At 73.5% G+C, this 41,807-nt stretch carries 40 protein-coding genes; 6 read left to right on the top strand and 34 right to left on the bottom strand.

What is annotated here, in order from left to right; all coding sequences use genetic code 11:
• Positions 1–108: 108 nt before the first annotated feature.
• Both AC0I8G_RS24165 and dxr read right to left on the bottom strand, forming a co-directional pair.
• Entirely contained in the window at positions 109–1,431 is a 1,323-nt protein-coding gene (locus AC0I8G_RS24165; protein ID WP_471732225.1) for a M50 family metallopeptidase, read from the bottom strand.
• Positions 1,428–2,621, bottom strand: a complete 1,194-nt coding sequence (gene dxr, locus AC0I8G_RS24170; protein WP_471732226.1) for a 1-deoxy-D-xylulose-5-phosphate reductoisomerase — start codon at positions 2,619–2,621, stop codon at positions 1,428–1,430. Before dxr ends, AC0I8G_RS24165 begins: the two co-directional genes overlap by 4 nt.
• 119 nt (positions 2,622–2,740) lie before the next feature.
• Between dxr and AC0I8G_RS24175 the strand changes: the two genes are divergently transcribed.
• Positions 2,741–3,820, top strand: coding sequence for a trypsin-like serine peptidase (locus tag AC0I8G_RS24175; protein WP_471732227.1), 1,080 nt, complete (start codon positions 2,741–2,743; stop codon positions 3,818–3,820).
• A gap of 73 nt (positions 3,821–3,893) precedes the next feature.
• On the opposite strand, the gene AC0I8G_RS24180 is transcribed toward AC0I8G_RS24175, so the two are convergent.
• Complete coding sequence (locus AC0I8G_RS24180) at positions 3,894–5,360, bottom strand: NAD-dependent succinate-semialdehyde dehydrogenase (RefSeq protein ID WP_471732228.1); 1,467 nt, start codon at positions 5,358–5,360, stop codon at positions 3,894–3,896.
• A 26-nt stretch (positions 5,361–5,386) separates the two neighbouring features.
• Entirely contained in the window at positions 5,387–6,742 is a 1,356-nt protein-coding gene (gene gabT, locus AC0I8G_RS24185; RefSeq protein WP_471732229.1) for a 4-aminobutyrate--2-oxoglutarate transaminase, read from the bottom strand.
• A gap of 85 nt (positions 6,743–6,827) precedes the next feature.
• Between gabT and AC0I8G_RS24190 the strand changes: the two genes are divergently transcribed.
• Both AC0I8G_RS24190 and AC0I8G_RS24195 read left to right on the top strand, forming a co-directional pair.
• Complete coding sequence (locus tag AC0I8G_RS24190; RefSeq protein ID WP_471732230.1) at positions 6,828–8,237, top strand: PucR family transcriptional regulator; 1,410 nt, start codon at positions 6,828–6,830, stop codon at positions 8,235–8,237.
• Positions 8,228–8,623 (top strand): PPOX class F420-dependent oxidoreductase, encoded by a 396-nt coding sequence (locus AC0I8G_RS24195; RefSeq protein ID WP_471732231.1) that lies wholly within the window; start codon positions 8,228–8,230, stop codon positions 8,621–8,623. The genes AC0I8G_RS24190 and AC0I8G_RS24195 overlap by 10 nt, the downstream gene beginning before the upstream one ends.
• A gap of 3 nt (positions 8,624–8,626) precedes the next feature.
• Here AC0I8G_RS24195 and AC0I8G_RS24200 read toward each other — a convergent pair whose 3' ends face one another.
• From AC0I8G_RS24200 to rpsB, 7 genes are all read right to left on the bottom strand, one after another.
• Entirely contained in the window at positions 8,627–9,211 is a 585-nt protein-coding gene (locus AC0I8G_RS24200) for a DivIVA domain-containing protein (RefSeq protein ID WP_328292050.1), read from the bottom strand.
• The gene (gene rlmN / locus AC0I8G_RS24205) at positions 9,208–10,383 is read right to left on the bottom strand and encodes a dual-specificity RNA methyltransferase RlmN (RefSeq protein ID WP_471732232.1); all 1,176 of its coding nucleotides are present in this window, start codon (positions 10,381–10,383) and stop codon (positions 9,208–9,210) included. The genes AC0I8G_RS24200 and rlmN overlap by 4 nt, the downstream gene beginning before the upstream one ends.
• A gap of 76 nt (positions 10,384–10,459) precedes the next feature.
• Entirely contained in the window at positions 10,460–11,350 is an 891-nt protein-coding gene (locus tag AC0I8G_RS24210; RefSeq protein WP_471732233.1) for a phosphatidate cytidylyltransferase, read from the bottom strand.
• Positions 11,351–11,373: 23 nt separating this feature from the next.
• Complete coding sequence (gene frr, locus AC0I8G_RS24215; protein WP_328292053.1) at positions 11,374–11,931, bottom strand: ribosome recycling factor; 558 nt, start codon at positions 11,929–11,931, stop codon at positions 11,374–11,376.
• Between the two features lie 70 nt (positions 11,932–12,001).
• Positions 12,002–12,763, bottom strand: coding sequence for a UMP kinase (gene pyrH, locus AC0I8G_RS24220; RefSeq protein ID WP_380161583.1), 762 nt, complete (start codon positions 12,761–12,763; stop codon positions 12,002–12,004).
• Positions 12,764–12,949: 186 nt separating this feature from the next.
• Positions 12,950–13,777, bottom strand: a complete 828-nt coding sequence (gene tsf / locus AC0I8G_RS24225) for a translation elongation factor Ts (protein ID WP_471732234.1) — start codon at positions 13,775–13,777, stop codon at positions 12,950–12,952.
• A gap of 113 nt (positions 13,778–13,890) precedes the next feature.
• Positions 13,891–14,832 carry a 30S ribosomal protein S2 gene (gene rpsB, locus AC0I8G_RS24230; RefSeq protein WP_471732235.1) on the bottom strand — a complete coding sequence of 314 codons (942 nt, stop codon included), beginning with the start codon at positions 14,830–14,832 and terminating at the stop codon, positions 13,891–13,893.
• 349 nt (positions 14,833–15,181) lie between these two features.
• On the opposite strand from rpsB, the gene AC0I8G_RS24235 reads away from it, so the two are divergent.
• From AC0I8G_RS24235 to AC0I8G_RS24245, 3 genes are all read left to right on the top strand, one after another.
• Positions 15,182–16,339 (top strand): pyridoxal phosphate-dependent aminotransferase, encoded by a 1,158-nt coding sequence (locus AC0I8G_RS24235; protein ID WP_471732253.1) that lies wholly within the window; start codon positions 15,182–15,184, stop codon positions 16,337–16,339.
• On the top strand, positions 16,336–16,674 hold the full coding sequence (locus tag AC0I8G_RS24240; protein WP_380259703.1) for a TraR/DksA family transcriptional regulator: 339 nt from the start codon (positions 16,336–16,338) through the stop codon (positions 16,672–16,674). The genes AC0I8G_RS24235 and AC0I8G_RS24240 overlap by 4 nt, the downstream gene beginning before the upstream one ends.
• A gap of 95 nt (positions 16,675–16,769) precedes the next feature.
• A complete protein-coding gene (locus AC0I8G_RS24245; protein WP_471732236.1) occupies positions 16,770–17,306 on the top strand; it encodes a murein hydrolase activator EnvC family protein in 537 nt (178 codons plus the stop codon).
• Between the two features lie 14 nt (positions 17,307–17,320).
• Here the strand turns inward: AC0I8G_RS24245 and whiG are convergent, their stop codons facing one another.
• The 23 genes from whiG to smc form a co-directional block, all read right to left on the bottom strand.
• Positions 17,321–18,358, bottom strand: coding sequence for an RNA polymerase sigma factor WhiG (gene whiG / locus AC0I8G_RS24250; RefSeq protein WP_380259705.1), 1,038 nt, complete (start codon positions 18,356–18,358; stop codon positions 17,321–17,323).
• Positions 18,359–18,378: 20 nt separating this feature from the next.
• Positions 18,379–19,320: a tyrosine recombinase XerC gene (locus tag AC0I8G_RS24255; RefSeq protein WP_471732237.1), complete on the bottom strand. Its 942-nt coding sequence runs from the start codon at positions 19,318–19,320 to the stop codon at positions 18,379–18,381.
• A gap of 67 nt (positions 19,321–19,387) precedes the next feature.
• Entirely contained in the window at positions 19,388–20,557 is a 1,170-nt protein-coding gene (locus AC0I8G_RS24260) for an RtcB family protein (RefSeq protein ID WP_471732238.1), read from the bottom strand.
• Between the two features lie 109 nt (positions 20,558–20,666).
• Positions 20,667–21,854 carry a DNA-processing protein DprA gene (dprA, locus tag AC0I8G_RS24265; protein WP_471732239.1) on the bottom strand — a complete coding sequence of 396 codons (1,188 nt, stop codon included), beginning with the start codon at positions 21,852–21,854 and terminating at the stop codon, positions 20,667–20,669.
• Positions 21,851–23,404 (bottom strand): YifB family Mg chelatase-like AAA ATPase, encoded by a 1,554-nt coding sequence (locus AC0I8G_RS24270; protein WP_471732240.1) that lies wholly within the window; start codon positions 23,402–23,404, stop codon positions 21,851–21,853. Before AC0I8G_RS24270 ends, dprA begins: the two co-directional genes overlap by 4 nt.
• Complete coding sequence (locus AC0I8G_RS24275; RefSeq protein ID WP_471732241.1) at positions 23,404–23,763, bottom strand: YraN family protein; 360 nt, start codon at positions 23,761–23,763, stop codon at positions 23,404–23,406. The genes AC0I8G_RS24270 and AC0I8G_RS24275 overlap by 1 nt, the downstream gene beginning before the upstream one ends.
• Before the next feature lie 248 nt (positions 23,764–24,011).
• Positions 24,012–24,338 carry a DUF2469 domain-containing protein gene (locus AC0I8G_RS24280; RefSeq protein WP_011981967.1) on the bottom strand — a complete coding sequence of 109 codons (327 nt, stop codon included), beginning with the start codon at positions 24,336–24,338 and terminating at the stop codon, positions 24,012–24,014.
• Positions 24,339–24,345: 7 nt separating this feature from the next.
• On the bottom strand, positions 24,346–25,137 hold the full coding sequence (locus AC0I8G_RS24285; protein WP_471732242.1) for a ribonuclease HII: 792 nt from the start codon (positions 25,135–25,137) through the stop codon (positions 24,346–24,348).
• Complete coding sequence (gene lepB, locus AC0I8G_RS24290) at positions 25,134–25,877, bottom strand: signal peptidase I (RefSeq protein ID WP_471732243.1); 744 nt, start codon at positions 25,875–25,877, stop codon at positions 25,134–25,136. The genes AC0I8G_RS24285 and lepB (AC0I8G_RS24290) overlap by 4 nt, the downstream gene beginning before the upstream one ends.
• Positions 25,874–26,533, bottom strand: a complete 660-nt coding sequence (gene lepB, locus AC0I8G_RS24295; protein ID WP_471732244.1) for a signal peptidase I — start codon at positions 26,531–26,533, stop codon at positions 25,874–25,876. The genes lepB (AC0I8G_RS24290) and lepB (AC0I8G_RS24295) overlap by 4 nt, the downstream gene beginning before the upstream one ends.
• Before the next feature lie 151 nt (positions 26,534–26,684).
• A complete protein-coding gene (rplS, locus tag AC0I8G_RS24300) occupies positions 26,685–27,038 on the bottom strand; it encodes a 50S ribosomal protein L19 (RefSeq protein WP_011981971.1) in 354 nt (117 codons plus the stop codon).
• Positions 27,039–27,172: 134 nt separating this feature from the next.
• The gene (gene trmD / locus AC0I8G_RS24305; RefSeq protein WP_471732245.1) at positions 27,173–28,012 is read right to left on the bottom strand and encodes a tRNA (guanosine(37)-N1)-methyltransferase TrmD; all 840 of its coding nucleotides are present in this window, start codon (positions 28,010–28,012) and stop codon (positions 27,173–27,175) included.
• Positions 28,009–28,533, bottom strand: a complete 525-nt coding sequence (gene rimM / locus AC0I8G_RS24310) for a ribosome maturation factor RimM (RefSeq protein ID WP_471732246.1) — start codon at positions 28,531–28,533, stop codon at positions 28,009–28,011. Before rimM ends, trmD begins: the two co-directional genes overlap by 4 nt.
• A gap of 99 nt (positions 28,534–28,632) precedes the next feature.
• Positions 28,633–28,872, bottom strand: a complete 240-nt coding sequence (locus tag AC0I8G_RS24315) for an RNA-binding protein (RefSeq protein WP_328292070.1) — start codon at positions 28,870–28,872, stop codon at positions 28,633–28,635.
• A gap of 4 nt (positions 28,873–28,876) precedes the next feature.
• Positions 28,877–29,275, bottom strand: coding sequence for a 30S ribosomal protein S16 (gene rpsP, locus AC0I8G_RS24320; RefSeq protein WP_328292071.1), 399 nt, complete (start codon positions 29,273–29,275; stop codon positions 28,877–28,879).
• Positions 29,276–29,414: 139 nt separating this feature from the next.
• Positions 29,415–30,485 (bottom strand): amidohydrolase family protein, encoded by a 1,071-nt coding sequence (locus tag AC0I8G_RS24325; RefSeq protein WP_471732247.1) that lies wholly within the window; start codon positions 30,483–30,485, stop codon positions 29,415–29,417.
• Positions 30,482–32,047, bottom strand: a complete 1,566-nt coding sequence (ffh, locus tag AC0I8G_RS24330) for a signal recognition particle protein (RefSeq protein ID WP_471732248.1) — start codon at positions 32,045–32,047, stop codon at positions 30,482–30,484. The genes AC0I8G_RS24325 and ffh overlap by 4 nt, the downstream gene beginning before the upstream one ends.
• Positions 32,048–32,069: 22 nt before the next feature.
• Positions 32,070–34,433 (bottom strand): [protein-PII] uridylyltransferase, encoded by a 2,364-nt coding sequence (locus AC0I8G_RS24335; RefSeq protein WP_471732254.1) that lies wholly within the window; start codon positions 34,431–34,433, stop codon positions 32,070–32,072.
• A gap of 69 nt (positions 34,434–34,502) precedes the next feature.
• Complete coding sequence (locus AC0I8G_RS24340) at positions 34,503–34,841, bottom strand: P-II family nitrogen regulator (RefSeq protein ID WP_328292074.1); 339 nt, start codon at positions 34,839–34,841, stop codon at positions 34,503–34,505.
• Positions 34,838–36,175: an ammonium transporter gene (locus AC0I8G_RS24345; RefSeq protein WP_471732249.1), complete on the bottom strand. Its 1,338-nt coding sequence runs from the start codon at positions 36,173–36,175 to the stop codon at positions 34,838–34,840. The genes AC0I8G_RS24340 and AC0I8G_RS24345 overlap by 4 nt, the downstream gene beginning before the upstream one ends.
• 225 nt (positions 36,176–36,400) lie before the next feature.
• The gene (ftsY, locus tag AC0I8G_RS24350; RefSeq protein WP_471732250.1) at positions 36,401–37,573 is read right to left on the bottom strand and encodes a signal recognition particle-docking protein FtsY; all 1,173 of its coding nucleotides are present in this window, start codon (positions 37,571–37,573) and stop codon (positions 36,401–36,403) included.
• A 37-nt stretch (positions 37,574–37,610) separates the two neighbouring features.
• Positions 37,611–37,856 (bottom strand): hypothetical protein, encoded by a 246-nt coding sequence (locus AC0I8G_RS24355; protein ID WP_471732251.1) that lies wholly within the window; start codon positions 37,854–37,856, stop codon positions 37,611–37,613.
• Between the two features lie 113 nt (positions 37,857–37,969).
• Positions 37,970–41,554 carry a chromosome segregation protein SMC gene (gene smc / locus AC0I8G_RS24360; RefSeq protein WP_471732252.1) on the bottom strand — a complete coding sequence of 1,195 codons (3,585 nt, stop codon included), beginning with the start codon at positions 41,552–41,554 and terminating at the stop codon, positions 37,970–37,972.
• Between the last annotated feature and the right edge of the window lie 253 nt (positions 41,555–41,807).

A 41,807-nucleotide genomic window follows, 5' to 3' on the forward strand; every position in this document is an offset into this window, starting at 1 on the left:
GCGGGAGGGCGGGGAGACCGAGGCTGACGCTCACCCCGCCAGTATCAACCCGCACCGACGCGACCACGACCAGGGGGCGCGGTCTTCACCCGGGGTTCACCGGTCCCGTCACTGGTTGAGGGTGACCGGGCGGACGATGTCGGCGTAGAGCAACAGGACGCTCATCCCCACCAGGACGATCGACACCCCGTAGGCCAGCGGCATCGCCTTGGCGACGTCGACGGGGCCCGGGTCGGGGCGACGGCGCAGCCGGAAGATCGCCTTCTTCACGACCTCCCACAGCGCCCCCGCGATGTGCCCGCCGTCGAAGGGCAGCAGCGGGATCATGTTGAAGACGAAGAGCGCGACGTTCAGGCCCGCCAGCAGCGACACGATGCGCGAGGTCCGCTCGGCGAGCTCGTCCCCGGGGATGATCGCGGGCTGGGCGTTGAGCTCCCCCGCGAGGCGGCCGATGCCGACGACGCCGATGGGGCCGTTCGGGTCGCGCGGGGCGGAACCGAACGCGGCCTGGGCGACGTCGTAGAGCCGCTGCGGCAGGCGGACGACGATGTTGGCGACGCCCTCGATCTGGGTGCCGACGACGCCGGGGACCTCGCCGAGCGGCGTCCTCACGACGGCGATGCTGGGTGAGACCCCAAGGAAGCCGACCCGCTCGGTCTCCCCCGTGGCCTTCCCGGTGGCGTCCGTCACGGCGCGTTCGGTGAGGACGGGCGTCGCCGTGATCGGGACCCGCTGCCCGTCGCGCAGCACGACGAGGTCCACGGCCCGGCCGCCGTCGGCGCGGATCTGCGCCGACAGCGCGTTCCAGTCCTGCACGGGCTTCCCGCCGAACTCGACGATCTCGTCCCCGGGCCGCAGACCAGCCGCCGCACCGGGGGCGGCGGGGTCGGAGGCGCCGCACGTGGTCGCGGTGCTGCCCGCTGGCAGGACGCACTCGGAGACGGCGGACAGCGTCGGGACGTAGCCGGGCTGGCCGATGGCGCTGGCGGCGACGGCGGTGAGGACCAGCGCCAGGACGAGGTTGACGAAGGGTCCCCCGAACATGATGACGATCCGCTGCCACACGGGACGGCGGTAGAACGTCCGGTGCTCCTCGCCGGGTTCGATCTCGACGAAGCTCGCCTGCCGGGCCTCCTCGGCCATCAGCGCCCAGCGGCCCGTGGTCGAGGCGCGGACGCGACCGTCCTCGCCGGGCGGGAACATCCCGATCATCCGGATGTAGCCCCCGAGCGGGATGGCCTTGACGCCGTACTCGGTCTCCCCGCGCCGGCGGGAGAACAGGGTCGGGCCGAAACCCACCATGTACTGGACGACCTTGACCCCGAACTTCTTGGCGGGCAGCAGGTGCCCCACCTCGTGCAGGGCGATCGAGAGGGCGACGCCGATCGCGGCGGCCAGGATCCCCACGACCCACAGCAGCACCGTGGTCATGCGACGAGCTCGTTGGCGCGGGCCCGGGCCCAGTCCTCGGCGGCCAGCACGTCCTCGACGTCGCGGGGGTCACCGCCCGGGTGGTGCTCGCCGACGACGCGGGCGAGGGTGTCGACGATCCCCAGGAACGGCAGCCGGCCGGCGTGGAAGGCGGCGACGCACTCCTCGTTGGCGGCGTTGAACACCGCGGGGACGGTGGAGCCCCGCCGGCCCGCCTCGCGGGCCAGGTCGACGGCGGGGAACGCCTCCGCGTCGAGGGGTTCGAAGGTCCAGGACGCGGCCCGCGTCCAGTCGATGCCGGCGGTCGCACCGGGGACGCGGTCGGGCCAGGCGATCCCCAGCGCGATGGGCAGGCGCATGTCCGGCGGGGAGCACTGCGCCAGCGTGGAGCCGTCGGTGAACTCGACCATGGAGTGCACGACGGACTGCGGGTGCACGACGACGTCGATCCGGTCGTAGCCGATCCCGAACAGCAGCGAGGCCTCGATGACCTCGAGCCCCTTGTTGACCAGGGTCGCGGAGTTCGTGGTGACGACCGGTCCCATCGTCCACGTCGGGTGGGCCAGCGCCTGCTGCGGGGTGACCTCGGTGAGCTCCTCGCGCCGGCGGCCCCGGAAGGGGCCGCCGCTGGCCGTCACGACCAGTCGGGCGACCTCGTCGGCGCTCCCGCCGCGCAGGGCCTGCGCCAGGGCGGAGTGCTCGGAGTCGACGGGGACGATCTGGCCGGGCTTCGCCGCGGCGGTGACCAGCGGCCCCCCGGCGACGAGCGACTCCTTGTTGGCGAGCGCCAGCGTGCGCCCGGTCGCCAGCGCGGCCAGCGTCGGGCGCAGGCCCACCGAGCCCGTCATGCCGTTGAGGACGACGTCGCAGGGGTGGGTCGCGACCTCGCTCGCGGCCTCCGGGCCGGCGACGACGCGGGGCAGCGGCCGCCCGGCCGCCTGCGCGCGCAACGCCTCCTGCAGGGCCGGCAGCGCCTCGCTGCGAGCCACCCCGACGAGGGCGACGCCGTGGTCGAGGGCCTGGCGGGCCAGCAGTTGCACGTCGGCACCGCCGGCGGCCAGCGCGACGACGCGGAAGGCTCCCGGGGCGGCCGCGACGACGTCGAGGGCCTGGGTGCCGATGGAGCCGGTGCTGCCGAGGAGCACCACCTCGCGGGGGGTTCCGCCGGGCGTCTCAGGGGTCGGGCTCACCCACCCATCATGACCGGTCGGGAGCCTCCGCCACGCCCCGTGACCGGCGCACTGGGGCGAATCCTCACCGGATCCGCAAGGATGACCCCAGCACCACCGGCACCGGAAGGACACCCGTCATGCGAAGACTCGTCCGAGCGAGCTCCGCCGGCGCACTCGCGCTGGCCTCCTCCCTCGTCCTCAGCCTCAGCGGGGGCAGCGCCCAGGCGGTCGAGGTGACCGGGACCGGGAGCACCTCGGTGTCGCTGCTCTCCACCACCGACGCGACCGTGCAGCAGGTGGCCACGGAGTACTGGACCCCCGAGCGCATGGCCTCCGCCCAGCCCGCGGACCGGGTCGTCGCCCCGGGGGGTCCGGCCGCCCGCCCGACCACCCCCGAGGCCGCCCCCGAGGCCGCGCCGTCGCCGTCGACGCGTTCGACCCTCGCCGTGGGCGACGCGGGCGTGGTGGGGCGCAGCACCCGCCGCGCCTCCGGGACGGCTCCCGCCTCCACCGTCGCCACGAGCACTCCGTGGGCGGGCCCGGCCGCGGTGGCGCGCAAGGTCGGCCGGCTGTTCTTCACCCAGGGGCGCGGCAACTACGAGTGCAGCGCCAGCAGCGTCGCCTCGGTCGCGGGCGACGTCATCGTCACCGCCGGGCACTGCCTGACCGAGAACGGCGTGGTCTCGACCAACGTCGTCTTCGTGCCGGGCCTGCACGGGACGAGCGCCCCCTACGGGACCTTCCCCGCGACGAAGCTGTTCACCACCACCCAGTGGCGCCAGGGCGACCAGTCGAAGGCCGAGGCCCTGAACTTCGACGTCGGGTTCGCCGTCGTGCAGTCGGTCGGTGGCCGCTCCTTGGCCGACACCGTCGGCTCCTTCGCCATCGACTTCACCCCCGCCCTGGACCCGGTGACCGTCTTCGGCTACCCCGGACGCGGCGCCGCGGCCGACGGGACCACCCTGCAGTTCTGCACCGGCACCCGGTTCACCGACGTCACCTCCACCAACGACCCCACGACCGACCGGGCCACCCTGTGCACCATGGCCGGTGGTTCCAGCGGCGGACCGTGGCTGAGCGGTTTCGACCCCGCCAAGGGCACCGGCACGGTCACCTCGGTCGTGAGCTTCAGCTACAACGACGCCACCGAGGTCCTCTACGGACCGCTGTTCGGTGACGTCGTGGCGGCCGTCTACCACGAGGCCGCGGGGAACTGACCCGCGTCACCCGCAGGAGCACGAACGGCCGGTGACCCCGCGGAGTCACCGGCCGTTCGTCGTCGCCCCGTCCTCAGAGGGGGAAGTTCACGTACTTGGTCTCGAGGTACTCCTCGATCCCCTCGGCCCCGCCCTCGCGGCCGAACCCGCTGGCCTTGACCCCGCCGAACGGCGCGGCGGCGTTGGAGATGACCCCGGCGTTGAGGCCGACCATGCCGGTCTGCAGCGCCTCGGCGACGCGCATCCCCCGGTCGAGCCCCTGGGTGTAGGCGTAACCGATGAGGCCGTACTCGGTGTCGTTGGCCAACGCGACGCCCTCGGACTCCTCGTCGAAGACGACGATCGGGGCGACCGGCCCGAACGTCTCCTCGGTGAGCAGACGGGAACCGAGCGGCACGTCGGTGAGGACGGTCGGGGCGTAGAAGTACCCGCTCTCCCCCACCGTCGACCCACCGACGACGACCTTCGCTCCCGCGTCGACGGCCTCGGAGACCCGCTGCGCCACACCGTCACGGGCGCGGGCGTCGATGAGCGGTCCGACCTGGACGCCGTCCTGCGTCCCCCGGCCGACGGTCAGCGAACCCATGCGTTCGGCGAGGCGGCGGGAGAACTCCTCCGCGACACCGCGCTGGACGTAGAACCGGTTGGCCGCGGTGCAGGCCTCCCCGGTGTTGCGCATCTTCGCGAGCATCGCCCCGTCGACCGCCTCGTCCAGGTCGGCGTCGTCGAACACCAGGAACGGGGCGTTGCCCCCGAGTTCCATCGACACCCGCAGCAGCTGCTGCGCGGACTGCTCGACGAGCTTGCGGCCGACCGCGGTGGAACCGGTGAACGTCAGCTTCCGCAGCCGGGGGTCCCGCACGAGGGGTTCGACGACCTCCGCCGTCGACGTCGTCGTGACGACGTTGACGACCCCGTCGGGGACGCCGGCCTCGGCCAGCACCTGGGCCAGCAGCAGCGTCGTGAGCGGGGTCTGCGTCGCGGGCTTCACGACGATGGTGCACCCGGCGGCGAGCGCCGGGGCGATCTTGCGGGTCCCCATGGCGAGCGGGAAGTTCCACGGCAGGATCGCGAGGACCGGCCCGACGGGTTGCTTGAGGGTGAGCAGCCGGGAACCTCCGACGGGGTTCTGGGCGTAACGGCCGGAGATCCTCGGCGCCTCCTCGGAGAACCAGCGGAAGAACTCCGCGCCGTAGGTCACCTCACCGCGGGCCTCGGCCAGGGGTTTGCCCATCTCGAGGGTCATGAGCAGGGCGAAGTCGTCGGCGCGGGCGGTGATGAGGTCGAAGGCGCGGCGCAGGACCTCGGCCCGTTCGCGGGTCGGGGTGGCGGCCCAGCCGGGGAAGGCCGCGACGGCGGCGTCGAGGGCCGCGGTGCCGTCGGCCACGCTCGCGTCGGAGACCGCGAGCAGGACCTGCCCGGTCGAGGGGTCCTCGACGTCGACGGTGCGCCCACCCTCGGCGGCGCGCCAGGCGCCGCCGACGAAGAGTCCGGTGGGGACCTCGCTCAGGAGTTCCTTCTCGCGCTGTTCGGTGCTCATGGCTCGATCCTGCCTGTCGGAGGGGTTCAGTGCGCGTTCTCGAAGACGGTCCCGAGCACGTCCAGGGCCTGTTCCAGCAGGGCGTCGGGGATGCTCAGCGGCGGCAGGAAGCGCAGGACGTTGCCGTCGGTGCCGCAGGTCAGGACGATGACGCCGTGCTGGGCGGCGTCGGTGGCGACCCGCTTGGCCAGCGCCGCGTCCGGGGTGGTGGTCCCGGGTTCGACGAGCTCGACGGCGACCATCGCACCGCGGCCGCGGACGTCGCCGATGCGCGGGTCCCGGGCGGCCAGGGCGCGCAGCCGGGTGAAGAGGATGCCCTCGACCCGGCGGGCACGGGCCGGCAGGTCCTCCCGCTCCAGGGTGTCCAGGGTGGCGATCGCGGCGGCGCAGGCGGCGGGGTTCCCGCCGTAGGTGCCGCCGAGGCCACCGAGGACCGGCGCGTCCATGATCTCGGCGCGGCCGGTGACGGCCGCGAGCGGCAGACCGCCGGCGACGCCCTTGGCGATGGTGACGAGGTCGGGTTCGATCCCCTCGAGGTGGCTGGCGAAGGCCGCGCCGGTGCGGGCGATCCCGGTCTGGACCTCGTCGGCGACGAAGACGACGCCGTTCTCCTTCGCCCAGGTGGCGATGGCGGGCAGGAAGCCGGGGGCCGGGACGATGAAGCCCCCCTCACCCTGGATCGGCTCGAGCACGACGGCGGCGAGGTTCGCGGCGCCGACCTGCTTCTCGATGGTGTGGATGGCGCGGGCGGCGGCGGTCGGGCCGTCGAGGCCGTCGCGGAAGGGGTAGCTCAGCGGGGCCCGGTAGACCTCGGGGGCGAAGGGGCCGAAGCCGTTCTTGTAGGGCATGTTCTTGGCGGTCATCGCCATCGTGAGGTTGGTGCGGCCGTGGTAGGCGTGGTCGAAGACGACCACGGCCTGGCGGCCGGTGTGGGCCCGGGCCACCTTCACGGCGTTCTCGACGGCCTCGGCCCCGGTGGAGAACAGGGCGGTCTTCTTCGCGAAGTCACCGGGGGTCAGGGCGTTGAGCCGCTCCGCGACCTCGACGTAGGAGTCGTAGGGCGTGATCATGAAGCAGGTGTGGGTGAACCGGGCCACCTGCTCGGCCACCGCCGCGGCGACGGCGGGGTCGGCGTTGCCGACGGTGGTGACGGCGATGCCGGAGCCGAGGTCGGCGTAGGAGTTCCCGTCGACGTCGACGACGACCCCGCCGCCGGCGGTGGCGGCGTAGAACGGCATCGACGACCCGACGGCGGCGCTCACGGCGGCGCTGCGGCGGGCGGCGAGCTCGCGCGAGAGGGGGCCCGGCACCTCGGTCCGCAACCGGATCTCCTGCGGGAGGGTGGGGCCGCCGGTGCTCACGTCCTGGCTGAGGGTCGTCATGGCCCGAACCTAGGCGTGTCGCCCCCTCGACGTCAGTGTCAGGAGTGCACTGTCGGCACCGGTCGCGCAGTGCGAGACTGCCACCGTGGTGACCCTGGCCGACCTGGTGGCGACCCCCTCGCTGGCCCTGCGCCTGGTCGGCGGCGACCCCGGCTCCCCCGTGCGCTGGGTGGCCACCAGCGAGCTGGACGACCCCACGGCGTTCCTGGAGGGCGGGGAGCTGCTGCTCACCACGGGGTTGCGGACCCCGCGCGCCGGCTGGGCGGGCTGGGTGGACCGCCTCGTCGACGCCGGGGTCGCGGGGACCGGTTTCGGGGTGGGCCTGAGCCACCGCTCGGTGCCGCGCGCCCTCGCCGCCGCCACCGCCGCCCGCGGTCTGCCGCTCCTCGAGGTCCCGCAACCGACCCCGTTCATCGCGATCTCCCGTCGTCTGGCGGACCTGTTGCGGCGCAGCGAGAACGACGCCGAGGCCGCCGCCGCCCGCACCCAGCGCGAGCTGGCCGTCGACGCCGCCGGGCCGGAGGGCGTCGACGCCGTGCTCCGACGGGTGGCCCGCAGCGTGCGCGGGCAGGCCTGGTCGCTGGCCCCCGGCGGCGGGGTCCGCGCCGCCACGACGAGGACCCCACCCCCCGCCGAGGCCGTCGCCGGACTGCACCGGATCCAGGGTCAGGGGGCGCGGGCGAGCTGGACCGACGTGTCCCCGACCCGGTCGCTGCTGCTGCGGGCCACGGGGTCCGACGGGACGGGCTGGCTGCTCGTCTCCCTCGCCCCCGACACCCCACGGGCCGCGCACGCGACGATCGGCACGGCGGCGGCCCTGCTGGGGTTGCTCACGGCCCGCTCGTTCGTCCCCCCGGGGATGGCGGCCGCCGTCGTCGACCTGGTGCTGAGCGACCGGCCCGCGATCGCCGCCCGGCTGGCGGAGGGGGTCGGCCACCCGCTGCCCGACCCGCTCGTCGTGCTCCGCTGGAGCGGGACGCCGCCGCCGGTGGTCTGGCGGGGCGAGGACCACGCCGTCCTGCCCCCGGACGCCGTCGGGACCCCGCCGCCCGGGGCGCGCTGGGGCGTGGGTCGCCCCGTGCCCCTCGACCGGGCCGCGGAGGGGGTCCGCTCGGCCGACGCCGCCCACGCGCGCACCGGAGCGCACCGGCCCCTGGCCGCGGCGGGGTCGCTGGACGACGTCCTCGACGCCGACGTGGTCGGGCCCTGGGCCCGGCAGCGGCTGGCGCCCGTGCTGGACAGCGCCGACGCGGACGTCCTCCTCGCGAGCGCCCGCGCGTTCCTGGAGCACCACGGGGCGCGCCAGCCCACGGCCGACGCCCTCGGGGTGCACCGCAACACCGTCCGGCAGCGCATCGCGCGCCTCGAAGGGCTGCTGGGCTCCTCGATGGACTCCGCGGCGGACCGGGCCGAGCTGTGGCTCGCGCTGGGTGCCCTCGGTGCCTCCCCGGGGAGGGCCGGGCCCCCGGCTGCGAAACTCGGGGCATGGCCCTGAACCCTGACGACCTGCCCGCGAGCGCGCTGGAGTTCCTGACGGAGCGCCACCTGGCGACGGTGACCACGTTGCGCGCCGACGGGTCCCCGCACGTCGTCCCCGTCGGGTTCACCTTCGACGCCGGCACGGTGCGGATCATCACGTCGGGGACGTCGCGCAAGGCCGTGCACGCGCGGCGGGGTTCCCGGGTCGTCGTCGCGCAGGTCGACGGGCGGCGCTGGCTGGCGCTGGAGGGTGTCGGGTACGTGCTGGACGACGCGGAGTCGGTCGCCGACGCCGAGGGGCGCTACGCCGCCCGCTACCGCACGCCGCGCCCCAACCCGGCGCGGGTCGTCGTCGCGTTCACGGTGGACCGGGTGCTGGGGTCCGTCCCGCCCTGGGAGTGACCCTCAGCGTTCGAAGGTCACCATGAGCTCGACGACGCGGTCGAGGAACGCGTCGACGGGGGCCTCGCGGTAGCCGCGTCGGCCCCGGCGGGGACGGAACAGCGCCGTGCGGACGTCGTCGGCGCTGAGCTTCGTCGTGCCCCGGAAGTGGTCGGCGAGCAGTTCGCACAGCGCGTCGACGTCGCCCGGCCGGTAGCCGCGGCGCAGGCCGCGGGCGCGGGGGAAGCGCTCCCCGCGCGGTTCCTTCAGACGTCCCGAGACCGCCGCGCCGAGCGCGGCCTGCCGCTCGGTGAAGGGTCGCTGGTCGCTCTGGGCCAGCGAGCGCTGACGCTCGCGACGGGCCAGACCGTCCTCGATCTCGGCGAGCAGGGCGTCGGTGTCGGCGACGTCGTAGCCGCCGAACTGCGAGCCGAAGCCGACGGCCCGGACCTGCCCCGAGGCGACGCGCCCGGCCGGGACGGCCTGGGCGATGTGGTCGAAGAACACGTCGACGTCCTCGACGCGGTAGCCGCGTCGCAGACCCTTGAGGCGCGAGGGCCGCTCCTGCAGCAGCTGCGACAGGGGCAGGCCCTCGACGCTCTGGGTCATGCCTTCGGCTGTTCCGGGCCGATCGCGGCGAGCTGCCCGCAGGCCCCGTCGATCTCGCTGCCGCGGGTGTCGCGCACGGTCGTCGGGATGCCGCGGTTCTCCAGGGCGGCGACGAACGCCTTCTCCACGGCCGGGTCGCTGGCGGTCCACTTCGATCCCGGGGTCGGGTTCAGCGGGATCGGGTTGACGTGCACCCAGCCGCGGCCCCGGGCGTTGAGCAGCTTGCCGAGGCGGTCCGCACGCCACGCCTGGTCGTTGATGTCGCGGATCAGCGCGTACTCGATGCTGACCCGGCGGCCCGTCGCCTCGAAGTAGCGGCGCGCGGCGTCGAGGGCCTCCGCGACGTTCCAGCGCTGGTTGATCGGGACGAGGTCGTTGCGCAGTTCGTCGTCGGGGGCGTGCAGGCTCAGCGCCAGCGTCGCCGCGATCCCCTCCTGGGCGAACTTGTCGATCGCCGGGACGAGGCCGACCGTCGACATCGTGATGCCGCGGGCGGAGATGCCGAGGCCGTCCGGGGCGGGCTGGACCAGGCGGCGCACGGCGGCGACGGCCGACCTGTAGTTGGCCAGCGCCTCGCCCATGCCCATGAAGACGACGTTGTTGACGCGGCCGGGACCGCCGGGGACCTCGTCGCGGGCCAGGGCACGGGAGGCTGCAGTGACCTGCTCCACGATCTCGGCCGTCGAGAGGTTGCGGGTCAGACCCGCCTGACCGGTGGCGCAGAACGGGCAGTTCATCCCGCAGCCGGCCTGGCTGGAGATGCAGATGGTGTCGCGGTTCTTGTAGCGCATGAGGACGGACTCGACGAGCGCCCCGTCGTGCATCCGGTAGAGCGACTTGATCGTCTTGCCGGCGTCGGCGGTGAGCGTGCGGATCGGCGTCAGCACCGTCGGCAGCAGCGCCGCCGCGATCCGGTCGCGGCTCGCGGCCGGGAGGTCCGTCATCTTCGCCGGGTCGTCCTCGAGGCGCTCGAACCACTGCGTGGCGAGCTGCTTGCCGCGGAACGCCTTCTCCCCCAGCTCCACCATCGCCGGGCCGCGTTCCTCGGGTTCGAGGTCGACGAAGTGGCGCGGCGGCTTGCCGCGGCGGGGGGCGGCCATCACCAGCTTGCCGGGGCCGGCAGGCGCCAGGGGCAGCGGTTCGCGGGTGGGGGCATCCGGAGGAGTCGTCATCGTGACTCCATGGTAAGGGCCCGCGGACGCGGCCGACGCGCGGCCGACGCGCGGCCGACGCGCGACCGACGCGCGGTCAGGAGGGGACGAGCCAGAGCAGCAGCAGGTAGACCACCGGCGCCGCGGGCAGCAGCGAGTCGAGGCGGTCCATGACCCCGCCGTGACCGGGCAGCAGCGTGCCCATGTCCTTGATGCCGAGGTCGCGCTTGAGCATCGACTCGGACAGGTCGCCGAGGATCGCGACGGCGACGGTGACGACCCCGAGCAGGACCCCGCCCCACCACGGTCCTTCCAGCGCCAACGGCAGGGCGATCGCCCCGGCGAGGGCACCGACGACGACGGAGCCGGCCGTCCCCTCCCACGACTTCTTCGGGCTCACCGACGGCGCCATGGGGTGCTTGCCCCACAGGACCCCCGCCGCGTAGCCACCCACGTCGCTGGCCACCACGAGGATGACGAAGACGAGGACCCGCCAGGGTCCCTGGTCGGCGGCCAGCATGAGCATCGCGAAACCGGCCAGCAGCGGGCCGTAGCTGACGATGAAGATGCCGCCGGCGACGTCGCGCACGGCGGGGACGGTGGTCTCCGCCCCGTGGTCGCCGCCGTCACCGAGGAGGCGGTAGACGATGACGGCGAAGACCGTGAGCGCGTAGGCCACGAACAACGTCTCGCCACCGCCGAGGTAGGCCCCCGGCACCATGGCCAGGGTGCCCGCCACGGGAGGCAGGACCGGGACCCGCAGGTGGCGCGCGCGGAACGCCCGCACCACCTCGACGCAGCCGTAGAGCACCGCGACGCTGGTGAAGACGACGAACGCCTCACGCCGGATGAACAGGCTGGCCACGACGACGGCACCGAGGCCGACGCCGATGCCGATGGCGGCGGGCAGGTTGCGGCCCGCCCGCCGGGGAGCCCTGGGAGGGTTGGGAGTCCCCGTCGTCGGGGTCCCCGTCGTCTCGCCCGTCACGTCGCGCCTCGCGTCCCCGTCGCTCAGACGGCGAGCAGTTCGGCTTCCTTGTTCTTCAGCAGGTCGTCGACGGCGTCGACGTGGCGCTTGGTGACCGACTCGAGTTCCTTCTCCGCCCGCGCGACCTCGTCCTCACCGGCCTCACCGTCCTTGACGATGCGGTCCAGCTCCTCCTTGGCGCGACGGCGCACGTTGCGCAGCGAGACGCGGGCGTCCTCGGCCTTGGTGCGCGCGATCTTGATGTAGTCCTTGCGGCGTTCCTCGGTCAGCTGCGGCAGCACGATCCGGATGACGTTGCCGTCGTTGCCCGGGTTCACCCCGAGGTCGGAGTTGCGCAGCGCCTTCTCGATCTCCGTCATCGCCGCCCGGTCGAAGGGGGTGATGAGCACCGAGCGCGCCTCGGGGATCTGGAAGCTGGCCAGCTGCTGCAGCGGGGTCGGCGCACCGTAGTAGTCGACCATGATCTTGTGGAACATCGCCGCGTTGGCCCGGCCCGTCCGGATGGCACCGAAGTCGCCCTTGGCGACCTCGATCGCCTTTTCCATCTTCTCCTCGGCCTCGAGGAGCGTGTCGTCGATCACGGGTGGTCCCTTTCGTCCTGCGTCCGGCGCGTGCTGTCCGCCTGTGGTGCCGTCGATCCGCCCGGTGGGCTCAGTCGGCGATCACCTGCGTGCCGATCCTCTCACCCCGGAGTGCCCGAGCCACGCCCTGGCCCTCCATCCCGAAGACCATCATCGGGAGGCGGTTGTCCATGCAGAGGCTGAAGGCCGTCTGGTCGATGACGCGCAGGTTCTTCCGCATCGCCTCGGCGTAGCTGATCGTGTCGATCTTGGTGGCGTTCGGGTCGGTGCGCGGGTCGCCCGTGTAGACGCCGTCGACACCGTTCTTCGCCATCAGGACCACGTCGGCGCGGACCTCGAGGGCGCGCTGGGCGGCGACGGTGTCGGTGGAGAAGTACGGCATGCCGGCGCCGGCGCCGAAGATCACGACGCGGCCCTTCTCCATGTGCCGGATCGCGCGGCGCGGGATGTACGGCTCGGCGACCTGACCCATCGTGATGGCCGTCTGGACGCGCGTGGAGACGTCCTGCTGCTCGAGGAAGTCCTGCAGGGCCAGGGCGTTCATCACGGTGCCGAGCATGCCCATGTAGTCGGCGCGGCTGCGTTCCATCCCGCGCTGGGACAGCTCCGCACCGCGGAAGAAGTTGCCGCCGCCGACGACGATGGCGACCTGCACCCCCTGCTTGACGGGCCCGGCGATCTCGCGGGCCACCTCGGAGATGACGTCGGGGTCGACACCGACCTGGCCGTTGCCGAAGAACTCCCCCGAGAGCTTGAGGAGCACCCGTCGGTAGGCCGGGCGCGGTTGCACGGTGCCGGCTTCGAGGTCGACGGTCAGGCTCGGCTCGCTCACGCGGTGGCTCCTCGGGGGGTGCAGGGGTCGGTCGGCGGTGTCGGGGCAGTCTGCCCCAGACGAGGTGCGCGGGTCACGCTCAGTGACCCGCCACTGGTCCGGACGGGACGCCCGGACGCGCGAACGGGGCGGGGAGACCCGACTCTCGTCGGGCTCCCCGCCCCGTCCACGTCACTGCGGTGGTGCTCAGGCGCCGGCGCGGAAGCGCGCGAACGACGTGACGTTCACGCCCGCCGCGGCCAGCAGCTTGGTGATCGTCGTCTTCGGGTCCTTCGCGAACGGCTGCTCCAGCAGGACGTTGTCCTTGAAGAAGCTGTTCACGCGACCCTCGACGATCTTCGGCAGGGCGGCCTCGGGCTTGTTCTCCGCCCGCGAGGTCTCCTCGGCGATGCGGCGCTCGCTCTCGACCTTCTCGGCCGGGACCTCGTCGCGGGTGAGGTAGACCGGGCTCATGGCCGCGGCGTGCATGGCCACGTCCTTGCCGACCTCCTCGTTGGCCCCGTCGAGGGCCACGAGCACACCGATCGTCGGCGGCAGGTCGCTCGCCGTGCGGTGCAGGTAGGCGGAGACGTGGGTGCCCTCCACGCGGGCCACGCGGGCCAGGACGATCTTCTCGCCCATCGTCGCGTTGGCCTCGTCGAGGACCACCTGCACGGTCTTGCCGTCCAGCTCCGAGGCCAGCAGCGACTCGGCGTCGGTGGCCTTGACGGCCACGGCCTGGTCGAGCACCTGCTGGGCGAGGGCGACGAAACCGGCGCTCTTGGCGACGAAGTCCGTCTCGCAGTTGAGCTGGACCATGACGCCGAGACCGGTCTCGGTGTGCACGACGACCAGACCGTTGGAGGCGTCGCGGTCCTCGCGCTTGGCGACGCCCTTCTGGCCCTTGATGCGGAGCAGCTCGATGGCCTTCTCGACGTCGCCCTCGGACTCCACGAGCGCGTTCTTGCAGTCGAGCATGCCCGCGCCGGTCTTCTCGCGCAGCGCCTTGACGTCAGCGGCGGTGTACGCAGCCACGGTCGTTCCTCTCGTCGTCCATCGGGGTTCTCGGGTGGAGCGGACGCGCGGACGCCCCGGGCCTCACGGCCCGGGGCGTCACCACAGGCGTCCTGTGTCAGGTGCTGCGGGCCTCAGGCCTGGGCAGCGGCTTCGGCGGGCTCGGCCGCAGCGTCGGCCTCGGGGGCAGCGTCGGTCCCGGGCGCTTCGGCAGCGACCTCGGCCGGCTGGCCCTCGGCGGCTTCGGCCTCGGCGGCCTCCGGAGCGGTGGAGGCCTCGGCGGTGGCCGTGGACTCGGAGCCACTGGACTGCTCACCCTCGCTGCCGGCGAGCAGGTCCTGCTCCCAGGCCGCGAGCGGCTCGGTGTCGGACTCCGACTTGCCACCGTGGCGGACCTGCAGGCCCGCGGCGACGGCGTCGGCGATGACGCGGGTCAGCAGCGTGACGGAGCGGATCGCGTCGTCGTTGCCGGGGATGCGGTAGTCGACGTCGTCGGGGTCGCAGTTGGAGTCGAGGATCGCGACGACGGGGATGTTCAGCTTCTTCGCCTCGTCGACGGCGAGGTGCTCCTTGTTGGTGTCGACGATCCACACCGCGGAGGGGACCTTGGTCATGTCGCGGATGCCGCCGAGGGTCTTGGTCAGCTTGGCGTACTCGCGGCTCAGGACCAGCAGTTCCTTCTTCGTGAGGCCGGAGGCGGCCACGTCGTCGAAGTCGACCTCTTCGAGCTCACGCATGCGCGCGATCCGCTTGGAGACGGTCTGGAAGTTGGTCAGCATCCCGCCGAGCCAACGCTGGTTCACGAAGGGCATGCCCACGCGGGCGGCCTGCTCCGCGATGGACTCCTGAGCCTGCTTCTTGGTGCCGATGAAGAGGATGGAACCGCCGTGGGCGACGGTCTCCTTCACGAAGTCGTAGGCGCGGTCGATGAACGACAGCGACTGCTGCAGGTCGATGATGTAGATGCCGTTGCGCTCCGTGAAGAGGAAGCGCTTCATCTTGGGGTTCCAGCGGCGGGTCTGGTGTCCGAAGTGCACACCGGACTCGAGCAGCTGGCGCATCGTCACGACGGCCATGGGTGGTCCTCCTCGTGTCGGCCCCGCTCGGGGCCGATCGGTTCTTCCGCAGCGTGCCGGTCGGCTCGCCGCGCCTGGTCCTCGTGGCGCACCCCACCACCCGGTGGACCGGGTGGACCGAAAGGGTGCTTCCCCCCTGCGTCGGAGCAGGGAGCGGGGACGCGATGTCACCCTGGACGCAGCACCGAGGTCGGGAGTCCGAGGACTCCGCTGCCACGGAGCGCGTACCGGGTGCCCCCGTAGTCTACGACGCGTGAGCACTGGTCTCGACCGCGGCGCGTCGGCGCCCTCCCCGGCCCCCGCGACGACTCCCGCGACGACTCTGGCGGGGAGTCCCGTGGTCTCCCGCATGCGACGTTTCGGGCCGACGATCTTCGCCGAGATGTCCGCGCTCGCGGTGCGCACCGGGGCGGTCAACCTGGGACAGGGCTTCCCCGACTCCGACGGCCCCGCCTCGATCCTCGACGACGCCGTCACCGCGATCCGCTCGGGCCACAACCAGTACCCGCCGGGCATCGGCGTCCCCGCGCTGCTCGATGCGGTCGCCGAGCACCAGCACCGCTTCTACGGGCTCGCCCTCGACCCCACGACGGAGGTCCTGGTCACCGCCGGGGCCACCGAGGCGGTCGCCGCGAGCCTGCTGGCGCTGTGCGAACCCGGCGACGAGGTCGTGGTGCTCGAACCGACCTACGACTCCTACGCCGCCGTCATCGCCCTCGCCGGGGCCGTGCAGCGCTCGGTGCCCCTCCTCCCCGGCCCCGACGGGTTCGTCCTCGACCCCGACGGGCTGCGGTCGGCGTTCTCCGAGCGCACGAGGGTCGTCCTGCTGAACACCCCGCACAACCCGACCGGGGCGGTGCTCTCCGCCGAGGAGGTCGCGGCCGTCGCCGCCTTGGCCGTCGAGTTCGACGCCGTCGTCGTGACCGACGAGGTGTACGAGCACCTGGTCTTCGACGGCCGCGCCCACGTCCCCGTGGCAACCCTGCCGGGGATGGCCGGACGGACGCTGACGGTGTCCTCGGCGGGGAAGACGTTCTCCGTGACGGGCTGGAAGGTCGGCTGGGTCAGCGGCCCGGCGCCGCTGGTCGCCGCGGTCCGCACCGTCAAGCAGTTCCTCACCTACGTCAACGCCGGCCCGTTCCAGCCGGCGGTCGCGGCGGCGCTGGCGCTGCCGGACTCCTTCTACTCCGAGCTCGCCGGCGACCTGCAACGGCGACGCGACCTGCTCGTCGCCGGGCTGCGCTCGGCCGGGTTCGCGGTGTCCGTCCCGGCCGGGACGTACTTCGTCGTCGCCGACCCGCGCCCCCTCGGCCACTCCGACGGCACCGCGCTGTGCCGCGAACTCCCCCACCTGGCCGGGGTCGTGGGGGTTCCCGTGTCGGCGTTCTGCGAACCGGGGAGCGTTGCTGCGCAGGCCGTCGAGCCGCTGGTCCGGTTCACGTTCTGCAAGTCCGACGCGGTGCTGGAGGAGGCCTGCGACCGGCTGCAGGCCCTGCGCTCGCGGTGAGCCTGCGCGAGACGCTGCTGGCGGAACGGGCCGACGCCGCGGTGCGGGCGGCCGGGCTGGAGCGCGAGCTCGCCAGTGCGCTGGAGGCGGCCGCCGAGGGCACGGCCGACGACGAGCACGACCCCGAGGGCTCGACGACGGCGTTCGAGCGGGCTCAGGTCGCAGCCGTGCTGCAGCAGGTGCGCGAGCGCCTCGACGCCCTCGACGACGCACTCGCGCGGGTCGGGGACCCGGGGTTCGGCACCTGCGCGGTCTGCGGGCGGGCGATCGCCCCGGAACGGCTCGCGGCCCGGCCGTGGACCACGACGTGCGTGGAGTGCGCCGGACGACGGTGACGACGACCCGTGCACAGGGTCGCACCGTCCACAGACGACGCCCGGCCGGTCCGCCGGGACGCTCGACGGGGTGCTCGGCAGGTGAGGCTGTCCCGGTGCTGCCCTCCGCCCTCCCGACCGGTCTCGTCGCGTTCGCCTCGGCGGTGGGGCTGGCCGGGGGGATGGCCGGGGTGGTGGCGACCACCGTCCGCGCACCGGCGTCCCCACCGACGACGCGCGCGGTCGTCGGGTCCTGGGTCTGGCCGGTGGAGCCGCCGCGGGTGCTGCGGGGGTTCGAGGACGTCGGTCGCTACGAGGCGGGTCATCGCGGGGTCGACCTCGCCGCGTCCCCCGGCCAGCCGGTCGTCGCCGTCGACGGCGGGACGGTCACGTTCGCCGGGCCGGTGGCCGGCCGCGAGGTCGTGGTGGTGCTGCACGCCGACGGACTGCGGACGACCTACGAACCCCTCGCCCCACTGGTGTCGAGCGGGGGCGGGGTCAAGGCCGGTCAGCAGCTGGGGACGCTGTCGGGGCCGGCGCACTGCGCGACCGACTGCCTGCACCTCGGCCTGCGCGACGGTGACCGCTACCTGGACCCGCTGGGCCGGTTGCGGGCCGCCGCGCCCGTCCTGCTGCCGCTGGGTCGGCCGTGAGCGGCCGCCGTGGACTACTCGGCGTCGGAGAGCTTGCCGCGCAGCTGCAGGACGGCCTTGGTGTGCATCTGACAGATGCGGGACTCGGTGACCCCGAGGACGCGACCGATCTCGGCCAGGGTGAGGCCCTCGTAGTAGTAGAGGGTGACGACGATCTTCTCGCGCTCGGGCAGCTGGTTGATCGCCCGGGAGAGGAGGAACTTCGTCTCCTCCTTCTCGAAGGACTGCACCGGGTCCTCGGCCTTGGTGTCCTCGAGGGTGTCGACCAGGGAGAGCTTGTCGCCCTTCTCCCCCGAGACGCTGAGGAGTTCGTCCAGGGCCACGACGTTGACGTAGGACACCTGGCTGAAGATGTGGTGCAGGTCGCTGAGGGCGATCCCCATCCGTTCCGCCACCTCGACCTCGGTCGGGGTGCGGTGCAGCTCACCCTCGAGGGAGGCGTAGGTGCGCTCGACCTCACGGGCCTTGCTGCGCACCGAGCGCGGGATCCAGTCGATCGCGCGCAGCTCGTCGATGATCGCGCCACGGATGCGGGAGATCGCGTAGGTCTCGAACTTGATGGCGCGCTCGATGTCGAACTTCTCGATGGCGTCGATGAGCCCGAAGATGCCGTAGGAGACGAGGTCGGCCTGCTCGATGTTGGGCGGCAGCCCCACCCCGACGCGACCGGCGACGTACTTCACCAGCGGTGAGTAGTGCATGATCAGCCGCTCGCGGACCGCGGGATCGGCGCCCGACTTGAACTCCTCCCACATGGCCCGCAGCGCCGCTTCGGCCTGCTCCTGCTCGGGGGTCTGCGGACCCTTGCGAGAGGTGAAGCGCGCGTTGGCCTGCGGTCGACCCGCCGGGCGGTTCTCGTCGACCGGCGCCCCGTTGCCGGCCGCGGCGTCCGCGGCGGCCTCCACGGCCCGGTTGGTCTTCTGGTCGGCCTCGGTCGTTCCGACGGTGTCGATGGTGCGCTCCTGTCCATCCTCGACCACGCGCAGGTCGGAACCGGTGCTGTGGTCCGTCTCCTGCGTGGTGGCACGCTCGCGGCCCGCTCCTGAGTCCACCGTGGTCCTCCCCCGGACGGTCAGGCCCGGGGGTGGGCCTGACGGTGCGATCTCCGCAAGCGGTCCACGGAGACGTGCGTGTAGATCTGCGTCGTTGACAGCGTAGCGTGACCGAGCAACTCCTGTACGCTACGAAGGTCAGCTCCTCCGTCCAGCATGTGCGTCGCGGCCGCGTGCCGCAGACCGTGCGGGGAGATCGCCGAAGGCCCCGGCAACGCCGCCGTCGCCCGGTTCACCACGGCCCGCACCTGACGCTGGTCCACCCGCCGGCCCCGGCGCCCGAGGAAGACCGCCGAGCCGGACTCCGGTCCCACCAGGCCCGACCGCCCCTCCTCCAGCCACCTCCGCACCGCGTCCCGCGCCGGCACCCCGAACGGGACGACCCGCTCGCGGTCGCCCTTGCCCAGCACGCGGGCCGTGCGCTCCCCCAGATCGACGTCGTCCGTGTCCAGGCCCACCACCTCGGCGACCCGACAGCCCGTCGCGTACAGCAGCTCGAGCAACGCGCTGTCCCGCAGCACCAACGGATCCCGCTGCGGCGCAGCGTCGTACGCCGCCGCAGCCGCCGCGTCCAGGACCCCCGCCACCTGGCTCGCGCCGAGCACCCGGGGCAGGTGCTGGGCCCGCTTGGGCGCCTGCAACCGCAGACCCGGGTCCCCCGGCAGACGACCCGATCGGTGCGCCCAGGCCGTGAACGTCCGCGCCGCCGCCGCCCGCCGGGCCAGCGTCGACCGCGCGTGGTCCTCGGCGGCCCCCGCCAGCCACGCCCGCAGGTCCGCCAGGCCCAGCACCGTCAGGTCGAGGGTCCCGTCGTCGTCGACCGGCACGGTCAGCTGCAGCAGGTCCCGCACGTCGGAGCAGTAGGCCCGCACGGTGTTCGCCGACGCGTTGCGCTCCGCCCGCAGGTGGGCCGCGAAGGCGTCGAGCAGCTGCTGGGGGCTCTCGGAGCGGACGGGTGACACCCCTGCACCGTCACCCGTCCGGCCGATCCGTGCAACCACGCCGCGCGCGCCGGCCGCGTCGGGGGACTCAGTCCCCCTTGACGTTCACCACCTGACGCAGCGTGTGACGCACCTCCACGAGGTCCGCGGCGTCGGCCATGACCCGGTCGATGTCCTTGTAGGCGGCCGGGATCTCGTCCAGGAAGGCGTCGGTGTCGCGGTTCTCGATGCCCTTCATCGCCTCCCGCAGCTCCTCGTGGGTGAACCTCCGCCGGGCCGCCGACCGGCTGAACTCCCGCCCCGCGCCGTGCGGGGAGGAGTCCAGCGAGAGCCGGTCGCCCTTGCCCACCACGACGTAGCTCGCGGTGCCCATCGATCCCGGCACCAGTCCCGGTCGTCCCGCGTCGGCCCGGATCGCCCCCTTGCGGGAGAGCCAGACCTCACGGCCGAAGTGCCGTTCCCGCTCGGTGTAGTTGTGGTGGCAGTTGATCCGTTCCTGCTCCACGACCGCCTCCGCGAGGAAGTCGGAGAGGCGGGCCGCGACCCGGTCCATCATCTCCTCGCGGTTGAGCAGGGCGAACTGCTGCGCCCAGCGCAGGTCCGCGATGTAGTCGTCGAACTCCGGGGTCCCCTCGACGAGGTAGGCGAGGTCACGGTCGGGCAGCTCGATGAACCACTGCGCGCACAGCCGCTGGGCGACGGCGATGTGGTGGGTCGCCAGCTTGTTCCCCGGACCGCGGGACCCGGAGTGCAGGAACAGCCAGACGGCGTCGGTCTCGTCGAGCGACACCTCGATGAAGTGGTTCCCCGAGCCCAGCGTGCCCAGCGCCGTCCGCCACCGGGGGGCCAGCGACTCCCGGAACTCCGCCCGGTCGGGGTGCAGCGCTTCGAGCTCGGCGACCCGCGGGCGGGCGGTCGCCGAGACGTCGCGGTTCGCGGCCCCGGCCGAGAGCGGGACGCTGCCCTCGATCGCCTCGCGCAGCACCGAGAGGTCCCGGCCCGCGAGGTCGTCGGCGCGGAACTGGGTACGGACCGCGATCATCCCGCAACCGATGTCCACCCCGACGGCCGCCGGGATGATCGCCCCGTCCGTGGGGATGACCGAGCCGACGGTCGCCCCCTTGCCGAGGTGGGCGTCGGGCATGAGGGCGATGTGCGGGAACACGAAGGGCATCGTGGAGGCGGTCTCGGCCTGCCGGCGCGTCTTCTCCTCCAGGATCGACGCCCAGTTGACCAGTTTGCCGTTCAGCCGTTCCACGACGGTTCCTCTCCACTCCTCGTCCGGTGATGAGCCTGCGCGGCAACGATTCCCGCGCCAGGCACGAGGATCGACGGTACCCGCCGCGCTCGCGGGTTCCCAGGGGTTTTCACCCCGCCACCCCCGAACGCCAGCCGCCGGCGTCCCGCACCGCGACCCCGGAGAGCTCGAGCCGGCCGAGGACGGACTGGACGAGCGGCAGGTCGAGACCCGCCTCGCGCGCCAGCCGCTCCAGGCCGTGGCTCCCCCGGCGCGGCAGGCACTCCGCGACCCGGAGTTCCTCGCGGTCCAGGCCGTCGAAGGCCCGTCGCTCGACGCTCGGCACGGCCACCTCCTCCCGGCCGAGCTCGCCGAGGAGTTCCGCGACCTCGTCGGCGCTGGTGACGCAGACCGCCCCGCGCTCGCGCAGCAACCGGTGGCAGCCCGCCGACGCGGGCGAGGTCACTGGCCCCGGGACGGCCCCGACGGGTCGCATCAGCCGCTCGGCCCGGTCCGCCGTCGAGAGCGCGCCGGAACGCCACGCGGCCTCGACCACGACCGTCCCGCTGGTGAGCGCCGCGATCAGCCGGTTGCGTTCCAGGAACCGCCAGCGCGTCGGGGTGGAACCGGGCGGGACCTCGCTGACGAGGGCACCGCGTTCGGCGAGACGCGCCAGCAACGCGGCGTTGCCCGGCGGGTAGCTGCGGTCCACCCCGCAGGCCAGCACCGCCACGCTCACGCCGTCGACCGCGAGCGCCGCCCGGTGGGCTGCGGCGTCGATCCCGAACGCTCCGCCGCTGACGACGGCGAAGCCCCGGTCGGACACCCCCGCGGCGAGTTCGGAGGTGACGTGCTGGCCGTAGGCGGTGGCGGCGCGGGCGCCGACGAGGGCCGCGCTGCGGGCGGTGACCTCGCGCAGGTGCGCGGGTCCGCGGACCCACAGGCAGAACGGTGCGCCGAGGGGTCGTTCGCCGGTTCCGTCGTGGTCGAGGTCGGCGAGGCGTTGCGGCCACTCGTCGTCGCCGGGGACGAGCAGCCGTCCACCGGCCGCGCGGACGGTGGCGAGGTCGGAGGCGGGGTCGACGTCGGGCAGTCGGGTGCGCCAGCGATCGGGTCCGCGTCCGGTGAGCACGGCCTCGAGCGCGGTGACGGCGCCGACCTCGGCGACGAGGTGCGCGGCGGCCGCGTCACCCGGTTCGGCGAGGCGGCTCCAGGTGGCGCGGGCGAGGCGTTCGTCCGCCAGGGCGGCCCGCAGGACGCTGGGCACGCGACCCGTCGCCGGGAGGGCGTCCTGCCCCGGACCGGGACGGCGGTTCACGCGCCCGCTCCGACGATCAGGGTCCCGCGCAGGGCGAGAGCGCGTCCGACGTCGTCGCGGTCGGGTGCGTCGGCCCCGCGCAGGTCGGCGACGGTCCACGCGACGCGCAGCACCCGGTCGACCCCGCGCAGGGTGAGGACCCCGCGGTCCAGGGCGCGGTCGAGGTCGCAGGTCACGGCGGGGGGCAGCCGCAGGGGGCCCCGCAGCAGCGGGCCGCGCAGTTCGCCGTTGGTGGCGACGTCGTGACGGCGCAGCCGCTCCGCCTGGACGGCGCGCGCGGCGGCGACCCGGGCGGCGACGACGGCACTCGACTCCCCGGGGCGGGCGTCGGCCACCTCGGCCCGGGTGACCGCCTGCACCTGCAACTGCACGTCGACGCGGTCCAGCAGCGGGCCGGAGAGCTTCGCGGCGTAGCGGCGGCGGGCCTGTGAGCTGCACGTGCAGTCCAGGCCCTTGCCGGTGCTGCGCCCGCAGGGACAGGGGTTGGCCGCCAGCACGAGCTGGAACCGGGCGGGGTAGCGGGCGGCACCGCGGGTGCGGTGCAGGACGAGCTCGCCCTGCTCCAGCGGCTGACGCAGGGCGTCGAGGACGCGGGCCTCGAACTCCGGGGCCTCGTCGAGGAAGAGGACCCCGCGGTGGGCACGGGACACCGCACCGGGCCGCGGGATCCCGCTGCCGCCGCCGACGACGGAGGCCACCGACGCCGTGTGGTGGGGGTCCTCGTAGGGCGGGCGGGTGATGAGCGCCGTCCCGGCCCGACCGCGCAGGGTGCCGGCGACGGAGTGCACGGCGGTGACCTCGAGGGCGGCCTCCTCGTCGAGGTCGGGCAGCAGCCCCGGCAGACGGGCCGCGAGCATCGTCTTGCCCGCTCCCGGGGGACCGTTCATCAGCAGGTGGTGGGCGCCGGCCGCGGCGACCTCCAGCCCGAACCGCGCCTCGGGCTGGCCGACGACGTCGGCGAGGTCGAAGACGCCCCCGGGACGTCGCGGTGCGGGCGGCGTGAACGCCCGCGGCGCGTCCGGGAGTTCCACGGCCGGGTCGCCGCGGTAGTCGGCGACGAGTTCGGCCAGCCACCGGACCCCGCGGACGCTGATCCCGGGGACGAGGGCGGCCTCCTCGGCCGTGGCCTCGGGGACGACGACGCGCTTGACCCCGGCGCGGGCGGCGGCGAGCACCGCGGGCAGCACGCCGTCGACGGCGCGGACGCTGCCGTCCAGGCCGAGTTCCCCGAGGTGGACGACCTCGGCGGAGGGTTCCGGCGGCAGGACTCCGGCCGCGGTGAGCGTCGCCACCGCGACGGCGAGGTCGAACCCGCTGCCGGTCTTGGGCAGCGTCGCCGGTGAGAGGTTGACGGTGATCCGTTGCTGGGGCAGCGGGAACCCGGAGTTCGCCGCGGCCGCGCGGACGCGGTCCTTGGCCTCGTGCAGCGACGCGTCGGGCAACCCCACGAGCACGAAGGCCGGCAGCCCGGTGGAGATGTCGGCCTCGACCTCGACGAGGTGGCCGTCGAGGCCGACCAGGCCCACGGCGAGGGAGCGCGCGAGGGCCATCAGAACACCCCGCGGACGTGCTGGACCCGGGCCGGTCCCCGCGGCGGCAGGGTGACCGCGACGACGTCGAGGCGCACCTGCCCCGGGTGGACGCCGGGGTGGGCCTTGAGCCACTCCCCCACGAGGCCGCGCAGGCGGGCGACCTTGTCGGGGGTGACGGCCTCCAGGGCCGTGCCGGCGCTCTCGCTGCGGCGGGTCTTGACCTCGCACACGACGAGGCAGTCCCCGTCCCGCGCCACCAGGTCGATCTCACCGAGCCGGCACCGCCAGTTGCTCTCGAGGACCGTCATCCCGGCCTCGGTCAACCGCCGGGCGGCCACCCGTTCCCCGTACTGCCCCACGGCGTCCTTCGCGCGCACGTGCACCACCTCCGGCGAGAAGGGTGCGTGCCGGGGAGGGCGGGCGTGGGCCGGGCAGGACGCCGGTGTGGACAACGTCGGCGCGGGGCGTCCTGTGGAGACGGCGACGTCAGCGACCGCCGCGTCGGGAGCTGGGACGCGCCCCGACGACCCCCCGGCAGCGGAGCGCGTCCCGCCGGTCCATCGGCACCGGCGGCAGAAGTGTTACGGATCGGACCATCCACCGCGCGGATGGGTGGTCCCGTGCCTCAGCGGTCGCGCAGCTCCGGGGTGTCCGGCACCTCGATGTCGCGCTTCTGCAGCTCCTCGACGTTGACGTCCTTGAACGTCACCACCCGCACGTCGCGCACGAACCGGGCCGGACGGTAGACGTCCCACACCCACGCGTCGTGCAGGGTGACCTCGAAGTACGTCTCGCCGTCGGCCGTCCGCACCTGCAGGTCGACCGAGTTCGCGAGGTAGAAGCGACGTTCGGTCTCGACCACGTAGGAGAAGAGCGACACGACGTCCCGGTACTCGCGGTAGAGCTGAAGCTCCATCTCGGTCTCGTAGTTCTCGAGGTCCTCGGCGCTCACGGGACCATCATGCCTTCCGCGACAGCGTGGTGTCGGAGGTGAGGTCCGAGAGCGCGTCCTGCGCGTCGGCCTGCGCGGGCACGGCGGCCCCGAGACCGGGCAGGCGCCAGCTCCGGCGGTGCTGCTCGCAGCTGCCGTGGACGACGAGCGCCTCGAGGTGGTCCGGTGCGCTGTAGCCCTTGTTGCCGGCCCAGCCGTAGTGCGGGAAGTCCTCGTGGCGCGCGGTCATCATCGCGTCGCGGGTCGTCTTGGCCAGCACGCTGGCCCCGGCCACGGCCGCGCACGACACGTCGGCCTTGATGCGGGTGGTCACGGGTGGCGCCGCGCAGGGCAGCAGCGTGGACGGGCCCTCGAGCTCGTCGAAGAGCGACGGGTCGCGGGGGTCGCTCAGCCAGTCGTGGTTGCCGTCGAGGATCACCAGGTCCGGCAGCACCGGCAGCTGGGCCAGCGCCCGGCGCCCGGCGAGGCGCAGGGCGGAGATGATGCCGATGGCGTCGATCTCGTCCGGCTCGGCGTGCCCGACGGCCGAGGCGACCGCCCAGCGGGCGACCTTGGGGGCCAGGACCTCGCGGACGGCGGGGCTGAGCAGCTTGGAGTCGCGCAGCCCGGTCGGTGCGGTGCGCGTCTGCGCGTCGACCACGAGCACCCCGACGCTGACCGGCCCGGCCAGCGAACCGCGGCCCACCTCGTCCATCCCGGCGACGAGCGTGCGTCCCTCGCGCAGGAACTGACGCTCCAGGCGCAGCGACGGCGGGACCGAGGGCGAGGGCCGGCGCGGCCGGGGCGCGGTGGGGCTCACGTCGTCCCCCGCTCGCCGCTGACCTGGTCGAAGTCCGACGGGGTGGACAGCCACGTCCAGTGCGAGAGGGGCCAGACGACGGCGTACGCGCGGCCGACGACGAGGTCGATCGGCACGAAGCCGTCGTAGGGCTTGTCCTGGTTGTAGCGGGAGTCGGCCGACTCGGCGCGGTTGTCCCCCATCACCCACAGGTCACCGGCGGGCACGGTGACGTCGCACGTGGTCTCCAGCGGCGACGTCGAGGACACGTACGGCTCCTCGACCGCGGTCCCGTTGACCGTGACGGTGCCGTCGGGGGCGCACACCACGCGGTCCCCGGGCAGGCCGACGACCCGCTTGATGAGGTGGTCGTCGGACTCCTCGGGGAGCAGGCCGACGAACGTCAGGGCCTTCGCGACGGCGGTGCCGACCGGCCCGCGCGGGGTGGGGGCCGTCTCGCTCAGCCAGCCCCCGGGGTCGGCGAAGACCACGACGTCACCGCGGTGCAGGTCGAAGGGCCCCGGGGTCAGCTTGCTGACGATGACCCGGTCGCCGATGTCGAGGGTCGCCTCCATCGACTGCGAGGGGATGAAGAAGGCCTGCAGCAGGAAGGTCTTGACGACGAGGGAGACCACGAGGGCCACCACCACGACCAGGACGACCTCCTTGACCGCGGCGAGCACCCCACCGACCGCGGAACGCCGCGGCGGGGTCCGCACGGACCTCGTCGTCCCCTCCTCGGCGTCGCGTTCCCCGGTCACCGGGCGCTCACCCGCTCGACCGTGCCGAGGGAGCCGAACGGCCAGGTGACCGCGACCACGCGCCCGATGACGTCGTCGACGGAGACCGTCCCGCCGCCGGGCGAGCCGAGGTGCGAGCGGGAGTCGACGGAGTCGCTGCGGTGGTCACCCATCAACCACAGCCTGCCCTCGGGGACCTCGATGTCGAAGGGGAGCTCGCTGGGCGCGTCCCCCGGGTAGAGGTACGGCTCCTCGAGGGGCACACCGTTGACCAGCAGCCGACCCTGCGCGTCGCAGCAGGTGATGCGGTCCCCCGGCAGCCCGATGACGCGTTTGACGTAGTCGGACTCCCCGGGCCGGAACCCGAGCAGCCCCGCGGCGGCCGCGCCGACGGCGGCCAGGCCCTCGGGGTCGGCCGGGGCGTCGTCGAAGGTCCCGGTGCCGTCGAAGACGACGACGTCGCCGCGCTGGACGTCCGCCGCGTCGACGCGCCAGACCAGAACCCGTTCCCCCGGTTCGAGGGTGGACCGCATCGAGTCGGAGGGGATCGAGAACGTCTGCACCAGGAACGTGCGCACCAGCAGGACGAGCAGCAGGGCGATGGCCAGCACGAGGACGGCCCGACCTCCCCGGGAGCGCTGCCGCCCGCTCGTCTGGGGCGGCTGGGTGGTCGTCACGGAACTCCTGCCTGGCGGGGTCGTCACCGCGGGTCGCAGGGGTCAGCGAGGCGGCTGGGCGATTGTAGTCAGCCGTGACGGGGCCCCGCCCCGAACGACACGAGCCGGGCCCCGCGAGAGCGGGACCCGGCTCGGGTGCTTGCTGCTGAGGTCAGCCGCGGGGCTCGCGACGTTCCTTGATCTTAGCGGCCTTGCCGCGCAGGTCGCGCAGGTAGTAGAGCTTGGCGCGCTTCACGTCACCGCGGGTCACGACCTCGATCTTGTCGATGATCGGGGTGTGCAGCGGGAACGTGCGCTCCACGCCGACGCCGAAGCTGACCTTGCGGACGGTGAAGGCCTCACGGATGCCGCCGCCGGTGCGACGGATGACGATGCCCTTGAAGACCTGGACGCGGGAGCGGTTGCCCTCGACGACCTTGACGTGGACGTTGAGGGTGTCGCCGGCGCGGAAGTCCGGGACGTCGGTGCGCAGGCTGGCCGCGTCGACGTTGTCGAGCAGGTTCATGGTGGTACTCACTTCCCCTGGTGACGCCACAGGTCATCGCTACAGGCATCTGGTCCCGTGACGGGTGCTCCGGCGGGGCTCGCCCCCTGTGGCAGGCGCACCCTCCGCTGCCCGAGGGCAGCAGTCACCGGCCGTCACGGCTCGTTGGTGTAGACCCAGTCTGCCACAGCGGCGGGCTCGACCTGGAATCCGTGATCGCCGGGGGTCCAGCCGAGCTCGGCGAGGACGGCGAGGTCGCGCCGGTCGCAGTGCGCGGGGTCGAGGCGGGCCAGCACATCGGGACGGCGGGTCGCGGTGCGGCGCAGGGCCTGCTCGCGTCGCCAGCGGTCGACCGCGCCGTGGTTGCCGCCCGCCAGGACCGCGGGCACGTCCAGCCCCCGCCACGAGGCGGGTTTGGTGTAGGCGGGGTGCTCCAGCAGCCCGTCGTGCTCGGGGGCGTGGCTCTCCTCGGTCAGGCTGGCGGCGTTGCCGATGACTCCGGGCAGCAGCCGGGCCACGGCCTCGGTGATCGCCAGGACGGCGACCTCGCCACCGTTGAGGACGTAGTCGCCCAGGGAGACCTCGCGGACCCGGATGCGGGTGCCGTAGTGCTCCACGACCCGCGCGTCGATGCCCTCGTAGCGGCCGCAGGCGAAGACGAGCCACGGCTCGGCGGCGAGCTCGACGGCCGCGCGCTGGCTGAACACCTCCCCCACCGGTGAGGGGACGACGAGGACGGGTCCGCGCGGGTCGGCGCCCTCCGGCGGGTCGGCGAGGATCGCGTCGAGCGCCTCGCCCCACGGCTCGGGCTTCATCAGCAGACCGGCGCCACCGCCGTAGGGCGGTGCGTCGACGGTGCGGTGCCGGTCGTGGGTGTGCTCGCGCAGGTCGTGGACCCGGACGTCGAGCAGACCCTCCGCCTGCGCCTTGCCGATGAGGGACAGCTGCAGCGGCTGCAGGTACTCCCCGAAGATCGTGACGACGTCGAGCCTCACTCCTCGGGCTCCCCCGGGAGCTCGACGAACAACCCGCCCGGCGGCGACAGCAGGACCTTGCCGCGCTTCACGTCGACCCTGGGGACGAGCGCGGTGACGAAGGGGACGAGGACGTCACGGCCGTCGGTCCCGGTGATGACGAGGACGTCCTGCGCACCGCCGGTGAGCAGGTCCTTGACCGTGCCCAGCGGGGTGCCGGTCATGGTCACCGCGGCGAGACCCTGCAACTGGTGGGGGTACCAGGCGTCGTCCTCGGGGTCCGCCTCGTCCTCGAGGTCCACGACGAGACGGGTGTTGCGCAGAGCCTCCGACCCGGTCCGGCCCTCGACCTCGGCGAAGGTGAGCAGCAGGGTGCCGTTGTGCCAGCGCGCGGTCGCGACCGTCAGCGGCCCGCGGTCGGGGTCCGTGCGCAGGACCGCACCGGGCGCGAACCGGGTGTCCGGGTCGTCGGTGCGGACCTCGACGGTCACCTCACCGCGGACACCGTGCGGCCGCCCGATGCGGGCGACGACGTACTCCACGTCTGCTCCTGACTCGTGGGAAGACTCCGGGGAACTCGGGGGAAAGCAGCAGCGCCGGGGTCGCCCAAGGCGACCCCGGCGCTGCGGGTGGTGCTCAGCTCAGCGCTTGTCCACGTCGACGAGGTCGACGCGGACCGGCTTGCCGCCGGCCAGCGCACCGATGACGGTGCGCAGGGCCTTGGCCGTCCGACCGGCCCGGCCGATGACCCGGCCGAGGTCGTCGGGGTGCACGCGAACTTCGAGCAACGCACCGCGAGACAACGTCTTCGACGTCACCTTCACGTCGTCCGGGTGCCCGACGATGCCGCGCACCAGGTGCTCGAGAGCGTCCGCGAGCACGGGCTCAGGACTCTTCGGCCGGGGTCTCGGCAGCGGCGGCGGGCGCCTCGGCCGGGGTCTCGACGACCTTCGCGGTACCGCCGCCGGGGATGCGCGGGGGCTTCGTGTTCGGGGTCGGGACGCGGTAGGTGCCCTCGGCGCCCGGCAGGCCCTTGAACTTCTGCCAGTCACCAGTGACCTTGAGCAGCGCCGCGACCTGCTCGGTCGGCTGGGCGCCGACGCTGAGCCAGTACTGGACGCGCTCGGACTTGATCTCGATGGTCGAGGGGTCGGTCATCGGGTTGTACAGCCCGATCTCCTCGATCGAGCGACCGTCGCGCTTGTTGCGCGAGTCGGCGATGACGACGCGGTAGAACGGCGCGCGGATCTGGCCCATGCGCTTGAGGCGAATCTTGACAGCCACGGTGTGGGGTGTCTCCCGGTTCTGGTGTGTTGAGCGGAACCCCTCGGTGTGGGGACGCCGAGCGGTGCAACTCATGGACGCGTAGGTCCCGGGTGAGAGGGTCCCTGGACGAACGAGTGCACCGCCATTGTGCCAGAGGTCAGGCGACGAGCCGACCGCGCAGCACGACCCGCGACCGGCGCAGCACCCCGAGGTCGGTCCGCGGGTCCCCCTCCAGCACCAGGAGGTCGGCGCTCGCGCCCTCGACGAGGGAGTCGTGCCCGAGCCAGGACCGGGCCGACCACGTCGCCGCGTCCAGCGCCGCGGTCCGCGACAACCCGGCCGCGACGAGCTCGTGAAGTTCGTCGACGATCAGCCCGTGCGGCAGGACGCTGCCCGCGTCGGTCCCGGCGAAGAGCGGCACCCCCGCCTCGTGCAGCGCGGCGACGTTGTCGTGGCGACGGGCGTGCAGCGCACGTATGTGGGCCGCGTAGCGGGGGAACTTCTCGGCCCCGCGGTCGGCGATCCCGGGGAACGTCGCGATGTTCACCAACGTCGGCACCACGGCCACCCCGGCGGCCGCGACCCGGCCCAGGAGATCCGGCGGGAGCCCCGTCCCGTGCTCGATCCCGTCGACCCCCGCGTCGAGCAGGTCCTCGACGCCGTCCGCACCGAACTGGTGGACCGTCACCCGCGCGCCCAGCGCGTGGGCGGCGGCGACCCCCGCGGCCAGCACGTCGGCCGGCCAGCAGGGCGCGAGGTCACCCGTCGAACGGTCGATCCAGTCCCCAACGAGCTTGACCCAGCCGTCGCCGCGCCGCGCCTCGACCCGCACGTGCTCGACGAGGTCCTCGGGTTCGATCTCGTGGGCCAGCCCGCGCAGGTAGCGGCGGGTGCGGGCCAGGTGCCGACCGGCGCGGACGATGCGCGGCAGGTCCTCGCGGTCGTCGATCCAGCGGGTCTCCGACGCCGAGCCGGCGTCGCGCAGCAGCAGCGCGCCGACGGCCCGGTCGGCGAGGGCCTGGGCTTCGCTGACCTCGTCGGGAACCTGCCCGTGCGGCCCGATCCCGACGTGGCAGTGCGCGTCGACCATCCCGGGGAGGACCCACCCACGCACGGTCGTCGCGACCCCGGAGGGCTTCGAGAACGTCAGCCGGCCCCCCACGACCCACGCCTGTCCGACCACCTCGTCCGGGCCGATGAGGATCGGCCCGGTGAGGTGGAGGGTCACTGGCCGAGGTACTTGTCGAACCCCTTCGGCAGGTTCAGGTCGGCGGGGTCGAAGCCCTTCTCCGGATCCGGTGTCCCGAACGCGGACCCGGGCACGCTGACCGCCTTGGTGGCGGCCTCCTGCTCCTGCTGGGCGCGCTTGGCGGGGTTGCCGCTCTTGCCCTTCTTGCCCTTGGCCGCGGCGACGCGGGCCTTCTGCTTCTTGGAGGCGCCACCGCCACCCATGCCCGGCATCCCGGGGATGCCCGTCCCGCCGGCCATGCCGTTGCGCAGCGAGCGCATCATCTTCTGCGCCTGGCCGAACCGTTCGAGCATGTCGTTGACCGAGGAGGTCGTCTGCCCGCACCCGGCGGCCACACGGGCGCGACGCGAACCGTTCATGATCTTCGGCTGACGTCGTTCCAACGGGGTCATCGAGCGCACCATCGCCTCGATGCGGTCGAACTCGCGCTCGTCGAAGGCGTCGAGCTGCTGACGCATCTGCGCCATCCCCGGCAGCATGCCGAGCATCTTCTTCAGCGACCCCATGTTGCGGACCGCGTTGAGCTGCTGGAGGAAGTCGTCGAGGGTGAAGTCCTCGTCGGCGGCGAACTTGGCAGCCATCGCCTGCGCCTGGTCGGCGTCGAAGGCCTTCTCGGCCTGCTCGATGAGGCTGAGGACGTCACCCATGTCCAGGATGCGCGAGGCCATCCGGTCGGGGTGGAACATCTCGAAGTCGTCGAGCTTCTCGCCGGTGGAGGCGAACATGACGGGCTGGCCGGTGACCTGACGCACCGACAGCGCGGCACCACCGCGGGCGTCACCGTCGAGCTTGGTGAGCACGACCCCGTCGAAGCCGACCCCGTCGCGGAACGCCTCGGCGGTGGCGACGGCGTCCTGGCCGACCATCGCGTCGAGGACGAATAGGACCTCGTCGGGGTTGACCGCGGCCCGGATGTCGATGGCCTGCTGCATCATCTCGGCGTCCACACCGGTGCGGCCCGCGGTGTCGACGACGACCACGTCGTAGTGGTGGTGGTTCGCGTGCTCGAGCCCCTGGCGGGCCACCGAGACCGGGTCGCCGACGCCGTTGCCGGGTTCGGGCGCGAAGACGTCCACGCCCGCGCGCTCACCGGTGATCTGGAGCTGGTTGACGGCGTTGGGGCGCTGCAGGTCGCAGGCCACGAGCAGCGGGCGGTTGCCGTTCTGCTTGAGGTAGCGACCGAGCTTGCCGGCCAGCGTCGTCTTCCCCGCGCCCTGCAGCCCCGCGAGCATGATCACGGTGGGCGGGTTCTTGGAGAACCGCAGCCGGCGCGTCTCGCCGCCGAGGATGGCGATGAGCTCCTCGTTGACGATCTTGACGACCTGCTGGGCCGGGTTGAGGTTCTGCTGCACCTCCAGGCCGAGGGCGCGTTCGCGGATGCGGGAGGTGAACTCCCGCACGACGGGCAGCGCGACGTCGGCGTCGAGCAGCGCCCGGCGGATCTCCCGCACGGTCGCGTCGACGTCGGCCTCGGTGAGGCGCCCCTTGCCGCGCAGCGACTTGAACGTGGCGGTGAGACGGTCGGAGAGCGTGGCGAACACGCCCACAGCTTAACGGTCGGATCTAGCCCGGGACCTCCGCCGCGTCGGACAGCGCCCGGATCGCCATGGCCACCCGCGGCGGCGAGAGCCGCTCGCCGGAGGCCTCGGCCAGGTAGAGCACGTCGACGGCCTGCGCGGCGTAGGTCGCGACGTGGGCGGAACGGATGTCGATCTGCTCCTCCGCCAGCGCCCGCCCGAGGGCGTGCAGCAGTCCGGGCCGGTCCGCGGCCCGGATCTCCAGCACCGTGGCCCGTTCGGAGGCACCGGGGAGGATCACGATCCGCGGGTGCGCGACGAGCGAACGCACCCCGCCGGCCGGTTTCGGGGTCTGCGCGTCGCGGGCGGCGAGCCGGTCCAGGAGGGTGACGTCCCCGCCGACGATCCGGTCCAGGCTCTGGCGCAGCAGGACCGCCGACGGCGGGTCACCGCTGGGCGACTCCACCCACCAGGAGTCCACGGCCACGCCCTCCAGTGTCCGCACCAGCGCCGAGCGGACGAGGAAGCGGTGCCCGGCGAGCAGACCGGCGAGGTCGGCGAAGACCCCCGTCCGGTCCGGGGTGACGACGGTGACGACGAAGAACCCGTCGACCTCGCGCACGGTGACCCGGGTCTCCCCGTCGCGCGCGACGGCGGCGGCGAGCGCCTGCTCGGCCTCGTCGAAGGGCGCCGGACCGGGCGCCTCCTCCCCCGAGAGGCTCTTGCGGGCGCGGGCGACGAGGTCGTCGACGAGGCGGGCCCGCCAGGGCGACCACGCCGCGGGGCCCGCGGCCCGCGCGTCGGCCTCGGTGAGCGCCCGCAGCAGCTTGAGGGTCTCGGCCTTGCCGTCGACGGCGGCCACGAGGGCCGCGACGGTCTGCGGGTCGTCGGGGTCGCGTCGGGTGGAGAGGTCGACGAGCGTGAGGTGCTCGGCGACGAGCCGCTCGACGACGGCGGCGTCCTCGGCGTCGAGCCCGACGCGTTCGGCGACGGCCCGGGCCAGCGGCGCGCCGCGGCGGGAGTGGTCCTGGACCCCGGGCAGCTTGCCGAGGTCGTGGGTGAGCGCCGCGAGCAGCAGCAGGTCGGGTCGCTCGACCTCGCGCAGGAAGGGCTGGGCGTTGACCGCGGTCTCGATGAGGTGGCGGTCGACGGTCCAGCGGTGGACGGCGTTGCGCTGCGGGCGGTTGCGGATCGCCGTCCACTGCGGGATCCACGCCTCGACGAGCCCGACCATGTCGAGCGACTCCCACACCGGCACCTGCGCGGACCCGGCGGCGAGCAGTTCGAGCATCGCCTCCCGGGCCGAGGCCGGCCACGGGAGCGGCAGCGGCGGGCAGGTGGTGACGAGGTGCTCCAGCGTCACCGGGGACAGCGGCAGCCCGACGCGGACGGCGGTCGCGGCGGCGCGCAGCGGCAGGACGGCGTCGTCGGCGGGGCTGACCCCGGCGCCGAGGACGACCTCGCCGTCGTGCTCGACGAGTCCGTGGCCCAGCGAACGCAGCCGGGGACGTCGACCGGTGGCCCGGAAGCGTCGGGTCGGCATGGACTGGCGGGCCCGGCGGGTCGTGACGTCGACGGCCGCGGAGATGGTCCGGGCGGCCTGCGCGACGGCGGCCAGCAGCAGGTCGGCGTCGGCGTAGCCGCAGACGACGGCGGTGGCGTCCTGCTCGGGCAGGATCAGCCGGTCGCCGGGGCGACCCGAGGAGGTCTGCAGTCCGTCGCGGATGTCGAGCAGGACGGTGTGGGCCTCGTCGACCGCGCCGTGCGGGCGGTCGGTGAGCCAGCTGGCGGCCAGCGCGCGCAGGGTGATCGCGTCGCGCAGACCACCGCGGGCCTCCTTGAGGTCCGGTTCGAGGAGGTAGGCGAGCTCACCGAAGCGCGCGGCGCGTTCGGCGAGGCCGTCGAGGATCTGGGGCAGGCGCCGGCGGGCGCCGCCACGCCAGTCGTCGAGCAGGTGCCCGCGGGTGCGGGCCACGAGTCCGCCGTCACCGGCGATGACGCGCAGGTCGAGCAGGCCGGTGCCGGCGGCGAGGTCCGCGGCGGCGACCTCGCGGCACTCCTTGGCGGTGCGCACGGAGTGGTCCAGGCGCAGCCCCTGGTCCCACAGCGGGTACCAGACGCGGTCCGCGAGGGCGGCCACGTCGCCCCGCGGGAGGCGCCGGCCGTCGTGCAGCAGCACGAGGTCGACGTCGCTGGCGGGGCCGCAGTCGCCCCGGGCCAGCGAACCGACGCAGGCCAGGGCGACCCCGGAGGAGTCGTCGAGCAGTTCGGGCGCGTCCTGGGCCAGGGGGGCCAGGGCGTCCGCCCACACGTCGCGCAACCGGGACTCCACGAGCTCGACGAGCTCGGCGCGACGGTGCGGGCCGGGTCTGCCCGCCCGCACCGCCAGCGCGAGTCGCTCGGTGCGCAGGTCGGCGCTAACGCCGACCTGCCCGAGACGGGTTCATCAGGTGGTTCCTCCGTGCCGCTGGGTCAGGGGTCAGAGCGCGTCGGGGCCGTGTTCGCCGGTGCGCACGCGCACGACGTCCTCGACGTGCTGGGTCCAGACCTTGCCGTCACCGATGCGCCCGGTCTGGGCGCTCTTGACGACGACCTCCACGATGTCGGCGATGTCGACGTCGTCCACGAGGACCTCGACGCGGACCTTGGGCACGAGGTCGACGGTGTACTCGGCCCCGCGGTAGACCTCGGTGTGACCCCGCTGGCGGCCGAACCCGGACGCCTCCGAGATCGTGAGGCCCTGGATCCCGTAGGACTCCAACGCGGCCTTCACGTCGTCGAGCTTGTGGGGCTTGATGATGGCGGTCAGGAGCTTCATGCGGAGACCTCCGAGGATCCGGTGGAGGAGTGGCGGGCGTCGGTGGGGCTGGAGGGCGAGCCGATGACCCGGCCACCTCCCGCGGTGAGGGTGCCCCAGTCGTAGGCGGACTCGGCGTGGACGACGGTGTCGATGCCCGTGACCTCGTCCTCCTCGTCGATGCGGAAGCCCATCGTCTTGTTGATCACCGTACCGATGATCATGGTCATGACGAACGAGAAGACCATGACCGCGAGCGCCGCCACGACCTGCTTGCCCAGCAGGGTGGCCCCGCCGCCGTAGAAGAGCCCGTCCTGAGCGGCCGGGGCGTCCGCGGTGGCGAACAGGCCGATGGAGATCGTGCCCCAGAGCCCGCCGACGAGGTGGACACCGACGACGTCGAGGGAGTCGTCGTAGCCGAGCTTGAACTTCAGGCCGACGGCCAGGGCGCAGAGCGCACCGGCGATGACGCCGACGACGATCGAGGTGACCGGGTTGAGCGCGGAACAGGCCGGGGTGATGGCGACGAGGCCGGCGACGGCACCCGAGGCCCCACCGAGGGAGGTCGCGTGACCGTCGCGGACCTTCTCGGTGAGCAGCCAGCCGAGGATGGCGGCGGAGGTGGCGGCAAGGGTGTTGACCCACGCGACCGCCGCGGTGCCGTTGGCCGCGGTGGCCGACCCGGCGTTGAAGCCGAACCAGCCGAACCAGAGCAGACCGGCGCCGAGCATGACCAGGGGCAGGTTGTGCGGGCGCATCGGGTCGCGACCGAACCCGCGGCGCTTGCCGAGGACGATGGCGAGGGCCAGGCCCGCGGCACCGGCGTTGATGTGGATGGCGGTACCACCGGCGAAGTCGATGACTCCCCAGCCGGCGATGATGCCGCCGACCTCGGAGACGACGCCGTCGAAGGCGAACACCCAGTGCGCGACGGGGAAGTAGACGATCGTGGCCCAGACCCCGGCGAAGACCATCCAGGCGCCGAACTTGGCGCGGTCGGCGATCGCCCCCGAGATCAGGGCGACGGCGATGATGGCGAAGACGGACTGGAAGGCGACGAAGGCCATGGCCGGCAGGGTGCCGACGAGGTGGTCGGCGCCGAGGAGGCCGTTGAGGCCGAAGTACTCGAACGGGTCACCGAGCAGGCCGCCGCCGACGTCGTTGCCGAAGGCCATCGAGAAGCCGTAGAGCACCCAGAGGACCCCGATCAGGGCCATGGCGCCGAAGCTCATCATCATCATGTTCAGGACGCTCTTCGCGCGGACCATGCCGCCGTAGAAGAGCGCGAGACCGGGGGTCATCAGCAGCACGAGGGCCGCGGACGTGAGGACCCAGGCGGTGTCACCGGTATCCATGGGCAACAAGGCCTTCCACGAGGCCGGCGGAGCCGGCGGGGAGCAGGGACGGCCGCTTCGCAGCGGCTGGGAGCGGCTCCACCGTGACGTTCCCGCGTTACAGACCTTCGCGCGTCGTGTTTCGGGCACGTGACGAGGGCGGTGCCGGTGTGAACATCGCGTTACGCGGACGTCCCCGGTCGCCCCTCGTCACCCCACCGTGACCGCGCTGTCACCGGTTCACGATCAGGACAGGATCGCGTCCACGAACGCCTCGGGGTCGAAGGGCGCGAGGTCGTCCGCACCCTCCCCCAGCCCGATGAGCTTGACCGGCACGTCGAGCGAGCGCTGGACCGCGACGACGATGCCGCCCTTGGCGGTCCCGTCCAGCTTGGTCAGCACGATGCCCGTGACGTCGACGACCTCGGAGAACACCGCCGCCTGGCGCAGGCCGTTCTGCCCGGTGGTCGCGTCGAGGACGAGCAGGACCTCGTCGACCGGTCCGTGCCGCTCGACGACGCGCTTGACCTTCCCGAGCTCGTCCATCAGCCCGACCTTGTTCTGCAGTCGGCCGGCGGTGTCGACGATCACCACGTCCGCCTCGGTGTCGATGCCCTGCTTGACGGCGTCGAAGGCGACGGAGGCGGGGTCGGCGCCGTCCTTGTCCGAGCGCACGGTCGGGACCCCGACGCGGTCGCCCCACGTCGCGAGCTGCTCGGCCGCGGCGGCGCGGAAGGTGTCGGCGGCGCCGAGGACGACGTCCTTGTCCTCGGCGACGAGCACGCGGGCGAGCTTGCCGACGGTGGTCGTCTTCCCGGTGCCGTTGACGCCCACGACCATGATCACGGCCGGGCGGCCGTCGTGCCGGGTGGTCTTGAGGCTGCGGTCGACGTCGGTGCCCACGGCCTTCAGCAGTTCCGCGCGCAGCATCTCGCGCAGCGCGGCGGGTTCGCGGGTGCCGAGCACCTTCACGCGCTCGCGCAGGGCGTCGACGATCTCCGTCGTCGGGCCGAAGCCGATGTCGGCGACCAGGAGGGTCTCCTCGACCTCTTCCCAGGTCGCCTCGTCCAGGGTGTCGCGCGAGAGCAGCGCCAGCAGCCCCTGGCCGAGGGCGGAGTTGGAACGGGAGAGGCGTTCGCGCAGACGGACGAGTCGGCCGAGGGCCGGCTCGGGCGACTCGACGAGCGGTCCCTCGGGGAGGTCGACGGTGTCGACCGCGCGGGAGGGGGAGTCCCGCGGGAACTCGGCGTCGTCACCGACCCCGGGGAGCGGTTCGTCCTCGTCCAGGCCCGGCTGGCGGCCGGGGCGCGGCGGGAGCGAGCGTCGCCGGCTGCGCGGACGGACGAGGCCCACGACCGCCCCCACGCCCCCGAGGGCGATGACGACGACCAGGCCGATGATGACTTCCCAGGTGTCCACGAGCGTCGATCCTCCCAGACGCCGGGGCCACCACCCGTCAGCGCGCTCGGGCCGTGCGGCGTTCCTCGCCCTGGTGGCGGCGCTGGGCCTCCAGCCGTTCGGCGACCCGGGCGGCGACGCGTTCCCGGTGGTGGCGCACGACGGGCAGCACGCGACCCGCCCAGGCGTCGATGCGGGCGATGAGCCGGCTCCCGCGTCGGCGCATCGTCGGCGCGGCCACCGAGAGCAGCACCACGAGAGCGAGCCCCACGGTCAGGGCGAACGTCACGAGCAGAGTCGTCACCACGAGAGCACCACCACCCGGATCTTCACCCGCCCAGCGTGCCCCGTGCGTCAAGCCCGCACCACTCCACGCGCGCAACGTTGCCGCCCCGTGACCAGATGCTCACCGGGGCGTCACCGGACGGAGACCTGGGCGGGTGCGGGCTCGCGCATCCGCTGACTGACCACGGTGCTGATCCCGTCGCCACGCATGGTCACGCCGTACAGGGCGTCGGCGATCTGCATCGTCCGCTTCTGGTGGGTGATGATGATCAGCTGGCTGGAGGCTCGCAGTTCCTCGAAGAGCGTGATGAGCCGCGAGAGGTTCGCGTCGTCGAGCGCGGCCTCCACCTCGTCGAGGACGTAGAAGGGGCTGGGGCGCGCCCGGAAGATCGAGACCAGCATCGCGACCGCGGCGAGCGAGCGCTCACCCCCGGAGAGCAGCGACAACCGCTTGACCTTCTTGCCGGCCGGGCGGGCCTCGACCTCGATGCCGGTGGTCAGCATGTTCGAGGGGTCGGTGAGGACCAAGCGGCCCTCACCCCCGGGGAAGAGGCGGGGGAACACCTGCTCGTACTGCTCGGCGACCTCGGCGAAGGCCTCGGAGAAGACGCGTTCGACGCGTTCGTCGACCTCCTTGACGATGTCGAGCAGGTCCTTGCGCGAGTTCTTGAGGTCGTCGGACTGGGTGACGAGGAACTGGTGGCGTTCCTCCATCGCCGCGTACTCCTCGAGCGCGAGCGGATTGACCTGCCCGAGCTGGGAGAGCGCGCGTTCGGCGCTGCGGCGGCGCTTCTCCTGCTCGGAACGGACGTAGGGGCGCGGTGCGGGTTCCGTCTCGGGTTCGGGGTCCCCCGGGGCCGGCGCCGACGGCGGGACGAGCTGGTCGGGGCCGAACTCCTGCACGAGGACGTCGGGGTCGGTGCCGAGCTCCTCCAGCGAGCGCTGGCGCAGCTGGTCGATCTTCCAGCGCTGCTGGGCGCGGGCGACCTCGTCGGCGTGGCGGGAGTCACCCAGCCGCTGCTGCTCGTCCTTCAGCGACCCGACGGTCCGCCGGGCGCCGGTGACCTCCTCCTCGAACCTCGCCCGCGCGGCCTCCGCGGCGGCGCGCAGCGTCGCGGCCTCGGCGGCGGAGGTCTCCCAGATCACCAGCGCCCTGGCCGCCCCCTCGCGCACACGGGTGGCGACGCGGGACTGCTCGGCGCGCTGGGCACGGCGGGCGGCGGCGCGTTCGCGGGCCGCGACCTCCTCCCTGGCCTGCCGTTCGAGGCCGTCGGCCCGCCCGGCCAGCGCGCGGGCGCGTTCCTCGGTGGTGCGCAGGGTGAGGCGGGCCTCGGTCTCCGTCGCGCCGAACCCGCGGGCGACCTCGGCGAGGCGGTCGCGTTCGTCGGTGGTGACGTCACCGTCGTCCTCCGGGGCCGCCGAGGCGGCCTCGAAGCGTTCGGTGAGCTCGGCGAGCCCGGCCCGGTCGCCCGCGAGGCGTTCGACGACCTGCGCCCGCGTCGCGCGGAGGCGGTCCGCTTCCGCCGCAGCCGATCGCACGGCGGAGCCGAGCTGGCCCAGTTGTTCCGCGACCGCGTTCATCCGGGCGTCGGAGTCGTGCAGGCGGTCCAGGGTGGCCTCGACCCGTTCGGTCGCGGTGCCCCGGTCGCGCTGCGCCTGCTGGAGCGCGAACTGCGCCCGCTGGGCGCGGTGCTCGGCGGCCGAGAGCGCGTCGGTCGCCTCGTCGACGGCGGCCTGGACCTGCAGCAGGCTCGGGGCCGACCGCGACCCCCCGGCGGCGAGGTGCGCGCCCAGGACGTCGCCGTCGCGGGTGACGGCGACGAGATCGGGGCGGGACTCCGCGACCCGTTGCGCCGCAGCGAGGTCGTCGACGACGACGACGTCGCCGAGCAGCCGGACCAGCGCGGGGTGCAGGTCGGCCGGCGCGGTGACCAGGGTCATCGCGGGTTCCGCACCCGGCACCGTCACGGCGTCCCAGTCGGACGAACCGGCGGAGGCGACGAGCATCCCGGCCCGGCCGGCGTCGTCGTCCTTGAGGTGGGCGATGGCCCGTGCCGCGTCCGCGGGGGTCGAGACGGCGACGGCGTCGGCGGCGGACCCGAGGGCCGCCGAGATCGCCTGCTCGTAGCCGTTGCGGACGCCCAGCAGCGCGGCGACCGAGCCCAGCACCCCGGAGACGGCCGACCCGGCGGCGAGCAGCGCCCCGGTCCCGTCCTTTCGGGAGAGCCCGATCTCGAGCGCCTCCTTGCGGGCCGCCCAGGTCGCCCGCTCGCGTTCGGCGGCCGACAGCTCCGTGCGGGCGCTCTCGTGCGCGGCCTCCGCAGCTTCCAACTGCTCGGCGGCGCGCTCGTACTCGGCGTCGAGACCCTCCTCGCCCTCCTCGACCCCGGCGACCTGGGTCTCCAGCGTCGCGAACTCGGTCTGGGCGCGTTCGCGGCGCCGCTCCGCGTCGGCGAGGGAGCCGGAGAGCCGTTCCAGCTCGGACTCGGCGGCCTCGACGCGGCTGGTGCGGGCGGCGACCTGCCCGCCGAGGCGGGCCAGTCCCTCCCGGCGGTCGGCGGCGGCGCGCAGGGCGGCTGCGACCCGCTGGTCCTCGGCCCGCGCGGCCGCGTCGGCCTCGGCCCGGGCGGCGAGGACCACGTCGAGCGCGGCGCGGTGGGTGGCCACCTGCGCGGTGAGCTCGGTCTCCTCGGCCCGGACGCGGTCGGCGGAGGCCTGCAGCTCCTCCGGGTCGCGCCGTCCGGTCTGCTCCTCGGGTTCGTTCGCGAGCAGCCGGAGTCGTTCCGCCGCCAGCGCCTGCACCCCCCTGAGCCGTTCCGCGAGCGACTGCAGCCGGTGGTGGGTCTCGACGGCGCGCGCGAGGTCCGGCGCGGCGGCCGCGGCGGCCTCCTCGGCGGCGTCGAGGCGCTGCGCCGCCTCGGTCAGGTCGGCCTCGACCTGGGCCTGGCGCGCCTTCAGCGCCGCCTCGTCCTGTTCGTCGCGCCGCAGCGAACTGCTCGCCTGCACGATGTCGTCCGCCAGCAGCCGCAGCCGCGAGTCGCGCAGGTCCGCCTGCACGACCTGGGCCCGCCGCGCCGCCTCGGCCTGACGCCCCAGCGGCTTCAGCTGACGACGGATCTCGCTCACGAGGTCGGCCACGCGCGTGAGGTTGGCCTCCATGGCGTCGAGCTTGCGCAACGCCTTCTCCTTGCGACGGCGGTGCTTGAGGACCCCCGCGGCCTCCTCGATGAAGGCGCGGCGTTCCTCCGGCGAGGCGTGCAGGACCCCGTCGATCTGGCCCTGGCCGACGATGACGTGCATCTCGCGACCGATGCCGGAGTCGGAGAGCAGCTCCTGGACGTCGAGGAGACGGCAGGTCTGGCCGTTGATCGCGTACTCGGAACCGCCCGTGCGGAACATCGTCCGGGTGATCGTGACCTCGGCGAACTCGATCGGCAACGCCCCGTCGCTGTTGTCGATCGTCAGGCTGACCTCGGCGCGGCCGAGGGCGGAGCGCCCCTCCGGGCCGGTCGTGCCGGCGAAGATGACGTCCTCCATCTTCCCGCCGCGCAGGCTCTTCGCGCTGGACTCCCCCATCACCCAGGTCAGGGCGTCCAGCACGTTGGACTTCCCCGACCCGTTCGGGCCGACCACGCAGGTGATCCCCGGCTGCAGTCGCAGCGTCGTCGCGGAGGCGAACGACTTGAACCCCTTGAGGGTGAGGGTCTTCAGGTGCACAGGGCAGGAGCCTAACGAGGTGGGCCCCGTGATCCGCGCAGGCGAACGTCGCGCGCGGCGGACCTGCCGATGGTCATCACGACCCGGAATGACCGAAACCACGACACGCTCGGTACTCGATGCGTGACCGGGTGCCGATGTAGAACGGTGGAACACCCTCGGACACCGTGCACTCCCGGAAGGACCTCTGTGCCGACCCGCCCCACCGGCGAGCAGCGAACCAGCCGCCTCACCCGCAGTCCCCGCCCCGCCT

This window comes from Kineococcus sp. AC630 (genome assembly GCF_979255925.1).

What these genes read in the sequence shown, in the direction of transcription:
- AC0I8G_RS24180 (WP_471732228.1), bottom strand. Translation starts at nt 5,360, where the DNA reads ATGAGCACCGAACAGCGCGAGAAGGAACTCCTGAGCGAGGTCCCCACC.
- AC0I8G_RS24340 (WP_328292074.1), bottom strand. Translation starts at nt 34,841, where the DNA reads ATGAAGCTCCTGACCGCCATCATCAAGCCCCACAAGCTCGACGACGTG.
- rplS (WP_011981971.1), bottom strand. Translation starts at nt 27,038, where the DNA reads ATGAACCTGCTCGACAACGTCGACGCGGCCAGCCTGCGCACCGACGTC.
- AC0I8G_RS24195 (WP_471732231.1), top strand. Translation starts at nt 8,228, where the DNA reads ATGGCCCTGAACCCTGACGACCTGCCCGCGAGCGCGCTGGAGTTCCTG.
- AC0I8G_RS24270 (WP_471732240.1), bottom strand. Translation starts at nt 23,404, where the DNA reads ATGGCCCTCGCGCGCTCCCTCGCCGTGGGCCTGGTCGGCCTCGACGGC.
- rpsB (WP_471732235.1), bottom strand. Translation starts at nt 14,832, where the DNA reads ATGGCCGTCGTGACGATGCGCCAGCTGCTCGAGTCCGGTGTGCACTTC.
- AC0I8G_RS24235 (WP_471732253.1), top strand. Translation starts at nt 15,182, where the DNA reads ATGCGACGTTTCGGGCCGACGATCTTCGCCGAGATGTCCGCGCTCGCG.
- AC0I8G_RS24200 (WP_328292050.1), bottom strand. Translation starts at nt 9,211, where the DNA reads ATGACCCAGAGCGTCGAGGGCCTGCCCCTGTCGCAGCTGCTGCAGGAG.
- AC0I8G_RS24345 (WP_471732249.1), bottom strand. Translation starts at nt 36,175, where the DNA reads ATGGATACCGGTGACACCGCCTGGGTCCTCACGTCCGCGGCCCTCGTG.
- AC0I8G_RS24165 (WP_471732225.1), bottom strand. Translation starts at nt 1,431, where the DNA reads ATGACCACGGTGCTGCTGTGGGTCGTGGGGATCCTGGCCGCCGCGATC.
- rlmN (WP_471732232.1), bottom strand. Translation starts at nt 10,383, where the DNA reads ATGACGACTCCTCCGGATGCCCCCACCCGCGAACCGCTGCCCCTGGCG.
- AC0I8G_RS24175 (WP_471732227.1), top strand. Translation starts at nt 2,741, where the DNA reads ATGCGAAGACTCGTCCGAGCGAGCTCCGCCGGCGCACTCGCGCTGGCC.
- gabT (WP_471732229.1), bottom strand. Translation starts at nt 6,742, where the DNA reads ATGACGACCCTCAGCCAGGACGTGAGCACCGGCGGCCCCACCCTCCCG.